The organism is Flagellimonas flava (assembly GCF_900129665.1).
GTDB lineage: Bacteria > Bacteroidota > Bacteroidia > Flavobacteriales > Flavobacteriaceae > Flagellimonas > Flagellimonas flava.
Genome location: NZ_FQWL01000001.1, coordinates 575,755 through 633,425, shown reverse-complemented (window position 1 = coordinate 633,425; position 57,671 = coordinate 575,755). Strand labels below are relative to the sequence as shown.

Below are 57,671 nucleotides of genomic sequence, written 5' to 3'. Positions count from 1 at the left end.
TCCTTTGGGTGTTAATTCGATGATTCTTGTTGCAACAGTATGCACAAATTCGTGATCGTGGGTTGTCAGCAATACAGTCCCTTTAAAGTTCTTTAAGGAATTATTGAAGGCTGTAATACTTTCTAGGTCCAAATGGTTTGTGGGTTCGTCGAGCATCAATACGTTGGCTCGAAGCATCATCATGCGGCTTAACATACAACGCACTTTTTCACCCCCGGAGAGCACGGTGCATTTTTTCAGGGCTTCTTCCCCACTGAACAACATTTTCCCAAGGAAACCTCGGATATATACCTCTTCCCGCTCCTCTTCTGTCTTGGCCCACTGCCGAAGCCAATCCACCAAATTGACATCCTCCTTAAAGTAAGAGGCATTGTCCGCTGGTAGATAGGATTGGTTGGTGGTCACCCCCCATTGGTAAGAACCACTATCTGCTTTTGTAACGCCGTTGATAATATCATAAAATGCCGTTGTGGCCCTTGAATCCTTAGAGATAATGGCCACTTTGTCTCCTTTGGCCAGATTGATATTCACGTTCTGGAACAGTAAATCACCATCTTCCGAAGTGGCTGAGAGTTTTTCTACGTTCAATATTTGATCGCCGGCTTCACGCTCACGCTCAAAAATAATGGCGGGATACCTTCTACTGGATGGTTTGATATCCTCAATTTTCAGTTTATCCAACATCTTCTTTCTTGAGGTGGCCTGCTTGCTCTTGGCCACATTGGCACTAAATCGCTGGATAAACTCCTGAAGTTCTTTGGCTTTCTCCTCTACCTTTTTGTTCTGTTGCGCTCTTTGGCGCGCTGCCAATTGACTACTTTGATACCAAAATGTATAGTTCCCTGAAAACAGATTGATTTTTCCAAAGTCAATATCCGCTATACTGGTACAAACCGCATCAAGGAAGTGCCTGTCGTGGGAAACCACAATGACAGTGTTATCATAGTTTGCCAAAAAGTTCTCCAACCAATTGATGGTCTCATAATCCAAATCGTTGGTAGGCTCATCCATGATCAGTACATCAGGATTGCCGAACAGAGCTTGGGCCAAGAGTACTCTTACTTTAAGTTTGGAATCCATATCTGCCATGGCCGTATAATGTAGCTCTTCAGAAATACCAAGGTTGGAAAGCATGGCCGCTGCATCGCTATCGGCGTTCCATCCATTCATCTCTTCAAATTGTACTTGGAGCTCCCCTATCTTTTCTGCATTCTCGTCAGAGTAATCTGCATAAAGCGCATCGATTTCCTTCTTAATCTTAAAAAGTGGCTTATTTCCCATCACCACGGATTCGAGCACAGGAAATTCATCATACGCATTATGGTCCTGTTCCAGGATCGACATTCGCTTGCCCGGCTCCAGGTTTACACTGCCCGAAGTAGGCTCCATCTGTCCGGACAGAATCCTCAAAAACGTGGATTTGCCTGCCCCATTTGCCCCAATGATTCCATAGCAATTCCCATGGGTAAAGGTCACATTCACCTCGTCAAACAACACTCTTTTTCCGAACTGTACCGATAAATTGGATACTGATAACATTCCTTTTCTTATTTTGGTGCAAAAGTAGCTAAAACACGGTCGTATTTCCAATTTAAAAGTGGATTATTAAACATCACTAAAACAAGGTTTTACAACATTTAACTAGCTATTAACAAGCTTAGGATTAAGCTATTCTTAATTTTGTTGGTCAAATATGATCGTTCGCTTTATATGATTAGATTTTTACTCGGCCTCTCTTTAGTGTCCATTTTGTCGTGTACTGGAAGATCCGGGGATTGCCCCACGGTCTTTTTTGGAGGAGAGATAGTCAACCCCACCAGCGATTATGTGGTCCTATATCGGAACGATTCCTATATCGATTCGGTACAGCTGGACGACAATAACAGATTTGCCTTCAAGCTTGGCGGGATTGAGGAAGGCCTCTACCATTTCGATCACAGTCCAGAACAACAGTACCTATACCTTCAGGAAGGCGATAGCATCCTCATACGTTTAAATACCATGGAATTTGACGAGTCTTTGGTTTTCTCAGGGCGCGGCAGCGACATCAATAATTTTCTTGTAGAAATGTTCTTGGCCAACGAACGAGACGAGCACTTGGTCTATAGCTACTACAAATTACCCCCCGAGGATTTTGCTCGCAAGCTGGATTCCATCAAGAATATCAAAATAAATATGCTTCAGGATCTTACCGCAGACAACACGCTAAGCGACAAGGTTGTGGAGATGGCGGAAGCTTCAATCCATTATACCGACTTTCTCCATAAGGAAACCTATCCGTTCTATCACAAGAAAAAAACCGGCAACGAGGTTTTTGAACAGCTTTCGGATTCTTTTTATGATTATCGGGCCACTTTGGATTTGAACAACAGGGAGCTTGCATACTTTAGACCCTATTTTGATTTTCTGAAATACCACTTTGGCAATTTATCCTACATGACCTGCCAAGTGGGCTGCGGAACAAATGAAAAACCCGCAATGGGACGTCTGCACTTCAATAAACACAAATTGAAACTGGTAGATAGCTTGGTCAAGGAACAGGAATTGCGCGATATCCTATTCAGAAACATCGCCATGGATTATCTTTTAAAGGAACACAATGCAAGTCAGGAATGCCAGATTTTCATTGATAAGTTTAGAAAGCTTTCCTCCAACGAGGATCATAAAGCCGAAATCAATCACCTGTACGAAGGTATTCAGAATCTGCAACCGGAAAAGGAACTGCCGAATCTTCAAATAGTCAACATTGACAATGAAAGAGTATCCTTAAAGGATATTAGTAAAAATAAAAAGACCGTCTTCTATTTTTGGACAGCCTCCCAAAAAGGACATTTCAAAAATATCACCAAGCGAGTTGCCAAGTTACAGGAAGAATATCCCGACCACCATTTCGTGGGCATCAATGTTAAGACCAGTCACACCCAATGGATGAATATGCTGGAAGAGTACAATTTGGACAAGTCCAAGCAATTCCATGGGGATGATTTCAGGGAAGTTCAGACTGCCTTGATCTTGGATGATCTTTATAAATGTGTTATCGCGGAAGATACAGTGGTGGTAGACGCTTTTACCAATCTATACGCGGCATTCTAAAAAAAGAAACCCCGAAAAACATAGTTTCCAGGGTTCGTAAATCCTATATTAATCGTAAATCCTTTAGGAGTTTCCCTTTCGGTAATCCGCCAAGAATTTTTCCAATCCAATATCTGTAAGGGGATGTTTTAAAAGCCCTGTAATGGACGATAAAGGTCCGGTCATGACATCGGCGCCTATTTTGGCACAATCGATTACATGCATGGTATGACGGATGGAGGCGGCTAGAATTTGAGTATCAAAACCATAGTTGTCATAAATCAACCGAATCTCGGAAATCAAATTGAGTCCGTCGGTTGAGATATCATCCAAGCGTCCCAAAAAAGGAGACACATAGGTAGCCCCGGCTTTTGCCGCCAAGAGTGCCTGACCAGGTGAAAACACCAAGGTGCAATTGGTACGGATTCCTTTATCAGAGAAATACTTTAAGGCCTTTACACCATCTTTGATCATGGGTACCTTAACCACAATCTGCTCATGTAATTTAGCCAGCTCCTCCCCTTCCTTGACCATAGCGTCAAATTCGGTGGAAACTACTTCTGCAGAAACATCGCCCTCAACGATATTGCAGATATCCACATAATGCTTTAAGATATTGTCTTTGCCAGTAATACCCTCCTTGGCCATCAAGGAAGGGTTGGTGGTAACGCCATCCAAAACACCCAATTGTTGTGCTTCGGCAATTTGGTCGAGATTGGCGGTGTCTATAAAAAATTTCATGCTACAAACGCTGTTTTAAGTTGTAAAAGTATTCGACACGAATTTACAACATTAACCAGCCTTGTGTTCAATATTTGCTTAAAATATGTGTTAAGCGCTTTTAATCCACCACTTGAATTGTGAAGTCCCTAACCGTGGAATCAGAACAGGTTGGGCTACCGTCGTATCCATAGTAATCATAGGTTTCTACAAACAGTTCCACGCTAAACCTATAGGTTCCCCGTTCCTCTGGGATGCCAAAAAATTCCACCGACCTTCTATTGATATCATAAAATATGCCCGGCGGTAATTCGCCAAACACGTCAAAATCGTAGTCGTAGTCGTCGTCATTGACCTCGTTGCTGATCTCTGCCGTAACAATGCCATAATATCTTTCACCCACCAAACCCAACTCCAAGGGTTTATCATGAATTTCTGGATTGATGTTGAAAACGCATTCGTAAATCTCGTCGCAGCCTTGCAGAAGCATGGTGAAGGCCGCCAAAAAAATGATGGTTGTAATGTTCTTTGGTTTCATGTTTCAACATGAATCAAAAAACATGCCATCAGTTTAAAGCTTGTAATGATTGGTCAAAAGTTTCTCGTAAAGTTTCCCTGGCAATATCCGTTTCAGCAAGAGCGAAAGCCTTTGCATAAATTCCCCAACCGGGTAGTGGATGTTAGGGTTTCGCTTCTCAATTATCGCATGCACCTTGTGGGCCACTTGCATCGGGTCGCCTCCTGCATCCACATGCTCGTTCATAAGATCCAAACTTTTTTGATACACCTCCTCATAGGCCGAACCTTTCGTTACTGGAGCATGGTATCTTCCGGCCGCAATATTGGTGGCAAAGTCCCCAGGGGCCAAATTGGAAATTCGAATCCCAAAGTTCTTGGTTTCCATTCGTAAGGCCTCGGTTACCAAGCTTAAAGCACCCTTGGTGGCTGAATAATAACCGCGGAAGGGCAATCCCATATAACCAGCTATGGAAGTAATATTGATGATGACTCCCCCACCCTGCTTTCGCATCTGCGGTAACACGGCCTTCATCATATGTATGGGGCCATGAAAATTGGTGTCAAACACATTCAGTATTTCCTCATGGGGCGTTTCCTCTATGGGGCCGGTAATGCCAACTCCCGCATTGTTGATCAAAATATCCAAGCGGCCCTCGGCTGCAATAACCTTTGTTACTGCCGCTTCCACACTTTCTGGTAATTTCACATCCAACGCTATAAGTTGAAACGCATCAAAATTGGGGTATTTGTCCAGATTCCTTGTGGTTCCGTAGACCGTAAAATCTTTTGATGTTAGATAGGTGCCTATTGATTTTCCTATACCTGAGGAACCGCCGGTGATCAATACAACTTTTTTATCCATCTGAAGGGTTTGAAAGTGCCCCAAAAGATACATAATCAGGAGAATTTAGGGCACAAAAAAAGGCAAGCTACCTACATCGCACCGCTACAACCACATACCCTTGCTGCGTTCCCGCCCTGGGGGATTTTGCAGGAGCTGGTCGTGTAGGACTTGCCAAATGCAAATATACGACCATTTTAAATTTGCCGCAATCCTATTTCATTCTTAATTTCGAATGTCAAGGTATCTTAACGATGAAACATAGTAATAAAACCATGGTCAAAATCCTAACCATCTTTAGCTTCCTCCTATTCTTCTTGGGTTGTGGGGAAACCGACCCCTCCAAATTATTTGCCATACAGCTGGAGGGAAAGGGAAATAAATTTCAAAATAACCAAGAAATCGGTATCACCATCAGGAATAAAAAAGAGGTGGACATTTCGGAACCTAAATACTTTATCGATGGTCAGGAACTTGCTGTCGTCAATGGCAAGGTACGACTGACCTCCAACACCCTTGGCTCTAAGACCCTTGTAGCCAAAATTGGTTTTGGGGAGCAAACCGTGGAAATAGAAAAGAAAATAAAACTACTTGCCGCCAATGCCCCGGTGGTTTACACCTATGATATTGTAAACACCTTTCCCCACGACCCGACCGCATACACCCAAGGATTGGAATTTCATGACAACATATTGTATGAAAGCACAGGCAAAAAAGGATTTTCCACGCTAAGAAAGGTCAACTTTGAAACTGGGGAGATTACACAAAAAATAGATATGGACGCCAGTGTTTTTGCAGAGGGAATTACACTGCTCAACGACCAGTTGTACCAGCTCACCTGGCAGAGCGGCATGGGCTACGTATACAAACCCGAAAACTTGGAACGTATAAAAAGCTTTAGCTACGATCAAAGTAGGGAAGGTTGGGGCCTATGCAACGATGGAACCAAAATCTTTAAAAGCGATGGAACCGAAAAAATCTGGTTCTTGGACCCAGAAACCTTGGAAGAGCAGGGGTATATAGAAACGGTGACCAATAAATCCATTTTTAACAAGGCCAATGAACTGGAATACTTAAATGGAAAAATCTACGCCAATGTCTACCAAAAGGAAAGTATAATGATCATAGATGCCTCGACCGGGGCCATTGAGGGAGTCATAAATTTTGGAGGCCTCAAGAACAAAATCAAAAAAGGGCCCAATTGGGACGAGGGCAATTCTGTCCTCAATGGGGTGGCCTACCACCATGAGCGGGGCACCTTCTTCGTGACCGGAAAAAACTGGAACAAATTGTTTGAGGTGAATATCAGAAAAAAGGATTGATGCAGGTCTATACGGAGGAACGCACCGTTGCCCAGCATGATCTGGACGCCTTAAACCATGTGAACAATGTGCGCTATGTGGAATGGATTCAGTCCATTTCCGAAAGCCATTGGCTGACAGCCACTGACAACGCCGCTAGAAAGGATTTGGTCTGGGTGGTAAAAAACCATAACATCACCTACAAGCGTTCCGCAATGTTGGGCGATTCCTTGGAAATCAAAACCTTTATTCAAGAAACCAAAGGACCTTTATCTATAAGAGTGGTTGAAATCCGGAACAATAAAACCCAGCAACTTTTGGTTTATGCTATAACGGAATGGTGTTTATTGGACGGAGTAAGTTTAAAACCCAAACGCGTCCCGGAAGCCATCCAGAAATTATTCGGTTAAAGTGAACACTCGGTACCCCAAATACCTTTTTGCCCTCTTCCTTTTAGTGCTTATAGTGCTGGCCGGCTCATGCAGAAAGGACTTTGAGTTTGCACCAAGCACCGGAAATCTCTCCTTTTCTAAAGACACGGTGTTTCTGGATACCATTTTTAGCAATATTGGCAGTGCCACCTATACCTTAAAGGTATACAACAGGGGCAATAGGGATGTCAGTATTCCCTTTATTGGTCTGGAAACAGGCGAAAACAGTAGTTACAGGCTAAATGTTGACGGACAGGCTGGGAAAACATTTACCGATATTCCACTGTTGGCCAAAGACAGCCTGTTTGTATTTATTGAAACCACCTTTGATGTGGCTCCTGCAGGAACGACGGATTTCCTATATGCCGAAAGCCTGCTCTTCGGAAATGGCGAAAACATCCAAGAGGTGGAATTGGTCACCTTAATCAAAGATGCCGTGTTTTTATATCCGGCCACCCTATCAGATGGCACCAAGGAAACTTTGGTATTGGGACAAGATACGGACGGCAACGATATTCGGGTAGAAGGTTTTTATCTGGAACCCGAGCAATTGCTCTTCTCCAATGAAAAACCCTACGTGATCTATGGCTATGCGGCCGTGGCAGAGGGAAACTCCCTTGTCGTTCAACCTGGGGCCCGGGTACATTTCCATGCCAATTCAGGTCTTTTGGTAGAGTCAGGTGCCACATTACAGGTGAACGGGCAACTCAGTGAAGACCAAGAACTTTTAGAAAATGAGGTGATTTTTGAAGGTGACCGACTAGAACCCGGTTATGCTCGGGAACCCGGCCAGTGGGGTACGGTTTGGATCAGGGAAGGTAGTGTCGGCAACAATCTGGAAAACCTCACCCTAAAAAATGCCACTGTGGGCCTTCGTGTGGATGGGGATGGAATATTGGCCTCCCCCACCCTTGCCCTCGCCAACACCCAAATCTACAATAGCCTTAATCAAAATTTATGGTCCACCGGGGCACGAATAACCGCCCAAAATACGGTGCTGGGAGGCGCAGGCGCCAGTACGCTCCAAATAGATCAAGGCGGTCAGTACCGATTTACCCATTGCACCATGGCCAACTATTGGTCCAACGGTCCAAGGCGGGCTGCGGCTGTATCCATCAATAATTTTGGGGAAAATGGTCCACAAGCACTTCAAAGTGCCGACTTCATCAATAGCATCGTGGATGGAACCCAAGCCATTGAACTATTGCTGGAAGCGGATACTTCTGCCACCTTTAATTTTAGCTTTACCAATTGTCTTCTTAAAATAAGGGACAACAACGGCAACTTGGCCAACGACCCACTTTATAACTTTACGGATACAAATCGTTATCGCAACACTATTCTGGATCAAGAGCCCGATTTTTCACTACCTTTTAATGACCAATTTAGCATTGGGGCAAACTCCGCCGCGCTGGACAATGCGGACCCCGATAATGCCCTTACCGTCCCCACAGATATTCTTGGTAAGGACAGAATCCAAAATCCGGACATTGGCGCCTATGAATTTGAGGTGGATCAGTAAGATTTGAGACCAAAAGTCACAAATTACATGTTAAAACTCTAGTTTTTAGAGGAAACCCCTAGTTTTTTTAAGGGAAAACTGCAACGAGTTTTTTTGGGACGTTAGTAACTTGCACCCAGTCATTTACACATGGATTACACCTACGCCATAATCGATTCGAACGCCGCCTCCAAGCTGCAATTGCAAGTTTACTTGCAAGAGTATGGAGATTTCGTTTGTGCAGGTACCGCTCCCGATCCGGAACAGGGTCTTAACCTCATCCTAAAACATACCCCGGATGTGGTCTTGATCAACCTGAACGAGGAAGGCTATAGTTATTTCCATATGGTCTCGGAACTGAACCAGTTCATGCAAGACCTCCCTATTATTATTGGATTCTCCAACTCTAAAAAATATGCGTACAATGCGATCAAGAGTGGTTTCTTTGACTATTGGATCCTGCCGCACAACGAATTTGATATCCGCAAGACCGTGCTGCGCCTTCGCAAACTATATCCCAAGCAGCATATCCCCTCTACCATCTGCTTAAAATCGTACAACGATTACCGCTATTTGAACACCAACGATATTCTATATCTCAAATCGGACAACAACGCCACCGACTTCTTTATGCGGGATGGCAATGTGATCAGTGCATTTAAAACCCTGAAGTCCTTTGAGCAACAACTGCCCGAAAGTTTTATCCGGATCCACCAGAGCTATATCCTCAATAGCCGTTATGTAAGCCGTATCAACTATGGGAAGGGCATGTGCACCTTGCGCAATGAGCGCCGGGACGAGCTGCCATTCTCCAAGACCTATAGGGAACGCATAGATGCCCTAAAGGAAATGCTCTCCAAAACTGCGGTAAATAGCTACAATTAGGTGAATTCTTACCTTTTCCAGTAAAATTCTAACACATCTTGTCCAAATACTAAAACAATCTGTGTCTGCCCCTCAGTTTTTATGTGCTAAGATATCTTGGCTGCATAAACCTTTTTTCATAACCATAAAAACTGAGAATGATGAAGAAGACATTAAGTATTTTGGCCCTTGTAGTAATGAGTGTAGGATTATTTTCTTGTGAAGCAGAGACTAATGTGGAAGAAACTAATGCGCTAATGGCAGAAATTGGAGATCAGGATTCTAGCACCGGAAATTCCAGCCAAGATGATGACCGTCAATAACCAATGGTAATCATGGATCTGGTGAAAAACATCAAAACTAGGTTTATTTTGTTTGGCTTGAGCATATTTTCATTGGCATGTTATGATAATGAAAACAGTAAAAACTCAGCCTTGGAAAAGTCAATTGTGCTTGAAACAAATAGCCCTAAAATTGATAAATCAGATAATACATACATCGCCCAAAGTCGTTTTAATCGATTTCAATCTGTAGCAAACGACGATCGGGAATTGTAAAAATTAGGAATATTGTTAGATAGCCCCAAAACCTCTAAGGAATTGGGGCTTTTTTTTTACCTTGTAGTAAAAGAAAACATATAACCGCATACTTTTTAGTACAATATCTTGAAATACAAGCATTTATTTATTGGCTCTTTGATTTTACTCATGTGCTGCGGAAAACAGCGTAAGGAGAAGGATACAAATATGGATACCCAAGCGGTAACCATCAACCAATGGATTGATGCAGCTAGGGATAGCACAGAACTGGACCTAAACCACCGTAAAGCCTATTTAAAACGGGCCACTGAAATGGCCTTTGCCATCACCAACGATACTTTGCGATTGGATCATCTGTCCCGTATCTCATTGGCTTATAAACGATTGAACGATTCCTTGGGGTTTCGAAAAATGAATGAACGCGTAGTTCAGTTATCAAAGAAAGGACGATTATATAAAGCGTTAGGAGAGTCCCATTGGGATATGGCTGCCTTTTTAAAATCTCATGGAGTGATGGATAGTGCCTATTTCCATTATCAAAAGGCCCATAAAAGTTTTCAAATGCTCCCTGTGGATTCTACTTCATTATCACTGAGAGGAAGGATTTTATACGGAATGGGAAATATTCAGGAATATTTCCAAGACTTTTTAGGCGCTGAGGTGCACATAACCGAAGCTCTAAGAATTTTTGAAGATTTAGAAGATTACAGAAGAATCTATAACTGTAATAATCTGTTAGGGATAGTCTCCAATGGAATGAATAACCATCCAAAATCTTTAGAGTATTATCAAAAAGCGGGCTATTATATCAAAAAGTTTGTCTCTGAAAATCAGCAAGATTTATTATGGGAAAACAAAAACAATATCGCCCATGTATTCCTTAAGGATGGACAATATTTGAAAGCAAAAGAAGCATACTCAGAACTATTTAGTGATAAGGCACTTCAAAAAGAAAATCCGGCACTTTACAACAAGGTAACTTTAAGTTTAGGGCATGTTCTTTTCAAGGGAAATTCTAATTTTCCAAAGGCCGAGGAATTGGTCCGCCAGGCGGTCACATTGAATGATAGCATGGGGTTTTCTGAAGATCAAGCTAGAGCTAAGCAATTTTATTCGGAAATTATTGCGGCAAAAGGTGATTCACTAAAGGCTAAACGCTACGCATTGGAATCATTGAAAATTTCCAAGGAGACTCTTAACACAAATCGACATTTGGAAGTTCTTAGGTTTCTCACTTCTCTAGACAGTGAAAATGCCGTTGCCTATTCAAACGAATTTTATGATTTAAGTGAGAAGGTTAAAGTGGAAGAAAGGGCACAACGTGACAAATTCGCACGCATCCGTCTGGAAACCGATGAGGTCATCTCCCAAAACGAGGCCTTGACCCGCGGCAAGTTTATCTGGACCTTGGTGGCCCTGGGTCTCCTGCTTGCAGGAATCGCCATCTATATCATCTTCGCACAGCGCGCCAGCAACAACAAGCTCAAATACGAACAAAAGCAGCAAGAGGCCAACCAAGAGATTTATAACCTCATGCTTTCCCAACAAGGTAAATTTGAGGAGGGCAAGCAGTTGGAGAAAAAACGGATTTCGGAGGAGCTCCATGATGGGGTATTGGGCGAAATGCTGGGAATTAGACTCTTTCTCAGCGGTCTAAACGACAAAGCGGACGAGGATGCCGTGGAGCAACGGGCCGGACTTATTGAAAAGTTACGCGAGGTGGAGGAAGATATTCGAGGTATTTCGCATGAATTGAGCGATGCATCCTACCAAAAATTTTATAACTTTATTGTATCCCTCGAAGACCTGATACATACCATAAGCGAATCTTCCGGGATGAAATGTTCCTTAACCTACGACGAAACTGTGGATTGGGACGACCTAGAGGGGGATATCAAGATCAATGCCTACAGGATCGTTCAGGAATCGCTTAAAAACTGCGTAAAGCATGCCGAGGCCGAATCGGCCGAGGTGAAATTTATGCTACGGGAAGAAATGCTGCAGCTCACCATTTCTGACAATGGCGTAGGTTTCGACAGCAATAAGGGAAAAAAGGGAATTGGGTTCAGGAACCTGCTCTCCCGGGTACAAAAAATGGGCGGTACGCTCCATATTGATAGCGCAAAGGGCAAGGGCACAACCCTTACGGTGACCCTTGAACCAAAATATATTGTTCGGCAGGATCCAAAGGAGGCTCCGGAACGTAAAGTAATGGTAAATGTTTGAACTTAAAGAAAAACGGGATATGAAGACATTGAGGATATTGGCCATTGACGACCATGAAATGACCATGCTGGGGTACAAGTTTATCCTAGAGCGTGTTGTGTTTGACGGATATAGCATTATTGTGGATACCGCCAATACCTTTGAGTTAGGCGAACGCATGATCAGGGAATCCGTAGACTCTTTTAAATATGATATTCTGTTTTTGGACGTGCAACTTTTTCCGCCCAATGAGCAACAGCCCGAAACTGGTGAAGACCTTGGGATTCTTGCACGTAAGTTAGTACCCGAGACCAAGATTATCTTTATGTCCTCCTTTAGCGACAATTACCGCATCAACAGCATTTTGCAGTCCGTTGACCCAGATGGGTACCTGATCAAGACCGATATTGACCCCAAAACCTTGGAAGAAGCTGTGAAGACCGTGGTCCTTAACCCACCTTATTATTCATCCAAGGCTCTGTCCGCCATCAGAAAGAAAATGACCAATAACATCAACTTGGATGAAAAGGATAAAAAGATTTTATACCATCTTTCCATAGGTACCAAGAACAAAGATTTGGAAAAGCACATTCGTCTTTCCCCCTCCTCCATCGAAAACAGAAAACGACATATGAAGTCGCTTTTTGGCACCGAAAACGAGAATGACCTCGCTTTGATTTTGGCAGCCAAAAATCGCGGATTTATATAACCTTTTGTTCTTGCATTCCAATGGGCTTTAGGCAGGCCCAACTTTAGCTTTTCTCCAAAAACCCCTAAAAAAAGGGCAAAATGGGAGAAAACCCCCAGAATTTTTAAGGATTTCCTCCAATCTCGGGAAAAAGATTCGTTTTAACTTTGATAGGGAACAACTATGAAAGAAAAGGATTATGCCATACCAAAAAAGAACCAACACAAATTTCCCCCTAGATGGTATACAGACGTTTGTTACTGCTGATGGACTTCATAAGTTTATAAAACAACTTGAAAAGGATTTCTTTGCAGAGGTTTCCGTTACCTGTAGATACCATACAGAAAAAGAAAGAACAGATTTAGTATTGGACATTTACTGCAACTTCGGGCTTACCGAAAGCTTGCACCATTTCAACAGTGGAAACTGGGGAGGTTTTGCCTGTCAGGAAAAAGAACAAGGAACCACAGGTTCCTTTGACAATGCCTTTGGGAAACTTAGCGCCAACAATAATGAAACGATTGACATTGCCGAGCTGTCGCTTCATTTTAAGGACACCTCCCTAATCATTACACGGATTAAGGATTACAGCGTGCCAGAACAATTGGGTGCCATTGTGAACAAGGTGAGCGAGCACTTTGTGTACTTTACCAAGGGACTTACCGCCATGCCTTATGAAATCTTTGTCCCCGTATTTGAGGATAGCACTACAAAGGGACTGGATTTAGAAAATGGCCAACACAGCTATTTTGAGCACTGGGGCCTCTACTTTGAGGATGACCCACAACACGATGTAATGGTATACAGTTTGGACACCAAAGAAATGCGCAAGGAAGATTTTTTCTTGCTGGATTGAACAACTTAATTATCCCTTAGGCTTAACCTAAGAACACCTCGCCATTTTAGGCATTGAACAAAGGTCTTGACCGCATTAGGTCGTTGACCTTTTGTTTTATTCCGGCAATTTTGGTTTCGTTGGTGGCATCTGCAAGTACTTCGTCAATAAAGCCAACAATGGTTTCCATATCTGCTTCCTTGAGTCCACGAGTGGTGATGGCCGGTGTCCCAAAACGCACACCTGAAGTAATGAACGGGGATTGGTCATCAAACGGCACCATGTTCTTATTGGCAGTAATGGCAGCCAATTCCAGCGCCTTTTCAGCATCCTTGCCCGTAATGTTCTTGTTTCTGAGGTCTATCAGCATCATGTGGTTGTCGGTTCCCCCGGAGATAACCTTGTAATCCCTGCCCACAAAAGCCTTGGCCATGGCATCGGCATTCTTTTTCACCTGAAGCATATAGTGTAAGAAGTCATCCGTTAAGGCCTCACCAAAAGCCACCGCTTTAGCTGCTATGATGTGCTCCAAAGGACCTCCTTGGTTGCCTGGAAAAACAGCCAAATCCAAAAGACCTGACATTTTACGAAGGTTTCCGTTTTTCAATCGGATACCAAATGGGTTTTCAAAGTTCTCCCCCATTAAGATCAACCCTCCCCTTGGACCTCTCAAAGTCTTATGGGTGGTGGTGGTAACAATATGACAATGCGGAATGGGGTCGTTCATAATGCCTTTGGCGATTAAACCCGCCGGGTGAGAGATATCGGCCAACAAAATGGCATTTACACTATCAGCTATCTCCCTAAAGCGTTCAAAGTCCATATCCCTGGAATAGGCAGAAGCGCCCGCAATGATCATTTTAGGTTTTTCCCTATCCGCAATCTCTTGGATTTTATCGTAATTCAAGGTTCCTGTCTCCTCATCCACTCCATAAAATACTGGACGATACAGCTTCCCAGAAAAGTTGACCGGCGAACCGTGGGTCAAGTGTCCCCCGTGGGCCAAATCAAAACCAAGGATGGTATCGCCCGGCTTAAGACATGCATGGTAGACCGAGGCATTGGCCTGTGACCCCGAGTGGGGCTGCACGTTGGCATATGCCGCACCAAAAAGTTCCTTGGCCCGGTCAATGGCCAATTGTTCCACTTCATCAACCACTTCACAGCCGCCATAGTAGCGCTTGCCGGGATATCCCTCAGCATATTTATTGGTAAGGACAGAGCCTGCGGCCTCCATGACCTGCGGACTTACAAAATTTTCGGAAGCGATAAGCTCCACACCTTCTATTTGTCTTTCCCTTTCGCTCTCTATGAGTTCAAAAATCTGATGGTCTCTTTGCATTTGCCTTTGAATTAAGAAGTGCTAAAATTACAAATAGAAAAGCTAACTGAATTGAAAAAAATTGTGGTAAAATTCAATTTTATCAAACAACAATTAACAACTCGAAACCACCTTAAAAGCAACTGAGAAATCTGCCTTTTTTATGTATTTCATCGATATTATACTACTGTTTGACCTTTTTCGTTACATAAAAGGAGGTTTTTGGCACGGCAGTTGAAAACCCCTTGATAACCAGAAAATCAAAAAGCCATGAAAAAAATACTACTCTTTGGTACATTATTACTGCTAGCCGCATGCGGTGGTGTTAAAAAAACACAGGAGGCCCTGAACAGTGGGAACTATGTTTCTGCCATGAACAAGGCCATAAAAAATCTAGCGGAAAACAAGACTAGAAAGGGACACCAGGCCTATGTAGTGCTTTTGGAGGACGCCTACGCCAAGCACGCACAACGGGAAGAAGAGCAAATCGCCTTTTTGCAACAGGATGGAAATCCTGCAAACCTGGAATCCATTTACAACAAGTTTGTACAACTAAAGCAAATTCAACAGCGAATTAGACCTCTATTACCTCTTCCTATTTATGAAGAAGGTAGGGATGCCAGATTCAGTTTTGCCAATTACGATGCCGCGATCCTGGCCACCAAGAACGACCTATCCGAGTATTTGTACAACAATGCGAATGGTATGTTGGCCAGAGCAAGGGAGAAGATGGATTTTAGGGCAGCCTACAGCGATTTAAAATATTTGCAGGATATCAACCCGGGTTATAAGGAGACCATTTCCAAAATGGATGAGGCCTATACCAAAGGACTGGAATATGTAAGGGTTGAGATCGAAAATCAGACCCAACAGGTTATTCCTGAAAGATTGGAAACTGAATTATTGGATTTCAATGCGTTTGGAATCAACAGTTTCTGGACGGAGTTCCATACAAATCCCTTGGAAAATGTCACGTATGATTATGCTTTGAACCTAAACTTTAGAGAAATAAATATCTCTCCAGAGCAGGTGAACGAAAAACAAATCATAAAGGAAAAGCAAGTAAAAGATGGTTTCGAATACTTGTTGGATGACAATGGTAATGCCGTAAAAGATAGCCTGGGCAATAGAATCAAAGTGGACCGATTGAAAACCGTTAGATGCAATTTCTATCAGTTCACACAATTTAAAAGTGCCCAGATTGGAGCTAAAGTGAGCATGGTAGACCTTTCCAACGGTCAGGAAATCAACTCCTATCCCTTATCCAGTGAGTTTGTTTTTGAGCATATTTACGCCAATTATAGAGGGGACAAAAGAGCATTGGGTTCGGATTTGATTCCCTTCCTAGATGCCAGGGCGGTTCCTTTCCCTAGTAATGAACAAATGGTATATGATGCAGGGGAGGATCTAAAGGCCAGATTGAAGGCCATCATGACACAAAACCAGTTTGTTGCACAAAATCAGTTTAATGACTAGATAATTGCAGACAATTTAAATTAAGAGCGGCAGGAAGTTTTCCTGCCGTTTTTTTTGGTCTATATCTTGATTGCTATTTTTAGACGTGGCTGAGCAAATCCGCATCTGCAATTGCCCCGTGGGAGGTATGGAAAGTGACTTCTCCATTTTTAACAATGAGCAACTGAGGGGACTGATGGCGTACCCCAAACTCGGATTCCACCGCGTTGGATACCGCCCTATAGGCATGAAGGTCCAAAAAGTAAATGTCCTTGTCATCGCCCAAGTTATAAGCACTAGTGAACATATTCAGTACCATTCTACTTATCCCACAAGTTGTTGAATGCTTAAATATAAGTTGTGTGCGGGTATGGGAAGTTTCCTTAATCACACTCAATTGATCAACCGACTCCAAAGGTACCCAAGGCACCCTTGTTTCTTCTTTTTTATCTTCGGACGAATTTCCAAATACCTTTCCAAACAATCCCATAATGCAAATTTAATAGATATGTCGAGCTGGGCTAAAAAACTTACATTATGACGAAATGTCCTTTGTTTTCAGGGTTTTAGCGACATTTTGTCGGTACTTGGCGAATGGTAAGGTTGTTGACCATTCATGGTAAAAACAATGAAAAATGAATTTTAACAACTTTACTATAAAATCACAGGAAGCCTTACAGCAGGCGCAACAGCTCGCACAAGAACTAGGGCATCAACAAATAGAAAACGAACACCTTTTCAAAGCGATTGCCGAAGTGGACGAAAACGTGCTGCCCTTCATCTTAAAGAAGTTGAATGTCAACACCAGCTTCGTTAACCAAATCTTGGGAAAGGAACTGGAAAGCTTCTCCAAAGTATCTGGAGGTGATATTGTGCTATCTCGTGAAGCAGGAAAATCGCTTAATGAGGCGAGCAGTATTGCCAAAAAGCAGGGAGATGAGTTTGTATCCATTGAACATCTTTTGATGGCAATCTTCAAATCTAAAAGCAAAATAGCCCAAATTCTGAAGGATCAGGGAGTCAACGAAAAAGACCTTAATGCTGCCATTCAAGAACTTCGAAAAGGTGGAAAGGTCACTTCTCAAAGCGCCGAGGACACCTACAATTCGCTGGATAAATACGCCAAAAACCTCAACCAGCTTGCAGACAACGGCAAACTAGATCCCGTAATCGGCAGGGACGAGGAAATACGAAGGGTATTGCAAATCTTATCCCGAAGAACCAAAAACAACCCTATGCTCGTTGGGGAACCTGGTGTGGGTAAAACAGCTATAGCGGAGGGTCTGGCACATAGAATCGTACAGGGTGATATCCCGGAAAATCTAAAAGACAAGACCATTTATTCCCTGGATATGGGAGCATTGATCGCTGGCGCCAAATTCAAGGGAGAGTTCGAAGAGCGACTTAAAGCTGTAATTAAAGAAGTAACCTCTTCTGATGGTGACATAGTGCTATTTATAGACGAGATTCATACCCTTGTTGGAGCCGGTGGCGGACAAGGAGCTATGGATGCCGCCAACATCTTAAAACCTGCTTTGGCTAGAGGGGAATTGCGGGCAATAGGCGCTACTACCCTAGATGAATATCAAAAATATTTTGAAAAGGACAAGGCCTTGGAACGCCGTTTCCAAAAAGTGATAATTGATGAACCTGATACTGAAAGCGCCATTTCCATCCTCCGTGGTATCAAGGAAAAGTATGAGGCCCATCATAAGGTACGAGTCAAGGATGAGGCCGTGATTGCCGCCGTGGAACTTTCGCAGCGCTACATAACCAATAGGTTTTTGCCTGACAAGGCCATAGATCTAATGGATGAAGCAGCTTCCAAACTTCGAATGGAAATTAACTCCAAACCGGAAGAGTTGGACGTCTTGGACCGAAAAATAATGCAATTGGAGATTGAGATTGAGGCCATAAAACGCGAGGATGATAAAGCCAAACTACAGACATTGAACTTAGAACTGGCCAATCTAAAGGAAGAACGCAATCAGATTTTTGCCCAATGGGAAAGCGAAAAATCGGTTGTGGATCAAATCCAAAAGACCAAACAGGATATTGAGAATTACAAACTAGAGGCCGAACGTGCCGAACGGAACGGGGACTACGGTAAAGTTGCCGAATTACGTTATGGTAAAATAAAGGAGTCCCAGGAAACCTTGGAAAAACTCCAAGATGAATTGGCGGCCCAACAGACTGCCGGAACTTTAATCAAAGAAGAAGTGACCAATGAGGATATCGCCGAAGTGGTTGCCAAATGGACAGGTATTCCCGTGACCAAAATGATGCAAAGTGAGCGCGAAAAACTACTGCAACTGGAAGATGTCCTACACAAAAGAGTCGTTGGGCAGGATGAGGCCATCATTGCCGTCTCGGATGCAATTCGAAGGAGTAGAGCAGGACTTCAAGATGCTAAAAAACCTATTGGCTCTTTTCTATTCCTAGGGAATACCGGGGTAGGAAAAACGGAGTTGGCCAAAACTTTAGCGGCCTACCTCTTTGATGATGAAAATGCCATTACAAGGATTGATATGAGCGAGTACCAAGAACGTCACTCGGTTAGCCGTTTGGTTGGCGCACCTCCCGGATACGTTGGTTACGATGAAGGAGGACAATTGACGGAAGCTGTCAGAAGAAAACCCTATTCCGTGGTACTTCTAGATGAAATCGAAAAAGCCCATCCCGATACTTTCAACATTCTTTTACAGGTGTTGGATGAAGGAAGGCTTACAGATAACAAAGGTCGCGTTGCAGATTTTAAGAACTCCATTATCATTATGACCAGCAATATGGGCAGTCAGATTATTCAAGAGAAATTTGATGGTGCCGTGGATGTAGAAAGCGCTGCAAATGCAGCCCGTGTTGAGGTAATGGGACTTTTAAGAAAGACCATTCGCCCTGAGTTCTTGAACCGAATCGATGATATCATTATGTTCACCCCTTTGGACAAAGCCAATATCAAAGAGATCGTACGACTCCAATTGGAACAATTGAAGAAAATGGTATCCAAGCAACATATCACCATGGATGCCACTGAGGAAGCCATAAGCTATTTGGCCGAAAAAGGCTACGACCCTCAATTTGGGGCGAGGCCTGTAAAGCGATTGATCCAAAAGGAGGTGCTGAATAATTTGTCTAAAGAACTATTGGCCGGAAAAATAAAAGCGGATAGTATAATTCTTCTGGACTCTTTTGACGATCAATTGGTTTTTAGAAACCAAAGCGAATTGGTAGGTTAATCGCATTATAAATTCCAATAAGGCCTCTTTCCTATTTTGGGAAGGGGCTTTTTTGTTGGGTTAAAACTAATCCTAACAACATAGAGGAAAACTGTTGTGCTTTGTTTCAAAGCAATTCTTTATTTTAGGGGTTTTACATACATCCAACCATGCCAATAATTATTGCCCTAATTGGGATCCTACTGCTTTTTATTTTAATTGCCAGAGTAAAGTTAAATGCCTTTTTGGCTTTCATCATTGTGTGCCTTTTTGTGGGTATTGCACAGGGAATGGAACTTGAAGGACTGGTGAAATCAATTCAACGGGGAATTGGGAATACGCTCGGGTTTCTGGTCTTGATTCTTGGTCTGGGCGCCATGCTGGGAAAACTGGTAGCGGACAGTGGAGCGGCGCAAAGAATTACCACTAAGTTGGTGGATGCCTTTGGCGTAAAAAACGTTCAATGGGCGATGGTACTAACGGGTTTTATTGTTGGAATTCCAATGTTTTATTCGGTTGGCTTTGTAATTCTCATCCCATTGGTGTTTACCATCGCAATGTCCACTCGTCTTCCGCTACTTTATGTAGGCTTACCCATGCTGACTTCCCTTTCGGTTACCCATGGTTACCTCCCACCCCATCCCGCCCCAACGGCGATAGCAGCCATGTTTAATGCCGATATTGGTAAGACCTTGGTGTATGGAATCATCATTGCCATCCCCGCTATCCTCGTTGCAGGTCCCTTGTTCGCAAGAACCATCAAGAAAGTAGAGGCCAAACCTTTGAAAGAGTTTTACAATCCTGTTTTAATTCCCGAAGAACAACTTCCCTCAACAGCCACGAGTATTTTAAGTGCCCTTTTACCTATTATTCTAATTGGAATTGCAATTGGCGCGGAACAATGGCTGCAAGATGGACTCTTGAAAAATATTTTGGTTTTCCTTGGAAATCCTGTGATTGCACTGTTAATTTCAGTTTTGGTCGCTATCTATACTCTGGGTATAGCTCGTGGAAAAGACATGAAAACAGTTATGCAATCCATATCCACTTCTGTTACCAGCATCACCATGATTTTGTTGATTATTGCGGGTGCGGGAGCGCTAAAAGAGGTATTGATCGATAGTAAAGTGAGTGATTACATCGCGTCCAGTTTGGAAGGCTCTGCAATTTCCCCACTTGTTCTTGCCTGGTTAATTGCCACTGCAATTAGGGTAAGTGTTGGGTCTGCAACCGTTGCAGGTTTAACTGCTGCGGGAATAGTATTGCCCTTGGCCGCCAGCGCAAATGTAAGTACCGAACTTATGGTGCTAGCCATTGGATCTGGAAGCCTTATGCTATCGCATGTAAACGACACCGGTTTTTGGATGTTTAAAGAGTATTTTAACCTTTCAGTGAAAGAGACCTTATCCACTTGGACCGTCATGGAAACCTTGGTGGGTATAATGGGACTATTAGGGGTTTTAGTATTGAATCAGGTAATTTAATCAAAAAAATATGGACAAATCACCCTCTGAAAAAGTAAAGGAAATGGGACTCGTTCTCCCTCCAGCTCCTCCTCCGGCAGGAGTTTATAGACCTATTTTGGTAGTTGACTCGTTTTTATATGTTTCCGGGCAGGGCCCAATGCAAGATGACGGTACCTATATCCTGGGAAGAGTCGGCGAGGATATGGATGAGGATCAGGCCAAACTGGCAGCCAGACAGGTGGCTCTCACCATGTTATCCACAATAACGACTCATTTTGGAAGTTTAGACCGCGTAAAACGTGTGGTGAAAGTATTGGGTATGGTAAATTGCACCCCTGATTTTGTGAAACATCCCTATGTGATCAATGGATTCAGCGAATTAATGGCGGAAATCTTTGGTCGAGAACATGGGATAGGAGTGCGAAGTGCAGTAGGAATGACCCTTCCAGAAAACACCGCAGTTGAAATTGAAGCCATGTTTCAATTGCGCGAGTAAGCCAATAATCTTCTAACTCAATTTAAAAGCAGCCAAAGATGTTCATTTTTGATGCCCATTTGGACTTGGCCATGAACGCCATGGAATGGAATCGTGACCTTAGACTTTCGGTCGAAGATATCCGAAAATCGGAAGAAGGTATGTCGGATAAACCAGACCGAGGAAACAACACCGTTTCCCTTAATGCCATGCGCAAAGGAAACATTGGTCTTTGTGTTGCTACCCAAATTGCTCGTTATGTTGCTCCAGATAATCCCTTGCCTGGATGGAATTCCCAAGAACAAGCCTGGGCACAGACCCAAGGCCAGTTGGCTTGGTATCAAGCTATGGAAAAGGTAGGCGAAATGGTTCAAATTGGGAACCTAGAGGTGCTTAATTCCCATCTGGAACTCTGGCAAAAGGACGAACCTAAAAAACCCATCGGCTATATCCTTAGCTTGGAAGGAGCAGATTCTATAGTGGATTTGGAGTATCTTGAAATGGCACACGCCTCAGGCCTTAGGGCCATTGGACCTGCACACTATGGTCCCGGGGTTTACGCATATGGTACGGATTCCATTGGTGGATTGGGAACAAAGGGCCGTGAACTTCTAAAGAAAATAGAGGATTTGAACATCATATTGGATGCAACCCATCTTTGCGAGGAAAGCTTTTGGGAGGCCATGAAGCATTACAATGGGCCCATTTGGGCCAGTCATAGCAACTGTAGGGCTTTGGTAGACCATAACAGACAGTTCTCAGATGATCAATTGAAGGAGCTAATAGACAGGGAAGCTGTGATTGGCATGCCTTTGGACACATGGATGATGGTTCCCAATTGGGTGCGGGGTCAGTCCACACCAGTTGGTTTGGGAGTGACCCTTGATAAAATGGTCGACCATATCGACCATATTTGCCAGCTTGCAGGAAACGCAAATCATGTGGGCATAGGTACAGACTTGGATGGTGCCTTTGGAACGGAACAAAGTCCAATGGATTTGGATACGATAGCTGACTTACAAAAGGTCCCCCAGTTGCTTGCAAAAAGAGGATATCAAAAGGAAGCCATTAACAACATCTTGCATTCCAACTTCATTCGTTTCTTGAAAAAGACATGGGCCTGATGTTAAAACTAAAGGGCAAATTGATACCCAGCAGTATATTTTTATATATTAGCTAAAACCAACCCAAACCCAGAATGTCGACCAAAGCCGAGCGGACCACCGCGTATATTATTGAGACTGTTGCGCCCATATTCAATAAATTTGGCTATGTAGGGACCAGTATGAGTGATTTGACCGAAGCTACTGGTCTGACCAAAGGAGCGATTTACGGAAATTTTGAGAACAAAGAGGCGCTGGCACTTTCTGCATTTGAATACAATCGCAACCATCTTCTTGAAACCTTGGATGAGAAATTAAACTCGGAAGGTAAGGCCATGGACAAACTGTTTTCACTTTTGCGTTTTTATAGACAATATGATGTTTTCACGCTGCCTTTTGGAGGCTGTCCCATTCTCAATGTTGGCGTTGATGCACAAAATAATAACCACCTTTTGGCCGCTGCCGTGAAAGAGACCATCAAAGAAATTGAAGGTAAAATTGCCTTGGTTTTGGAGGACGGTGCAAAACAAGGGGAGATTCACTTGCCTGTTCCACCGGGACAATTTGCAAAACAGCTATATACCATGTTACAAGGTGCAGTTGCAATGTCCACTATGACAAGAGATCGGAAGTATCTGGTCAATACCATTGCCTATCTGGAGCATTTGATACAACAAGAAATCAAAAATTAACAGTAGCTCTTCGTCAATTACCCCTTACCCTGAAAATCCAGGTTTTATCTGTGTAACGGCCGAAGAACTTGGAATCCCGGGCTTTTCTGGCCTCATCCATGGTATCATATCTATTTAGATAAACATACCTGTATTTGTTCACCTCTCGGTAGAAGGATTTTGGCTGCAGACCTCTCTTCTGTAGTTGCGCCATAAAGTTCTCGTAGTACTTCTTGGTTCCAAATACGTTGGCAATGAGGTAGAATCCGGGCTCAAGGCCGCCAGCGCTTTTAACCTCTTCATACTTTTCATTGGGCCTTACTTCCACCTTTTGCGCCTGCACTTTAGCAATACTGTCCAAGCGTTGTTGTTCCGCTCTCCTTTGTGCCTCAGCAAAGGCATTCGCAGAGTCCAAGGAATCTTTTTTCTGTTGATGTTCAGCCAACCTTCGAGCCTCCGCTATAGCATTTGCAGCTTCCAAAGAATCCTTTTTTTGCTGTTGAGCGAGGGCCACCGCCTCAGCTTCCCGCAATCTGCTCTCCTCCTCTAATCGGTCAGCCTCTAACTTTATTCGTTCATTTTCCAATAGCTCGGCTTCTCGTTTGGCCTGTTCTTCTTTTCGGAGTTTTTCTGCTTCAGCTTGCATTCGGGCACGGGCCAAAGCATCATCTTTTTCCACATCAAAATCAACCACTTTTTTACGTGCATCCGAAGCCCCCCAATGATAAGAAACCACCAGCTCCAAGGTAGAATTGTCATCGGACAGCATCTCATCCCCCCCGAATTCCATCAAACCACCAACAGAAAAATGTCTGGCCAAAGTAATACCAAGTCCTCCAGAAGCTCCATAAAAATTATTATAACCAGCTTGGACCCAAAACCACGAAGTGGAAAACAAACTATTTAAACCAAATTGAGTGTCCCCGTCAGGAATTGACTTCACATAGAGAATTGGCCGAACAAAATTATCATCGGTACCGCCAAATAACATCACCGGAAAATCATAACTCAAGGTCCCAAATACCACTGTGCCTCCATCTCCCCTGCCACGACCACTATCTGAAAAATTGACGTCGACGGCATTTTCCACTGCCAGTCCCAATCCAAATTTATCTATTTGAAGTTGGAGACCTGGAGAGAACATCAGAATAAAATCATCGGTATTTTCCAATTCTGGTAAGTCGATATCCGGATCTGGGGTAAATCGATCGTCAGCCAGTTCTTCCCTAAACCCAAACACATTCAATCCAAAAAGAAGTCGAATATTTCCATCCAGTTCCAATCCATGAACATAGTTAAGGTTTAAACCGGTATTCAGATATGTTCCGGTATTGTGTTGCAAAAAGCCTACTCCAGCGGCTGAATTCGTGTTGATTTGTTGCGTGTAATTTGCAAAAATAGTGGTAGGGTCCCCATCCAGGGTCTGCCATTGCCATCGAGACCAAATCGAGACCGAACTAGGCTTGTTCCAATCCAAACCAAAGGCCGGATTCAATAAACTTGCATTGAATTGGGTAAGGTTGTGTTGCCTAAAATCGGTAGGAAGCACGGTTTCCTGTGCGGTAACCGTACACACCATTAATACTAGAGAATACCAACTGAAATGCCTCAGCATACGATAAAATGAAATTTAAACGTTACATTTAAATGAACCTACGGAAAATTCAGGGGATTTAGACCAGTAGTTATGCGAACAACAAAATTTTTGATTGCCTTTACATTCTTTGCACTAACAGGTATAAGCTGTAACGACTCCAATAAAGATATGGAAATTACAGAAGATCCTGTGATTTCCACTTTCTATTTTATACGACATGCGGAAAAGGATAGGACAGACCAAGAAAATCTGGATCCCGAACTCAATCAAGATGGGTTAAACCGGGCCATAAAATGGGCTGAAGTGTTTGATGCCATACCTCTTGATGTGATTTATTCGACCAATTACGAGCGAACATCTATGACAGCCGCACCAACTTCTGTCAAAAAAAATATCGATGTCAAATACTACGATCCTTCGTCCATGGACATTGAAGCTTTTAAAGCCGAAAATGAAGGACTCAACGTTTTGGTCGTAGGCCATAGCAACACTACACCAGATTTTGTAAACAAAATGCTGAACAACCAAAAATATGATTCCATGGATGATCATGACAACGGTAGCCTTTTCATTGTTAGGGTCATAGACGGTGAGGCCACTGATTTCCGATTACGGATGGATTAGTTATTCCACTGTAATTTCCGAAAGTTCAATTTTGGACAATAATTCCAACCCACCTTGCTCATATAGCGTCCCGATGGAAAGAATATCCGTCTCTTTGTCCTTGGATTTGTAATTTTCGTAATCCACGAACCTTATTCCATCAATATAGCGCTCATTGTACGCTACCCTAAAGCGCTGCCCTCCACCATTCACATGAAAGTCGTATGCCAGGTAGTCAGGTTTAAAGGTGATTGCATGGAACCAGTACACATAGGTGTCATCAAAATCATCTCCGCCGCCTTGTTGATCAAAGGTGACCTTAATTTTGTAGTAGTTTTCCCCTTTGATTATTTCTTCACCCAGATACGTCTTATTCACCGCTTTATCATTTAGGCCAAAGGGCAACCTTGCAAAATAGTGCACGGAATTTACAGCGTTGGCATATCGGTTTGCCAAGGAGTCGGACAAAGAAACCAAGCTGTCATTGATATAGCGAGCTAAACCATCATGGGCTCTAACATCGGTAATTACTACAGAATCCAAATAGGTGATTCGTTTTAGCACTTTCTTGCCATTTTCACGGGTGGCGATATATTTCCTATTTCGAAATAAAAAAGAGGAATCATGGTCTTTGTGCAACTGTCCACCACTGACTTCTATGGATTTGTCTACAATATCTTGGGCCGAAATCTCGGGTTTGGTGGTATTCTTACAGGACAGAACGGCAAACAAACACAGGGCAAAAATGATTCTTGGCATGGGTTTAGGTTTTATAGGTAATCGTAAAATCCATGGTAACATTACAACTTTCCTTGGAAAGAGTTTCTATTTTTGTGGTCAATGCAGAAAAACATCAACATAAAAAACAAGAGAGCCCGCTTTGATTATGAGATTCTGGACACCTATATGGCCGGAATCGTGCTCGGTGGAACCGAAATCAAGTCCATACGTTTGGGCAAGGCCTCTATTTCCCAAAGTTTTTGCGAGTTCAATGAGCGCGGAGAACTTTTTGTCATCAATATGCAAGTTGATGAATATAGTCATGGTGGATACTATAACCATAAACCAAAGGCGGAGCGGAAATTGCTCTTGAACAAACGCGAACTTAAAAAACTGCGTAAAGAAGTTACCACCAGTGGGCTTACCATTATCCCTCTAAACCTTTTTATTAATGAAAGAGGACTTGCCAAAGTAAACATTGGATTGGCCAAGGGTAAAAAACTATATGATAAGCGGGAGACCATTAAGGATCGTGACAATAAGCGCAACCTATCCCGAATAAAAAAAGACTTCAACCAATAATTGACTAGTTCTTGTTCTCCAACAAGGGAACAAAACGGAAAGCTCCCAATTCCTGTTTCTCAAATTCTTTTTCCGATTTTCTGGTAAAAAGGGTCATCGTTTGCTCCTCAGTGCCGACAGGAATTACAAGCCTACCGCCTACTTTCAATTGGGACAATAGTGCTTTTGGTACCATAGGTGCACCTGCCGTGACGATGATACCGTCAAAAGGAGCTTCCTCAGGGAGTCCTTTATAACCATCTCCGAAAATCACCTTTTTTGGTCTGTAGTGCATTTTTCGAAAAAACAATTGGGTTTTCTTAAAGAGTTCTTGCTGGCGTTCTATGGTATACACTTTGGCCCGCAAATGCAGTAAAACAGCTGTCTGGTATCCGCTTCCGGTTCCAATCTCCAAGATAGAATCATTGGGTTTTATTTGGAGCAGCTCTGTTTGGAAAGCAACTGTATAAGGTTGGGATATGGTCTGTTCAGCACCTATGGGGAATGCTTTGTCCTGATAAGCATGATCCTCAAAACCACTGTCCAAGAACAGATGTCTTGGTATAGTCTTTATGGCTTCCAAAACCTTGGTATCACTAATTCCCTTGCCCTCCAATATTTGGGCAAGTTGGTTCCGCATACCCTTATGTTTTAGCGTATCTTTCATTCTTTTGGTCTGGTACACGAATTTAAAAAGTTCCATGCGAAAATTATAGGTGGTTGCCTCTTATTTTTATGGAAGACTGATTCGATATCCTTATTTTTGACAAAAACAGAGGTATGCTAAAAGTTGGTGTCCTGGGTGCAGGACATTTAGGTAAAATTCACCTAAGGCTCTTAAACGAATCGAACTACTATGAACTTGTTGGATTCTATGATCCAGATGAGATCAATGCCAAAAAAGTGTCCGATGAATTTGGATATACCTACTTTGAAAACATCAACGCCCTAATAGATGCCGTTGACGTGGTGGACATTGTAACCCCTACTCTTTCCCATTTTGATTGCGCCAAAAAGGCCGTTAAAAAAGGAAAGCACATTTTTATTGAAAAGCCCATTACCAATACCTTAGCCGAGGCGGAAGATTTACTACGGTTAGTAGCAGATCAGGGGGTGAAAGGTCAGGTTGGGCATGTCGAGCGATTCAATCCGGCATTCCTTTCCGTAAAAGATAAGATAGACACCCCCATGTTCATTGAGACCCACCGGTTGGCTGAATTCAATCCAAGGGGCACAGATGTTCCCGTAGTTTTGGATTTGATGATTCACGATATCGATGCAATTTTGAGCGTCGTGGATTCCGATGTGAAGCAAATCAATGCAAGTGGGGTTTCTGTAATCAGCCAGTCACCAGATATCGCCAACGCAAGAATCGAGTTTGAAAATGGTTGTGTCGCCAATTTGACCTCAAGTAGAATTTCCCTCAAGAACATGAGGAAATCTAGATTTTTCCAAAGGGATGCGTACATCTCCGTAGATTTCCTGGAAAAAAAGGTAGAGGTGGTAAAAATGCAGGACGCTCCAGAAAAACCTGGAGATTTTGATATGATCTTACAAAATGCCGAAGGGGAGAAAAAGCGGATTTATTTTGAAAATCCGGATGTCCATGCCAACAATGCCATTTTGGATGAACTTGAGACGTTTGCCGAGGCCATCAACAACAACACGGAGCCTGTGGTTACTTTGGAGCAGGGTACCAAAGCACTTAGGGTCGCCCTTCAAATTATAGCATCGTTTTAAACTATCCGATTATCGCCATTTCAACAAAGCGGTATCGATAAACTTTCAATATTAAATGAATACCATTGCAGTTATAGGAGCGGGTACCATGGGCAACGGAATTGCCCATGTCTTTGCCCAAAAAGGATTCAAGGTAAACCTTATAGACATCGCACCAGCTTCCTTGGACAAAGGAATCGCCACAATTGGCAAGAATCTGGATAGAATGATTGCCAAGGAAATCATTGCTGAGCAGGACAAGCAAAACACACTGGGAAACATTACCGGGTTTACCGATTTAGTTAAAGGAGTGGCGAATACAGGTCTTGTGGTGGAAGCGGCCACTGAGAATCTCGATATCAAATTGGGGATTTTTAAAAAGCTGGATGAAGTATGTGACGATGAGACTATTTTGGCCACAAACACCTCTTCCATATCCATTACGCAAATCGCAGCGGTCACAAACCGACCAGAAAAAGTAATCGGAATGCATTTTATGAATCCGGTTCCAATTATGAGGTTGGTGGAGATTATACGGGGGTACAGTACTTCTGATGAGGTTACGCAAACCATCATGGAGCTTTCCAAGCAATTGGGAAAAACGCCGACCGAGGTAAATGACTACCCGGGTTTTGTAGCCAATAGGATTCTAATGCCTATGATCAACGAAGCTATTGAGACCTTGTACAATGGTGTAGCTGGAGTTCAAGAGATAGATACGGTAATGAAGCTCGGGATGGCGCACCCCATGGGCCCGCTTCAACTTGCTGATTTTATTGGACTGGATGTATGCCTATCCATTTTGAATGTAATGTACAACGGTTTTAAAAATCCTAAATACGCACCCTGCCCCCTTTTGGTAAATATGGTAATGGCAGGTAAGCTTGGGATAAAGTCAGGTGAAGGGTTTTACGATTATTCGGAGTCCAGAAAAGCCGATAAAGTGTCGTCCCAATTCCAATAGCGAATGGCACAAATCCAACCTTTCAAGGCAATTAGACCAGCTAGTGACAAAGCATCCTTTGTAGCTTCACGTTCTTATGAGGAATACACAAAGGATGAGTTGAAATCGGTTTTGAGATACAACCCTTTTTCCTTTTTGCACATCATCAACCCGGGATTCAAGTTTGAAAAAAATATCTCGGGAAAAGAACGGTTTAAGCTGGTGCACAATCGCTATCTCGAGTTTTTGGAGGACAATATTTTTCAAAAAGACGGAAAACCTTGCTTCTATCTTTATCAAATTGGAAAAGGAAGTTTTAAGACCCGTGGTTTTTTTTGCGCATGCAGTGTTCAGGATTATCAAGAGGATATTATCAAAAAACATGAGGACACCATCCAAAGGCGGGAACAACTTTTCGCCAATTATCTTGATACGGTGGGGTTTAACGCCGAACCTGTGCTGATGACCTATGAGGATGATCCCTCCGTAAGTTCAATTTTGGAACGGGAAATGAATCGCGATCCCGAGTATCATTTCACCACTACCGACAAAGTGGGGCACAAACTTTGGAAAATTGAGGGTCCAGCAGTTGTAAAAGAGTTGCAAACCATCTTTATGACCAAAGAGGCACTTTATATTGCGGATGGACATCACAGAAGTGCTTCCTCCAATCTGCTTGCGAACAAAAAAAAATCTTTAAATCCCAAACATACCGGAGAGGAAGCCTATAATTTTTTTATGGCCTACCTCATACCCGAATCAGAAATAAAAATTTACGAGTTCAACCGAATGGTAAAGGATCTCAATGGATTCAGTAAGAATGAATTTTTGATTCAGCTCGATGAGTTTTTCAGAATAGAAAAAAAAGAAGAGGGGCTATACAAGCCAACACAAAAACACCATTTTAGTATGTATCTGGATGGTGAGTTCTATTCGCTCTACCTGCGAAAAACCGTTTACCAATTTACGGATGCCTTGAGCGAATTGGACACGCACATTCTGTACCAAACCATTTTAGAACCCATTTTGGGAATACATGACCTTAGGAATGATAAGCGTATTTCTTATGGTTTTGGGAAACATAACCTAATTCGCATGAAGGAGAGCATTGACAAGGGCGAGTTCGCAGTGGGCTTCAGCTTGGTCCCCATTACCATTACGGAAATAAAGGCCATTGCTGATGCCGGTTTGGTAATGCCCCCAAAAAGCACCTATATTGAACCCAAGTTACGAAGCGGGTTGACCATTTATGAATTTTAGCACGATGTCGATTTCAGAAAATCTCAAAAAAATAAAGGGCGGAATTCCCGAAGAAGTTACCTTGGTTGCCGTTTCCAAAACAAAACCTATTGAAACGGTTTTGGAAGCCTATGAAGCCGGGCAGCGCATCTTTGGAGAGAACAAAATCCAAGAAATGACCCATAAATGGGAGGTTTTACCTAAAGATATTGAGTGGCATATGATTGGACATGTGCAACGTAACAAGGTGAAGTATATGGCTGAGTTCGTTTCACTGGTGCATGGCGTGGACAGCTTCCGGTTGTTAACTGAAATAAACAAACAGGCCAAAAAACATAATAGGACCATACGATGTCTGCTCCAGATGCATATTGCCGAGGAAAGCACAAAATTTGGACTTGATGAAAAGGAACTTGCTGAAATTTTGGATTCAGAGGCTTTCCAAGAATTAAGGCATGTTGAAGTTGTGGGCCTCATGGGCATGGCCACCTTTACGGAAGATGCAGAACAAGTGAGAAAGGAGTTCGCCCACCTCAAAAATGTATTTGACCAAGTACAACTAAAATTGCCCAAAATCAGTGAACTTTCTATGGGAATGAGCGGGGATTATACCATTGCCATAGAGGAAGGCAGCACAATGGTGCGCATAGGAAGTAGTATCTTTGGAGCACGTAACTATCATTAATTCTTTTTCCAGCGATTCATGTACGCCATTCTAGACATTGAAAGCACAGGAGGCAAATACAATGAGGAAGGCATTATGGAAATTGCCATCCACCGTTTTGATGGACATCAGGTTGTGGACAAGTTCATGAGCCTAGTGAATCCGGAACGCGAGATTCAGCCCTTCGTGACCAAACTTACCGGTATCAATGCCAAAATGTTACGCTCAGCGCCAAAATTCCACGAAGTCGCAAAACGTATCGTAGAAATCACTGAAGGTGCCGTAATCGTGGCACATAACGCCCAGTTCGACTACAGGATACTCCGGACAGAATTCAGAAGATTGGGATATGATTTTCAGCGTAAGACACTTTGTACCGTAGACCTATCAAAAAAATTACTCCCAGATGCCGAATCACACAGCTTGGGAAAATTGGTCCGATCCTTGGGCATTCCCATGAGCGACCGACATAGGGCCAATGGAGATGCCATTGCCACCCTGAAGCTTTTTAAAATGTTGCTGGACAAGGATTCGGGAAAAACCATAGTCACAGAGGTAATTCGAGAAGAATCGCAAGGGGAGCTCTCCCCTACCCAACTAGATATTGTTTCCGGACTCCCATCGGAAACCGGCGTCTATTACATGCACGATAAAGATGGGGAAATCATCTTTTTGGGAAAAACCAAAAATGCAAAAAAAAGAGTCAATCAACATTTTACAAACGTGGGGCAGTTGGCCCGTAAGCTTCAAAAGGAGACCAAAAAGGTTTCTTTTGACCGAACTGGAAGCGAATTGGTGGCCATCTTAAAGGAGTATCAAGAACTTAAAAAGAACAGGCCTAGACACAACCATATTGCAAAAAACAAGCTTTTTTCCCACGTTGTCAATTTTCATAAAAACGGAACAGCTCACATCACCATTGAAATTACAAAGCACAAGTACCAAAAAGAACAGCACATTGCGTTCAATGGGGTTCCTTCCGCTCAAAGTTTTTTGGGCAGGATAAGTGAAGAATTTGAGCTGGCCCCATCTGCCTTGGGTCTGGACTCAGCAACGCACCATGTACAAAATGGCAGTGCCGATTTTACAGACATTGATGACGTAGACGTATACAACACCAAAGTAACTACCGCTTTGGAAAAGTATAGCATTTCCGGTAAAACTGTAGTGCTGGTCGACAAGGGTCGCGAAATTGGAGAACGTAGTTTTGTCCTCGTTAAAAATGGGGGGCTTCAAGGGTTTGGGTATGTGGAACTCAACCATCAAATAAATAATATTCATATATTAGAATCGATTATAACCCCAATGAACAGCGACGAGAATACTACATTTATTGTGGAATCGTTCTTGAGAAAAAACAACAATCTCAAGGTTCTGGAGTTAACAACCACTTCTTGAAAGCACAGAAAGTACATTCCGGTTGGAAAAATGCCCTGCACGAGATCATCTATGAGGCGGATACCCCGCTTGGAAAGCTTTTTGACATTGTTCTAGTCATCTTAATAGTGCTCAGTGTGGTTCTCGTGATGTTGGAAAGCGTCAAAGAAGTTGACCAACATTACCACACAATCCTGTTGACCTTGGAATGGGTCATAACCATCTTTTTTACACTGGAATATATTGCTCGGCTCATTAGTATTCGGAAGCCTTGGAAGTATGTTTTCAGCTTTTATGGCATCATCGATTTTGTTTCCACCATACCACTTTACCTTTCTTATCTCTTGGCGGGCTCTCAAGTATTGCTGGCTGTAAGGGCTTTTCGTCTTCTCCGAATTTTTAGAATTCTAAAGTTGGTAAAGTTTATGGGCGAAGCCTCACAGCTTAAAGCTGCCTTAAAGGCCAGTAGGGCTAAAATTGCAGTATTCATTTATGTTGTGCTCATTCTTTCTGTGATTATGGGGACCATAATGTACCTCATTGAAAGCGATGAGGCCGGTTTTACCAGTATTCCAAGAAGTATCTACTGGACCATCGTCACACTGACCACCGTTGGTTATGGGGATATTGCACCCCAGACCAATCTGGGTCAGTTTCTTGCCACCGTTATCATGATTCTAGGTTACGGAATAATTGCGGTCCCCACTGGGATTGTAACCGTTGAATTCTCAAGACATAAAAAAGGTCTGAAAGGGAATAGCATTGTGCACATGAATACCCAAGCCTGTCCAAGTTGTGGTAGTGAAGGGCATAGGGACGATGCCAAGAATTGCTATAACTGCGGGGAACTGCTATGAAACCAAAGACGGTAATCGCGGTTGTAGGGCCAACAGCCATTGGAAAGACCGAATTGGCAATTACCATTGCAAAGCAGTTGGGAACCGAAATCATTTCAGCGGATTCACGCCAATTTTTTAAAGAAATGGAAATTGGAACCGCTGTTCCCTCAGCTGAAGAGTTGCAAACAGTCCCACATCACTTTATCCAACATAAAAGTATTCAGGATGCCTATTCAGTGGGTGATTTTGAGCGTGATGCAGATAAGAAGCTTCAAGAACTCTTCAAAAATTATGACCAAGTAATCATGGTTGGGGGTAGCGGTCTTTATGTAGATGCCATAATCCATGGATTGGATGAATTTCCCGAGGTCGACCCAAAAATAAGGGAATTACTGAATAAAAAGTTATCTGAAAAAGGGTTGGAGAGTCTACAAAAAGAGCTATACAAAGTTGACCCTAAATACCATGAAATGGTGGATGTCCATAATCCACATCGGCTTATACGGGCTTTAGAGATTTATCACGCCTCCGGGTGGCCCTATTCTTCTTTCCTTAATCAGAAAAAGAAAAAAAAGAAGTTCAAGTCTCTATACATCGGTATTCAGGCGGACAGGGAAATCATTTATGACCGAATCAATCAACGAGTGGACCTTATGATGGAATCAGGATTATTAGATGAGGCCAAAAAGTTATATCCTTTCCGAAACCTTAATGCGCTACAAACTGTTGGTTACAAAGAGCTGTTTTCCTATTTTGATGGGGATTTTACGCTGGACTTTGCGATTTCCGAAATTAAAAAGAATACACGTAGGTTTGCCAAAAGACAGCTCACTTGGTTAAGAAAAAATGAAGAGATTATTTGGGTTGATTCTGACATAGAATCCAACAGTGTCATGGACAGGATCAATCAAAAATTAGTATCAAACCATGAATAAACAACCTACGGTGCTCATAATCATGGGGGTTTCAGGCACGGGAAAATCCACCATTGGCACAAAGTTATCCGAACGCCTAGATTTTCCTTTTTTTGATGGGGATGACTATCATCCTGAAGAAAATGTACAAAAAATGAGTGCGGGTAACCCGCTGAACGATGAGGACAGGAAAGGCTGGTTGGAGCGATTAAATCAGTTAGCATTAGAGCATAAATCCACCGGGGCCATTATAGCTTGTTCCGCATTAAAAGAAAGTTATCGGGACCTCCTAAGTAAGCAAATGGGCACTACACTTCAATTTGTACACCTAGACGGTTCATTTGATTTAATCACCTCAAGATTGAAAGCTAGAAAGGGGCATTTTATGACCGCTGCATTACTTCAATCCCAATTTGACACTTTGGAGCCTCCTAAAGATGCCATAATCGTTTCGATTGAGCTAACACCGGAAGAAATTGTCAGCTCAGTGTTGCGGCAATTGGGCTAAACAAAAAAACCACCCTCTCAGGTGGTTTTTCAATTTTATATCGGTTTCTTTTTACTGATTTTCAGCCTTTACCACCAATCTAAATCCTTCGCCGTGAATGTTGAGTATCTCCACTACATCATCTCGTTTAAGGTACTTCCTAAGTTTGGCGATATAAACGTCCATACTTCTTGACGTGAAGTAGTTATCATCCCTCCAAATCTTGGTCAAAGCCAATTCTCTGGGCATTAGGTCGTTTTCATGCAGGGCCAACAAACGTAGCAATTCGTTTTCCTTAGGAGACAACTTAATGGGTTCTTCCTCCATATAGGTTAAAAACCTGAGTTTGGAGTTCAGATGAAAGTTTCCAATTTGAAATTCAAATTGTTTACTATCTGCCAAGGTACTTGAAGCTTTGCGCTGCAAAATAGCCTTAAGCTTCATCAACAGCACCTCAGAATCGAAAGGTTTGTTCAAATAATCATCAGCTCCCGCTTTATATCCTTTTAAAACATCCTCCTTCATAGTTTTGGCGGTAAGGAAAATAATGGGGACGTTCTCATTCTTCTCACGAATTTCGCGAGCAAGGGTGAATCCATCCTTATAGGGCATCATAACATCCAAAATACATACGTCATAATTATCTTTTTTGAACTTTTCAAAGCCCTCCATTCCATTCTTGGCCAAGACCACATCAAAGTCGTTCATGGACAAGTAATCCTTGAGCACAATCCCAAAATTGGGGTCGTCCTCTACCAAAAGTATTTTCTTTTTCTCTGTCTCCATAGTTTTCTAAATTAAAGGTAGTTTTATAAAGAAAGTACTTCCTTTTCCTTTTTCACTTTCCGCATAAACCTCTCCCTGATGATCTTCAATTATTCGTTTTACGTAGGCCAATCCTAGTCCATGGCCTTTCACATTGTGTATATCTCCGGTATGTTCCCGGTAAAATTTTTCAAAAACCTTTTTTAAGACCACCTTGCTCATTCCAGCACCCTGATCTTTTATTTTTATAATGATGTTGTTCTTAACCAGTTCTGTATAAACATCAATTTTGGGGGATTCTGGTGAATATTTTACCGCATTATCCAAAATGTTTACGATAACATTTGTAAAATGGGTATCATTGGCCAGAATCTCAGACCGTTCCGCATCCAAATGCGTGTTTACATATCCTCCTCTATCTGACACGATCAGTTCAATATGAGTAACCGCATCCTCAATGATTTCATGAACATCCGCACGATCTTTTCGGATATCCAACTGGTTTTTCTCTAGTTTAGAGATTCGAAGAACGTTCTCCACCTGCGCATGCATCCGCTTGTTCTCGTCCTTAATCATGCCCAAGTATCGAAGTACCTTATCCTTGTCCTCTATAGACTTCGGATTTCGTATCGCTTCCACTGCTAAATTGATGGTGGCGATGGGCGTCTTGAACTCGTGTGTCATATTATTGATAAAATCCGATTTGATTTCGGATATCTGTTTTTGTTTTATCAATTGATAGATTGCACTGGAATAGGCAATCATAATGACCAAGGTGAAAATCAAAGACAACAGCGCCATTCCCATGATGGACTGAAAAAGGAACTTGTTCATGGATGGAAAGGTCAAAAGCAATGAAAAGCTGGAATTTCCTTCCCCGTCCTCAAAAATTGGTGCCTTGTACATTTTGGACTCGGAAAACTTGAATTTTTTAGAGCGCACTTTTGTAGGATATCCATCGCTGTAAAGTCCGTACTCATAATCAATGTCAATATTCCTATTGCCCAATTCCTGGCTCAACAATAATTCCAATTCCTTTTTGGATACTCTTTTATGAATAGGCCTACTTTTGGCATATTCCATAAACACGTCTTCCCAAGCTGCCTTATCAATACTTGAAAGGCCTCCAATCTTCTCTGCACGTTGAATGGGTGTTAGGCTATAACTTTTCCCATCCAGTCCGTATTCTTCCTTGAATACGGCCTTGGTGCGCTTGCTTGTGAAATTTTTAAACGTAGTGGTATCGTCTTCTCCGTTTAAATTATCAAAGAACGTTGATGTTATATTGTAGTCCTCTTCCAGAATACCGTGTGAATAGAACAGTATTTCATCCGAATTAAGATCTCTATCAACAAATAAAAAATTTCTGAACTGCGTGGTTTTAGGTTGTCCAATGCTATCCACTAGTGAAGCCAAACGATCTGAGTAATCTTTCATTTCCCTTTTCTCCACCCTGCTGGCCACCTTGTCCAAAATGTCCGTGACCGTCCTTGAAAATTGCTCCTCTTTATCGTCTATCGATGTTCTTATCCAATAAACTTGAACGAAGATTATCCCCAACAGGGACAAACTCATAAGAATGACGAGAAGAACGAATAGCTTCTTGTTCATTGGGGTAAAATTAAAAATTTAACATTTAGGCCTTTTATCGTTTAACCTAACCTTAACAAAAATGTTAAAATTTGGGCCTAATCCGTTTGGAGTGCCAGTAATTCGTGAAGTTCGGCAACTTGCTTTCTTGTGCTTCCCAAATCCAAATTTAAAATGATGAAATCGGCCAATTCCACCTTCCTTTCTTCATCCATTTGGTTCCGCATTCGATCTAAGACTTCCTTTTCATTGGAGCCATCCCGGTCCATGACCCGCTTTAACCTAATATCTTTTGGCGCCGTCACTACAATGACCTTATCATACTGGTCCTGCGATTCATTTTCATAGATCAGTGCTGTCTCTTGAATAATGTAAGGACTTTTTTGGGCCAATGTCCAGTCCTTAAAATGGGATTTAACTGCTGGATGTACCAGTCCGTTCAACTGCTGCAACAAATCTATGTTCGTAAAAACTTTCGTTGCTATATAAGACCGATTTAACTCTCCTTCAACATAGGCGTTGGTTCCAAGAAGCTCTATGATGTCCGATTTTAGTCGTTGGGATGAGACCATCAATTGCTTGGCCTCTAAATCTGAATCGTATACGGGCACACCCAAATCCCGAAACATTTGGGCCACTGTACTTTTACCACTACCTATACCTCCCGTTAGACCGACAACCTTCATTCCTGTTCCAATACAAAATTAACCTTGTTGTCCAATAGTCTTAGGTCATAGATATTCTCCGGACCTTGCGCAAGCTCTGCAAATAGCACATTCCCATTAGAGTTACCTACCTGTTTGTAATCCACCACAACTTCAAAATCATCTTGTACAATATTCTTAAGTCGATCAATGGTGGCCTTGCAGAGCACAGATATTTCGTTGGGAAAGGTCTTTACTTGAAATCCTTCCGGGGAATTAATGACTTTTATTGGCACTTCAAAGATACGTTCGGAGAATTTCACCACCTTTCCTGAAACCTCCACCCGGTTCGTGGAGAAAATACTATTTACCAATCCCTTGGGGAAGACCAACAATACTTCCTGTGAGAAATCCGTGGACACATTGGCCAGTTCAATTCGGGTCGTTAGTATCTGGTGAAGTGTATCGATTTCCTCTTTTGGGCCCTTCACCAAAACTGTGGAAGGATTGAGTACCGCTCCCCCATCTAGAATATAGTTTTGTTCAAATGTGATATCAAGTTCCGCCTTTACTGGCACCTCTTTTGAAGTAACCTGATATAGGTCAACCACCAGTAGTTTCCTGTCCAAATCCAAAAGGGAAATGTTTTGGGAAAGCTGCGCCTCCAGTTGTTTTTTCAAAGCCGCTTCGGATAAAACAAAAGTCCCGTTCCTTTTTTCTACCTGAGACAAATCGATATTTACCCGCTTACTGTTGAAGTTATAATACAAAAACTGGAATCCACTGGTTTTTAGCTTTGCCTCCAGATTGGTAACCGCATCATTACTAAGCAATAGCGTATCCGGTAAATTCCTGTAGTTAAGGATGAAATTGGCTCTGGACTCGTAGGACTCCGACAGATTGCTCAAAAACCAAGCGAGAAAAGAGCTCACCAAGAAAAGCAAAAACACCTTCGCTTTTCTCTTGTTAAGCCCGAGCAATACTTTTTTCAACACCTGCTATTGTTTTTTAAAGAACAGTTTGGGAAACAATACCTCTGGTTCCCTGCTACTAAAGTTAAGTAAGATTGTAGACCTAAGAAAACCTATTCCGTAACCTGTGAACTGTATCAAGGAAGCGAAAATGCCCAAAAATGCCACCACCAGACTCCTGTTCTTAAGAAAGCCATCCGCAAACAACACTAAAAAATAAACGCCATACAGTGTTATTGGTATAAAATATCCGAGAGCCATCAAAAAAACAGAAACAAGAAGTCCCGCCATGAAAATAGTTGGAAACCAATAGGTCAGCTTAGCAGTCCCAGGGTGCCACTTGTTCAGGATTGGTCGGACCATTCCAAATTTGTTTACTTGGATGTAAAACTTGTTCCAATCTATTCTGCGTTTATGGTATACGTACGCTTTTGGAAATAGTCTGGAAGCAAAGCCTCCTTTCCAGATTCGAAAAGTTAGGTCAGGGTCTTCTCCGGGATGAATACGTCCAAATCCGCCAACTTGTTCAAAAGCCTCCTTTGAAATCCCCATATTGAAACTCCGGGGCTGAAACCTTCCCACTGCAGTCTTGCCTCCTCGGATACCTCCTGTGGTAAAAAAAGAGGTCATCACATAGTTAATGGCCTTTTGTGCAGTCGTAAATGATTGGTCTGCGGCATCAGGACCACCAAAGCAGTGCACAAATTCCCGATTTAATTCCTTTTGCACTTCAGACAAGTATTGCGGCGGTAATATACAATCCGAGTCCAAGATGATGTAATAGTTGCCCCTTGCCTTTTTCATACCAAAGTTCCTGGAATCTCCCGGACCTGAATTTAGTTTGAAATAATAGGAAATGTTCAATTCACCATGAAACGCATCAACTTCCTCTTGCGCACTCAAGGTTGAACCATCCTCCACAACAACCACTTCATAGTCACTTTTAAAATCTTGTTTGGTCAAGCTTTCCAAAAGTTCCTTGATTTCATCTGGTCGGTTATAGACCGGCACGATTATGGAAAGATTTACATCCATATAGAAACACAAAAACCACCCAAAATAGGTGGCTTTTGCGATTGAGTTATTATGTTATTCAGTAAATTCATCAATTACCTCCTGGCTAACGCCCGTATTTGAGAATCCACCATCGTGGAACAAATTCTGCATGGTAACCTTCTTGGTGAGGTCGGAGAATAGACTGACGGTATAATCAGCACAGTCCGCGGCAGATGCGTTGCCCAATGGAGACATCTTCTCAGCATAGCTGATAAATCCGTCGAAACCTTTGACCCCTTGTCCCGCCGTGGTGGGTGTAGGTGATTGCGAAATGGTGTTTACACGTACCTTTTTCTCCTTACCAAAGAAGTACCCGAAACTTCTCGCTACGGACTCCAAATAGGCCTTATTGTCCGCCATATCGTTGTAATCGGGAAAGGTCCTCTGCGCTGCCATATAGGTCAAGGCCACAATGCTTCCCCATTCGTTCATAGCATCCGCTTTAAATAGGGTCTGCATCACCTTGTGGAACGAAAGTGCCGAAACATCCCAACCTTTGGCAGTGAAATCATATTTCTCATCGGTGTAGGCACGACCTTTTCGAACATTGACAGACATTCCTATGGAATGAAGTACAAAGTCAAGTTTTCCTCCCAAAATCTCCATGGCTTGGGTCACCAAATTTTGCAAATCCTCCTCATTGGTGGCATCTGCAGGAATAATTTCCGAATTGGTTTTTGCGGCCAGTTCCTTAATTTGTCCCATTCGCATTGCGATAGGAGCATTGGTCAACACAAAGGTGCCGCCCTCTTCATGAACGCGCTCCGCAGTTTTCCAAGCAATGGAATGCTCATCCAACGCCCCAAAAATGATTCCCCTTTTACCTTTTAAAAGATTGTACGCCATATTACTTATCTATTGTTGGTTTTGCCGCAAAGATATTTATTCTAATTGATTTTTGGTTGGTGTTCGAACCAAGTAAAATACAAAGGCAAGAGCTTATTGCAACAACTGCTTTGCGTGTGCCAATGCAGACTCCGACAATGCCTTTCCACCAAGCATTTCCGCTAGTTCATTTACCCGTTCATCCAGATTCAATTTCTTCATTTGAGTATGGGTCCGTCCACCTTTTTCTTCTTTGAATACCTTAAACTGCTGTTGCCCCTTGGAAGCCACCTGTGGTAAATGTGTAATGGAAAATACCTGCATCGTCTGACTCATTTGCTGCATGATTTCACCCATTCGGTTGGAAATATCCCCTGAAACTCCGGTATCGATTTCATCGAACATCATGGTTGGAAGTTGTTCGTAATTGGCCAGAACCGACTTGATGATCAACATAATTCTTGAGAGTTCGCCGCCTGAAGCTACTTTTTTCAGAGGGCCATAGTCCATACCCTTGTTGGCCGAAAACAAGAAGGTTAAATCGTCTTTTCCGCTCATTTTAAACGAGTTAGATGGATTTACTTCAATCTTAAAAGTAGCCGATGGCATTCCCAAAGTAAGTAAGTTTTCCTGCAGTAAACGCTTTAATTTTGGAATTACAGAATTTCTGGCCTTCCTAATTTTGGAGGCAGAAGCCTCGGTTTTCTCTTGGATATGATGGAGCTCTTCCTCTTTTTCTTTTAGCTTGGCATCCATGTTTTCAACTGCATCCACCTTTTGGGCTAAATCATTCATGATTTCCAAAAGTTCCGCCACCGAACCTGCTTGATGTTTTTTTTGAAGATCATGCAACTGCTGCAATTGGGAATTAACGGTCTCAAGGCGGGAAGGGTCTGCCTCTACCCCATCCTTTAAACTCATTAGTTCTGAACCAATATCGTCGGTTTCTATAAATATCGATTGGACACGTTCATTTAGACTGGCGTAGGACGGTCCAAAATCTGATAGTTGTTGGAAAGCGCGTTTCAAATCGGACAGCTTTGCCAAAATGCCCAGTTGCTCATCATTAAGCAGTTGATGCCCAAAGGACAACTGCTCCATAATCTGCTCCACATTGTTCAGCTGCTCAAACTCAGCTTCCAATTCCTCTTGCATCCCATCCTTTAATGAAGCTGTCTGTAATTCTTTCAGTAAAAAACTGTTGTAATCATGCTCTTTTGAGGCATTGGTTTCAAAATTTCTTAAATCCTCAAGTTCAGACGACACCTTACGGTATTCGCTCAAATGTTTTTGGAATATTTTAAGGCTTTCGTGGTTTCCAGCAAGTGCATCCACAACCTTAAGCTGAAAATCATTTTCTGTAAGACGTAGGGTTTGATGTTGGGAATGGACATCTACCAATCTTTCCCCAAGGATTTTTAAAATATCCAGCGTTACGGGAGAATCGTTTACAAAAGCTCTCGATTTATTGCTGGGAAGAATTTCGCGCCTTAGAATGGTTTGATCTTCGTAATCCAAATCGTTTTCCGAAAAAAAAGCGCCAAGATTGTATTTCGAAATATCGAACTCCGCTTCAATGATACATTTGCGTTCCTTATCCCTTAAAGCGTTCAAATCCGCACGGTTGCCAAGCACCAAGGATAACCCACCTAAAAGAATGGATTTTCCAGCTCCGGTCTCACCCGTAATCGTGGTAAAACCGTCTGCAAACGGAACGTTCACATCATCTATCAGTGCGTAGTTCTGAATGGAAAGATTTGTTAACAATTTGGAAGATTTTCTCCGTAAAGATATAGCTCTTTGAAGAAATGGGCTAGTAATTTATTTCGTTCCAGGTAGCGGAGTAAAAAGGTGCCACCCGATTGAGGGTTTCCTTCAACTTCACAATGTCCACCTTGGGGCCATCTGAAAAAATATTCTGGATTTCTTCGGACTTGGCATCAAAGAAGGTTTGGATAAGGAAGGCATTCGGGCGACGCTTGATCAAGGTCTCGAACAGTCGCATGCTACCTGAAATCACTTGCTTACCGGTACTGTTATTATCACCCAAAATATCCAATCCTTTTCTATGGTAGTTGTACATGGCAATCCTGTATTCACGGAACGAGTTGCTTAGAAGATTGTCCACCAGTTCAAAACGCGTACGTTGACCTGTCTCTTGGTTCCACCCAGAAAAGCTGGAGCCCTGTGCCTGGGTCACAATATTTTGTGCCTTGCGGAACATTTCATCCCCTCCTTCCAGGGAAAAGGTATCCGCATCCAAGCCCAAAATCACATACACATAATACGAGATAACACCCACTAGGTTGGAATCAAAAACATTTTCGTTATACACCAAGGGTTGAAATTCCTGATATAGGAAATTAAATGCGTCATCCTTATAATTGAAGATGGGACTTTCATAAGACGTATTGAAAACAGGGCGCGATGACTGTATTTGAATGTTGGCCTCAAACCGATCCGATTCGTATTGGGTAACGGTGATAAACATTCTTGCATTGACCCTTTCGTTTTCCCGATACACCCGGTTGGTCCATTTGCTTTTGTTCACAAAATCATTAAGTGAACGTTCCAAAGTCCTAAAAATCTGCTGATTGGTCTGGCCAACCTGATCCGAGTTGACGGTTACGGTACAGTTGAGTTCCTGAGCAAGCGAAAATTGCGCAGTTAAAAATAGAAAAGCTAAGATTAAAATGTTACGCATGAATCCTAGAGGTAATTTCTTCCCAAATATCCGAAGCTACTTCGGCCTTTGTCTTCAATGCAAACGTTTTTATACCCGAATTCTTATCAATAAAGGTGATTTTGTTGGTGTTTCCCCCAAAACCCGCTCCTTCATCCTTCAAGGAGTTCAGCACAATGGCATCCAAGTTCTTGCGCTGTAGCTTACCCTTGGCATTTTCAAGCTCGTTTTCGGTCTCCAAGGCAAAGCCTACCAGAAATTGGTTCTTTTTTTCCTTGCCCAAGGAATACAGGATATCCGGGTTTCGCTCCAACTCAATTTGAAGATCACCTTCCTTCTTTTTTATTTTTTCCTTCGCCACGTGCTTGGGTCGATAATCTGCTACCGCTGCCGCCAATATGGCTACATCGGTGTCCGGGTAGTGCTCCTGACAGACGTCGTACATTTCTTGGGCGGAAGTAATTCGGACCAATTGGACGGAACCGTGCGAAATATCCAAACTGGTGGGTCCGGAAACCAATATCACATTTGCTCCCAAGTCTGCCGCCTTTTTTGCTAGCTCAAAACCCATGGTGCCCGACGAACGATTTCCAAGAAATCGTACGGGATCAATGGCCTCATGTGTTGGGCCGGCGGTAATTAGGACTTTTTTCCCATTTAACGGTAACTCCTTGGACAGATTGCTTGTTATAAAATCCAAGATATTTTCCGGCTCTGCCATGCGTCCCTCGCCATGGAGACCGCTTGCAAGCTCTCCAGATTCCGCGGGAATCATAACATTGCCAAAGGACTGTAATTTTTCAAGGGACTCCAAAGTGGAAGGATGTTTGTACATATCCAAATCCATGGCAGGCGCAAAATAGACTGGACATTTGGCTGATAGGTAGGTAGCCAACAAAAGATTGTCACAGGTACCATGGGCCATTTTGGAAAGTGTATTGGCTGTTGCCGGGGCAATAACCATATAATCTGCCCACAAACCAAGTTCCACATGGTTGTTCCATGAGATACTTCCATCCGTTTCATCAATAAAATCCATCAAAACCGGATTTTTGGAAAGGGTGGAAAGCGTAAGTGGGGAAACAAAAGAGCTGGCACTTTGGGTCATTACAACTTTGACCTCAGCACCAGCTTTTATCAATAGCCGAACCAAAAATGTGGTCTTGTAAGCGGCAATTCCCCCGGTAATGCCCAAAAGGATTTTCTTACCGCCCAGCATCTATTCGGCGTCTTTCTCTGTGTTTCTGTAGTAGATTTTATCTTCTAACCACTCCATTACCGCCAAAGCATGTGGCTTAGGAAGCTTTTCATAAAACTTGGACACTTCAATCTGCTCCTTGTTTTCGAATACCTCTTCCAAGCTATCGCTGTATGTGGCAAATTCTTCCAATTTCTCCAACAATTCCTTTTTGATTTCGGAGTTGATTTGGATAGCACGTTTGGATGCTATGGAAATGGCCTCGTAGATGTTGTCCGTTTTAACATCAAACTCATTCCTGTTATGGGTAACAGTGGAAACAGGGGCCTTGGTGTTTTTCAAATCTTGCATTTGCTGATTGTTTAGACTATTATTTGCTGGTGGAATAGGCTGCCAGCTCTTTTTGTATTTTCTCGGACAAGTCGTCCGCTTTCTTTTTGAATTGAGAATCGGGGAAATAACGCAAAAGGTTGTTATACGACGCCATAGCGTCCTCCAACCTTTCTTTCTTTCTATTCTCCGTACTGTTCAAGGCCAAACTAGTGGCCGCTTCAATACGATAGTACAAAGCTTCTTCCCTATAAATGGAACCAGGGTTATCCGAAACAAAATTATCAAGCGCCGTAAGGGCTGATACCAAAATTGGGTAATTGAATTTTCCCAACTTATTGAATTGTTTCGCAATCTCTATTTGTTTCTTTTCTTTTTTCGAAGTTAGCTCCTTTGCCATGGCGTTGGCCTCCTCAAAAAACTCGGACTCGGGATAGGTATTGATAAAGGTCTGTAATTTGGCCAGTGCCTTATTCGTATCCGTTTGGTCCAATGAGTATGAAGGTGAAAGCTCGTAATAGCTCTTTGCGCCCAAAAAGGAAGCTTCTTGAATCTTATCGCTACGTGGATAGGATTTTATAAATCGTTCAAATTGATATCCAGATAGGTAGTAATCCTTGGTTTTGAAGTAGGAATCGGCGAAAAAGAACATAACCCGCTCTCCTTGGGGACGACCCACATATTTTGGGGCAATTTGCTCGAACAAGCGCTTTGCACGTTTATAATCCCCTTCGTCATAGAACTTTTGGGCCATATCGTACTTGGCTTTAACATCCTCATTTTTAAGTACTTTTTGGTACTCACTGCAGGATGCTACTAAAACTAGGACAACGAATAGCGGAAGAATCGACCTCATTTTCAAAAACATTTTGCAAAATTAGTGATAATCAACGGATTTAAAAAATGAAAATCCACTCCCAAAAGTAACAGGGCGCCGGCCCTTTTGCCAAGGTTTTGGCTAAGATTTAACGTTGGCTAGGCGTGGACCTTTTCAAACGATTTCAAAAAATTGGAAATTCGGTTTTTCAGCCCCAGCGAAGCCTCAACCAAGGGCAATCTGACCACAGCGGAACAAAGCCCCAGTGATTCAAACACACTTTTGATTCCCGCAGGATTTCCTTCTTCAAAAATGAGTTGTATGGCAGGTGACATGGCATGATGCAGTTCATAAGCAGCATCCGCATTACCTGCAGAGCCCAACCGAATCATATTGGAAAAAGCATTTGGCAATCCTTGCCCCAAAACCGAAATGACGCCTGCACCACCCGCCAAAACCGTTGGCAGAGCAGTAAAATCCTCCCCGGAAATCACCAAAAAATCTGATGGCTTTTCCTTGATGATTTTATCAATCTGTACCATATCCCCACAGGCTTCCTTAATAGCGATTATTTTAGGAACATCGTGTGCCAAACGTACCGTGGTCTCAGGAAGCATATTGCTTCCCGTCCGGGCAGGGACGTTGTATAGGATTATCGGAAGCGGTGACGCTTTCCCAAGAGCTTTGAAGTGTTGATAGATACCTTCCTGAGTGGGTCTATTGTAATATGGAGAAACCGAAAGAATGGCTACAAATTCAGATAGGTCCAAGGTTTGGAGTTCTTCAATAACAGCCGCGGTATTGTTCCCTCCCACTCCTAAAACCAGGGGTAACCGGCCAGCGTTGGTGCGCACAATGACGTCCACCACCAATTGTTTCTCAGATTTGGAAAGTGTTGCGGATTCTGCCGTGGTGCCCAAAGCCACCAAATAGTCGATACCTCCTTGGATGCAGTGCTCCACCACACGTTCCAATCCAGCGGTATCCACTGAAAAATCTTCCTTAAACGGAGTTACCAATGCAACTCCCGTACCCATCAATTGTTCCATCACAATTCGTTTAAAACCTTTAAATACTTTTTCAATTCGCTTTTAAACAGTTTAAAATCTGCTAGGGACGTATTTAAGATTAAATCATTGATCTTAGGATCTAAGGGGGGGAAACCGACCTTAAGTCGGGCCGAACTTTTTACCGAAAGCAATTTCATCATCAAATTGTCCTCTTGGTAATAATTGATCAACATGTCATATTCCCGGCCCAAAAACTCCAGTACGTATCCATTTTCAATCTCCCCTTTCCAGCCCAAGTCCTTATCCGAGAAAATCTGAATGGCGTAGGGTGAGTTTTTATCATACTCCCTTTTGTAGCCAATAATTTTTATGGCATTGGGACGTAATGAAAAATCATCGATCAACTCGTAAAACACCTCTGGATTCTTGAAATTATCCGCATCTACAATACAGCCAATACTGGTAATTCCTTTTTCCCGTTGGACCGTTTCGGCGGGCTTTTGCATTTCCTCTTGCAAAAACTTAAGACCCGATTTAACTTTAAATTTATCCTGGAGTCCTTTCAAAAACATAATTTTATGCATTTTTACAAAGGTATATATTATACCCAGACTCCTAAACAAAGATACATAGGTGAGTAATTTAAAAATTAAACAAATTGTTATATTTTTAACTTTTTGTGCGATATGCTCCTGTAGGCAAGGTAGCTCAGAACTTTCTGAAATTGGTGCGAATCAGATTTCCATAGATTCAACCTTAACCCCTGTTGATTCCATTTCAGCTTTTGTTGCCCCTTTTAAAAATAGGATTAATGAGGTATTGGACAGCTCCTTGGCCTATGCTCCAAAGGACTTGTTATTGGACGATGGGAAACGCAATACCTCCATGGGCAACCTAATGGCGGATATTATTCTGGAAGAAACCCGACCCTTGTTCAAAAAACAGACGGGAATGGATATGGACTTTGTAGTTCTCAATCGTGGGGGAATCCGATCTATTATTTCAGCCGGAAATGTTTCCGCTCGAAACGGTTTTGAGGTAATGCCCTTTGAAAATTACATTAGTGTGGTAGAACTGGATGGTATGGCCATGCGAAAACTGATAAGTTTTTTGGTGAACGCCTCCCGTGTACACCCAATAGCGGGGATGCAGATTGTATTGGACAAACATGGTGATCTGCTGTCCGTCAATATTAACGGTAGTCCTTTTGACGAAAACCGAAATTATTATGTGGCCACATCAGATTATCTGATTCAAGGTGGACCCAGCATAGGCTTTTTTGACAAGATGGTTTCCGTTCATGATACCGGTTATTTGGTGAGGAATGCCATTATAGACTATTTTAAGAAAGTGGACACTTTGGAAGCCAAGGTGGATAATCGATTTATACAATTGAACTAAATGCAACGAAGAAGGTTTTTACAGCAGACTGCGGCAGCCTCTACCCTAGTGGGTCTTGGCGGATTGGGAATGGGGTCCTGTTCCGCTTTGGGAAGAAAGCATATTACCATTTTGCACACCAATGATGTCCATAGTCATATTGATCCCTTCCCAAGCACACATTCTTTATATGCCAATTTGGGCGGTGTGGCACGGAGGGCCGCGCTAGTAGATCAAATCCGAAATGAAAACACCAATACCCTGCTCTTTGACGCTGGTGATATTTTTCAGGGCACGCCCTATTTTAATTTTTATGGAGGCGAGTTGGAGTTTAAACTGATGAGTAAGCTCAATTACGATGCTGCCACCATTGGCAACCACGATTTTGACAATGGTGTGGATGGGCTCCTGGCACAAGTTCCCAACGGTACCTTTGATTTGCTCTCCGCCAATTACGATTTCTCCAACACGGTTTTGGACGGTTTTGTAAAGCCCTATAAAACCTATGTTCTGGATGGTATAAAAATTGGGGTCTATGGCCTCGGAATAGCGCTGGACGGATTGGTCACCAAGCGATTGTATAAGGAAACCGTATACCATAACCCTTATGAAATTGCATTAGATCAAGAACGAAGGCTCAAGGAAGAGGAACAATGCGATCTCATTGTTTGTCTTTCCCATTTAGGGTACGATTATGAAGATACCCAGCGACCTTCCGACACCCAATTGGCACAACGCACCTACCATACCAACCTTGTTATTGGCGGCCACACGCACACCTTTTTGGACAGACCGGATGTACACACCAACCTTAATGGCAACTCGGTCTTGGTAAACCAAGTCGGTGCTTTTGGCCTAAATCTGGGCCGTATTGATTTCTATTTTGATAGTGACAAAAATGCCTCTGGTAATGGGGTGAGCATTTCGGTATAATATTAGTTTTTTTATCAGCTCGAGTGTCCCGAATGAAATTCGGGAAGCATCGAGAACGACAAACCCCTAACCCCTCTCTAGAGGGAAATGCATCAACTCCCTTCTTGAGAAGGGAAGGATTTCAACTTGGTGAAGCCTGGGATATATTTTTTAGTCAGAATTTACTTATATTGTAGTGGCCTTCCCCCAGCAACACGTTGATTTTTTAAAACAAATCCCATGGCCCATAAATATGTAGCCCTGCCGCCAGATGGCGACGCGGTGTACCTTTTCACTTTTGATACCGACAATCAAGAATTCAAAAAAGCCAAACAAGTGCTCTGGGGAGACTGGCTTAAAGTGGACGAGAACCACGATTTCAGTCAAATTGGGCCTGGCTGGACCGCCATTATCTGGGCGCCCAAGACCAAAAGGGAAATCTATTATATCAAAACTGAATTGACCTCGGACAAACGTCCCTTGGAAATCATTTTTTTAGATGTTGGTCAGGGCGATGGAGCTGTGCTGATCACTCCAGAAGACGGCGCCAAAGAAAAAATCATGGTCATTGATGCCGGTGAGGGGAACAATATGGCTCGATTCTTAAACGGACGGTTTAAAGCCTACCGAGGTTTTGATTTTGAAGCTGCCATCATCACCCACCCAGACTCAGACCATTATCGGGGCTTTGAGGAAATTTTTGCCGATCATGATATCGGTTTTAAGAACCTCTATCAAAATGGCCTTGTGGAGCGTCCTGTAAGCGGGACTTTTGACAAGGTGGGCGGTGTTGTTGAAGACAATGGGGTGTTTTATATGGAGAACCTGGCCTTGGACAAAACGGTGATTGAACAACACTTTAGCGACAACAGCAATTTTGGAAGAAAAGAGTTTCCTCCCGTCATGTTCAACGCGTTGAACAACCCCAAGATTCAAAATTTTAAAATGCTCTCCACGGACCCCAATCAAAGTGTACACAAGGACGGAAGGGCCTATATGCCGGGATTCCAACCTTCCAGCCAACGGAAATACAGCATTGAGGTATTGGGACCCATTATGGAGTACGATGCCAATGACAAGCCCAGACTTCGCAGGATCAGCAGTAATTACGGGAAGACCAAAAACGGGCATTCCATTATCCTGAGGCTGCACTTTGGTAAATACAAGGTGCTTTTTGGGGGAGACCTCAATATTCCTGCCGAAAAATACCTGTTGAGGCATTATGCGGGACTGGATAAATTCCCTGCCAAAAGCAATGACAACTACCAGCTAATGCTTAATGAGGCAGCTAATTGGTTCAAAGCAGAAATCATGAAGGTGTGCCACCACGGTTCAGAAAAAGTGACCGACGAATTCATGCAGGTGGTCAACCCCGCCTGTTTTGTGATTTCCTCCGGAGACCAAGAAGGCCATGTGCATCCCAGGCCTGATCTCTTAGGTCGCTTGGGCCGATTTGGCCGCGGGGAGTCGCCTGTGATCCTTTCCACAGAACTGCAGCGATCCACGCGTGAGTTCGAAGACCAAAAAAAAGTGGACGCGCTCAAGAAAGATATTGATACCCTGGCCGAAGCAGAAGAACCTTCGGATGATTTTGTTGACGAGATCAAGGACAAAATTGCCCATTTAGGACGTACCAATGTGGACGTTTACGGGGCGGTCTACCTAAAAACGGATGGTGAACGTTTGATCACAGCTTTTAAATTTGAAGAGGCCTCGGACAAGAAAAAATGGTTCTACTACGAGTACCAAATTGATGACAATGGTGAGCTTCATTTACGGGATTGATCCAAGCCGTGTTGGTTTAAGATTTCAAAACGACTTCGATAAGATGCTGTAGTTCATCTTCTAAACTTTTGTTAGGAAAAGGTTCACCCGCTTGCCTGTACCAATAGCCCGCATTCCAGTCGTCCCCTTCTTGTCTGTGTAGGTAAGCGTGAATCCAACTGCCCATTCGGGTATGTAGGTCTTGTGCAATGTTGTGCGAGGCATTCCAATTGTCCTTGGCAGCATACCAAAGTGCCCTTAACGCCTCACTCCAGTTTTCCGGTGGGTTGGAATGCATTAAAGTTTCCTTGAACTGTGCATAATTATTGGGTATCCCCATGATGAATATATTGTGGCCATGCCCTATGGGCCAAGATACCCCCGCAAACCATAATCAACAAATGGTAGGGTGTATCGATTTCTATGGTAAACAATTGCCCAAAGGCAAAAAGCAATACCAGCATGGCCAAAAAGGTGAAAAATCCAGAGATCTCGCGCCGTTTGGTTTCCACTTTTCGGTTGTAGAACACCTTGGCCACCAAGCCCCCCAATAAAAAATTCAGCCAAATCAAAGAAGTACGGTTGGCCTTGATAACCTCACTGAAGGTTGGAAATCCCCGGTCTTCCAATCGCACCAAAACAATGTCAATGATAACCATGATGCCCAGCAAGCTGGCCACAATAATTTTTATGACCTTAATGGCCTTGGTATGTTGTTTTATAAATGTTTTCATGGCGGAAAGTTCATGGACCAAAAGAGATGGCCGTAGGCCAATCCCAAAACAAGTAAGAGACTTAGAAACCAAATTGGTTTTTTGAAGTTTAAAAAATAGGTAAGAGCAATGGACAGTGTGGCAAAACCAAATAGAATAATCACAGGGTATATGGAATCCGATAGTTGAAAATCCGTGTTGGTGGTTCCCAAGAACAAATGACCCAAAATGGCCCCCAATGCAAATGGAATAAAATAGAGTCGTTTTTGAGAAGCCTGCAACAAGATGATATTGGAAGTGTCCTCTTCAATATCATTAAGGTTTAAAAAAACCTCAAGCAAAACATAGAGGATGGCAAAAGCTGCCATTATCCCAGTTACGATTTCGTAGGTGCGTTCCACAGGGTTAAATTAAGGAAAAAACCCACATTTTGGAAACTCATTTGGCAGTTTCGGGGCGAAGCCAGGTATCTGGATTGAGGTAAAACATTTTCTTCCAACCCTGCACAGCTTCTCCATCCCTTAAATGAACGTAAGGGAAGGGTGTAGTGATGGCGTAATGTAAATGGTCAGGTTTGCCCACGGCATTACCCGTGTTACCCACGGTGCCCAAAATGGAACCCTTTTTTACCGGTTTGAAGGGAAAGGTCTGGATGTCATCCAAATGGGCGTAATAATGGAACCGCCATTTAGGGCCCAATACCATGACCGATTTCCCGCCCTTCCCCCCGTCATGGGTGTAGACCACAATTCCGTAGGTTGAGGCGATGACCGGAGTGCCTTTATCCGCAAAAATATCGATGCCCTTGTGTGTGATGGAACTACCCCAGGGATAGGCCCAAAACGATTTTTTATCCCAACTGGACTTGGTGGCCCCTTGCACTGGAACGATCATAGCTTGTGGTAGTAAAAAGCCAATCAATAGTATCAATACGGGTAGCCAGAACCATTTTTTGATGTAGCGATATCGCACCAAAAACGCAAAACTGGTCAACAGAAAATACCAAAAGCGTCGGGTGGTATTAGTGATCATCCGTTCAGTTTATCCAGAAAATCCTGCTCGGAGATGATGGGCACGCCCAGATTCTCGGCCTTGGTCTTCTTGCTCGGCCCCATATTGGCCCCGGCAACCAGAAAGCTTGTCTTTGAGGATATAGATGAGGCTACTTTACCCCCATTGTCCTCAATCAGCTTTTTTAACTCGGTTCTGCCCAAACTCTCAAAAACACCGGAGACCACAAAGGTTTGCCCCTTTAATTTTTCGGATTGGTTTTCGAGTTGCTCCTCCGATAGGGAAAATTGCAGTCCGTAGGATTTCAAGCGGTCCACAATGGCCACGTTCTCTGGATTTCCAAAAAATTGTACCACACTTTCGGCGATACGTCCGCCTATTTCGTCCACCGCTACCAATTCCTCTTCCGAAGCCTGCATCAAGGCATCAATGTTTTTATAGGCCTTGGCCAGTTTCTTCGCCACCGTTTCCCCAACATAACGAATGCCCAAAGCAAATAAGACCCGCTCAAATGGAATACTGGTGGAAGCTGCCACCCCATTGACCAAATTTTCGGCCGACTTTTCCGCCATTCGCTCCAAAGGCATTACTTGCTCCTTGGTCAATATGTATAAATCGGCATAATTGGCGATGAGTCCTTCCTTAAATAAAAGTTCCACGGTTTCACTGCCCATACCTTCAATATCCATGGCCTTGCGAGAAATAAAATGCTGAATCCGGCCGGTGATTTGAGTCGGACATCCGGTATCGTTCGGACAAAAATGTTGGGCTTCGCCTTCTTTTCTAATCAATATGGTATCGCATTCCGGACAATTTTGGATGTAGATGGTAGGAGACGAATCCGTTGGGCGCTTGGTAAAATCCACCGCAATTATTTTTGGAATAATCTCCCCGCCCTTTTCCACAAAAACGGTGTCCCCTTCTCTTATGTCCAGTTTTTCAATTTGGTCAGCATTGTGCAATGAAGCCCGTTTTACGGTGGTCCCGGCCAATAGGACCGGTTCTAAGTTGGCGACGGGAGTAATGGCCCCAGTCCGCCCTACTTGATATGTAATTTCATTAAGAACTGTCGATACCTGCTCCGCCTTAAATTTGTAGGCCATGGCCCAACGAGGTGCCTTGGCCGTATATCCCAGCTCATCCTGATGCCGTAAACTATTCACTTTGATAACCACACCATCCGTCTCATAGGGCAGGTCATGTCGTTTTTCATCCCAGTACTCCACAAACTGCATTACCTCATCCGTGGTTTTGCACAATTTATCCACTGTGGGCACCTTAAAGCCCCAGGCCCTGGCTTTTTCCAACACCTCATATTGCGAGGTGATGTTCAAATTTTTGCCCACAATACTGTACAATAGGCACTCTAAGGGTCGTTGTGCAACAAGTGCACTATCCTGCAATTTTAGACTTCCCGAAGCCGTGTTTCTAGGATTCATATAAGCCTCTTCACCAGCCGCCAAACGTTCTTGGTTCATTTTGGCAAAGCCTTCCAAGGTGAGAATGATTTCACCCCGGATATCAAATTTCGGAGGATAATCTCCTTTCAATTGTAAGGGAACGGATTTGATGGTCTTTATGTTTGTGGTGACGTTATCACCCTGAAACCCATCCCCGCGGGTGACTGCGCGCACCAGTTTTCCGTCCTCGTAGGTTAGGCTGATGGATGCCCCGTCATATTTCAACTCACATGTAAATTCCACATCCACATCCCCTAATATGCGCTGAATGCGTTTTTCCCAATCTTCCAAATCCTCCTTGGAGTACGAATTATCCAGGGAATACATGCGATGCTCATGTTGGATGGTCTCAAAATTTTTGGTGACCTCTCCCCCTACCCTTAGTGTCGGTGATGTTGGATCATAAAATTCTGGATGCGCTTCCTCCAATTTTTGAAGTTCCTTTAGTTTGGTGTCGAACTCATAATCCGAAATGGTAGGATGATCCAGCACATAGTAATTATGGTTGTGATGGCGGAGCTCCTCCCTCAGCGCGGTTATTTTTTCTTGGATACTCATTTTTATGTCTGTTCTTTCTCAATCCATTTGGGAATGGCCCTGGGTTGATAATTTTGCATTTGTTGGAACAGGCCTTCCACCGAATCGTCCTCCAAGAGCATGTCCCTGTTTTCCTGTTTTAAGAATCCTTGGGTTACCATAGTGTCCAAAAAAGCCAGCATGGAATCAAAAAAGCCCTCACTGTTCAGGATACCTATCGGTTTTTGATGCAGACCCAACTGCCCCCAAGTAATAATTTCAAAGAGTTCTTCCAAAGTCCCGAATCCTCCCGGAAGTGCAATAAAACCATCGGAAAGCTCGTGCATTTTCAATTTCCGCTCGTGCATGGTTTCCACCACGATCAGTTCGGTAATAGTTGGATGAAAAACTTCTTTACGTTTCAAAAAATCTGGTATTACACCAATTACCTTTCCATTTTTGCTCAACGTGCCATCCGCCACCTGCCCCATGAGGCCCACTTTGGCCCCTCCATATACCAAATCAATTTGCTTTTTGGCCAAGGTCTCTCCTAAATGAAATGCGGCTTGGATTATCTTAGATTCCTTTCCCGTACTACTTCCACAAAAAACGGCGATACGTTTCATATTAGTTGCGTTGGCCTTTTAACATTCGGTCATTTCCAAACATATCTTTTCGCAATTCAATTTCCAAAAAATTATGCGCTTCTAAAAGTGACCGGGTCTCCTCTCCCAGATATTGATTGATTTCCAAATACAATTTCCCATTTTTGTTTAAGTATTTTTCCGCAAACCGTGTTATGGCCCGGTAAAACAACAGCGCGTCGGTGTCTGGCACATACAGGGCCAATCCGGGTTCGTGTTTTTTTATATTGTTCTTGATCTGCTCTTTTTCCAATTCCCTCACATAGGGCGGGTTAGAGACGATGATATCAAACTCAAGTTTAGGTTCTAGTTCGGAGTCTGGCGAAACCTCCAAAATGTCCCGCTCAATAAAGGTCACTGAGACCTCATTGTATGCCGCATTTTCCGTAGCGAGCTCCAAAGCCTTTTCTGAAATATCCAGAGCATAGACCTCGGCATTTGGCAGGTTTTTGGCGATGGCAATAGCGATGCAACCACTTCCTGTGCCGATGTCCAAAATTCTTAGGTCTTGGTTTCGCTCAACCTGATAATCGGATAATAACCATTCCACTAACTCCTCTGTTTCAGGACGGGGTATTAGCACTCGTTCATCCACTTTCAAGATCAGATCCATAAAATGGGCTTCGCCCAAAATATATTGAATGGGTTTTTCTTTTTTCAGCTGTGCCAAGGTTTCAAAAAGGGGCTGTTCTTCTTCTTTGGTTACGTTTAGATTGGGCTGAAGGGTCAAAACGAATCGCGGTAGGTCCAGATAATGTTCAATGGCCAAATAGAAAAAGCTGTCCACTTCCTCTTTGGGAAATATTGGACCCAATTCATCACCGTAGATATCTTTAATTTCCTGCAGTAGCACCCTACAATTTTTTGATCATCCAAACGGGGCAAGCATAATGACCTGTATCTCCCATCGGCTCTTCCAAATACTCGAACCCGTTTTTATTGTACAGTTTTTGCGCTGCCTCCATATAAGGCATGGTCTCCAAATAACATTGGTCAAACCCAAACACTTTGGCTTTCGCCAAACAGGTGGAAATGAGTTTGGTTCCAAGTCCCAAGCCCCTAGCCTTGGGCAGTACATACATCTTTTGAAGCTCACAAACATTGCCTTCGTAATTCTCGAGCTGGGCAATTCCGGCGCATCCTAAAATCTCACCCTCCTTTTCCGCCACAAAATATTCCGCTCTGGGAACATCGTAGGCGGTATACATATCGTTTAACGATGCATCGGCATAGGCCGACCGCTCTTTGGGAACCCCCATTTCAAGCAAAACCTTACGAACCACCCGTGCAACTTCCACATTGTCATTGGGTGTTATTTCCCTAATAATGACTTCACCCATTTTTGCATTTTATTATTCTATTTTTGTCCGGTGAATATACACGAAAAATACATGAGGCGGTGTATCGAATTGGGCAAAAAAGGCCTTGGGTCCGCCACACCAAATCCCATGGTTGGATGTGTTGTTGTATGCGGAGACAGGATCATTGGGGAAGGTTTCACAAGTCCTTACGGCGGACCCCACGCCGAGGTCAATGCCATCCGTTCTGTTAAGGACGAACAGCTACTCAAAAAATCCAGTTTATATGTTACCCTGGAGCCTTGCTCCCATTTTGGAAAGACACCCCCATGTAGTGATCTTATTATTGCTTCGGGAATCCCTAAAATCTTTATCGGGCTCCAAGACCCCCATGATAAAGTAGCAGGAAATGGCATTCAAAAGTTAAAGGATGCCGGTTGTGAAGTCACCGTTGGCATACTGGATAAGGAATGCCGTGATCACCATAAACGTTTTTTAACCTACCAAGAACAAAAAAGACCATACATAATTCTCAAATGGGCCGAGACCCAAGATGGATTTATAGCCCCAACAATTGAAAAAAGAAAGGGAAATCCGCAACCTTTTTGGATTACCAATGGCTATTCCAAACAGTTAGTTCACAAATGGCGGTCGGAGGAACAGGGTATCTTGGTAGGAACCCAAACCGTTATGGACGACAACCCCAAACTGACCGTAAGGAACTGGGAGGGAAAAAGTCCCGTCCGGGTCGTTTTGGACCGGGATTTAAAAACTCCCCAGGAGTTTCATGTTCTGGATGGTGACGAGCAGACCATTGTGCTAACGGCTGTTGCTGAAACAAAAAAATACAGGGATGGCATTGCATATGAAATTATAGATTTCGGGCAACCCCTCGCCGCTCAGATTAGCGCCGTACTTTACCGACATCAGATTACCAGTGTTATTATTGAAGGCGGTGCACAAACACTACAAACCTTTATCTATGAAAACCTTTGGGATGAAGCGAGGGTTTTCAAAGGTACTATCATTTTTGGGGATGGTATTTTGGCACCAGAAATCTCTGAATCTCCCACAAAAACTGAATCTATTCTAGCTGACACTTTATCCCTTTACTACAATGATTAAAAACATTATTTTGGATTTTGGCGATATTTTCATCGACTTGGACAAAACCGCCACCCCAATTACCATGGCCCAAT

At 43.0% G+C, this 57,671-nt stretch carries 60 protein-coding genes and 1 other RNA gene (2 of these 61 only partly in view); 30 read left to right on the top strand and 31 right to left on the bottom strand.

Translation table 11 applies throughout. The annotated features are described in order from the left end of the window. On the bottom strand, positions 1-1,539 hold the 5' portion of the coding sequence (locus BUC10_RS02925; RefSeq protein WP_073176394.1) for an ABC-F family ATP-binding cassette domain-containing protein. 93 nt of this gene lie to the left of the window's left edge; 1,539 of the gene's 1,632 nt are visible here — the first part of the coding sequence; the start codon lies at positions 1,537-1,539; its stop codon lies beyond the left edge, outside the window. 171 nt (positions 1,540-1,710) lie between these two features. On the opposite strand from BUC10_RS02925, the gene BUC10_RS02920 reads away from it, so the two are divergent. Then, a complete protein-coding gene (locus BUC10_RS02920) occupies positions 1,711-3,093 on the top strand; it encodes a TlpA family protein disulfide reductase (RefSeq protein ID WP_073176393.1) in 1,383 nt (460 codons plus the stop codon). Positions 3,094-3,156: 63 nt separating this feature from the next. Here the strand turns inward: BUC10_RS02920 and fsa are convergent, their stop codons facing one another. The 4 genes from fsa to ffs form a co-directional block, all read right to left on the bottom strand. Then, the gene (gene fsa / locus BUC10_RS02915) at positions 3,157-3,813 is read right to left on the bottom strand and encodes a fructose-6-phosphate aldolase (RefSeq protein ID WP_073176392.1); all 657 of its coding nucleotides are present in this window, start codon (positions 3,811-3,813) and stop codon (positions 3,157-3,159) included. Positions 3,814-3,913: 100 nt separating this feature from the next. Next, the gene (locus BUC10_RS02910; protein ID WP_073176391.1) at positions 3,914-4,330 is read right to left on the bottom strand and encodes a hypothetical protein; all 417 of its coding nucleotides are present in this window, start codon (positions 4,328-4,330) and stop codon (positions 3,914-3,916) included. Between the two features lie 33 nt (positions 4,331-4,363). After that, complete coding sequence (locus BUC10_RS02905) at positions 4,364-5,173, bottom strand: SDR family oxidoreductase (protein WP_073177085.1); 810 nt, start codon at positions 5,171-5,173, stop codon at positions 4,364-4,366. Positions 5,174-5,230: 57 nt separating this feature from the next. Beyond that, positions 5,231-5,329: signal recognition particle sRNA small type (gene ffs / locus BUC10_RS02900), an RNA gene on the bottom strand. 77 nt (positions 5,330-5,406) lie between these two features. Between ffs and BUC10_RS02895 the strand changes: the two genes are divergently transcribed. The 8 genes from BUC10_RS02895 (at position 5,407) to BUC10_RS02860 (ending at position 13,537) form a co-directional block, all read left to right on the top strand. Continuing rightward, positions 5,407-6,474: a glutaminyl-peptide cyclotransferase gene (locus BUC10_RS02895; RefSeq protein ID WP_245812760.1), complete on the top strand. Its 1,068-nt coding sequence runs from the start codon at positions 5,407-5,409 to the stop codon at positions 6,472-6,474. After that, positions 6,474-6,863, top strand: a complete 390-nt coding sequence (locus tag BUC10_RS02890; protein WP_073176390.1) for an acyl-CoA thioesterase — start codon at positions 6,474-6,476, stop codon at positions 6,861-6,863. Before BUC10_RS02895 ends, BUC10_RS02890 begins: the two co-directional genes overlap by 1 nt. Before the next feature lies 1 nt (position 6,864). Beyond that, positions 6,865-8,406, top strand: coding sequence for a choice-of-anchor Q domain-containing protein (locus BUC10_RS02885; protein WP_073176389.1), 1,542 nt, complete (start codon positions 6,865-6,867; stop codon positions 8,404-8,406). Between the two features lie 129 nt (positions 8,407-8,535). Beyond that, positions 8,536-9,270 (top strand): LytR/AlgR family response regulator transcription factor, encoded by a 735-nt coding sequence (locus BUC10_RS02880; protein ID WP_073176388.1) that lies wholly within the window; start codon positions 8,536-8,538, stop codon positions 9,268-9,270. 137 nt (positions 9,271-9,407) lie between these two features. Then, complete coding sequence (locus BUC10_RS17790; protein ID WP_165614841.1) at positions 9,408-9,572, top strand: hypothetical protein; 165 nt, start codon at positions 9,408-9,410, stop codon at positions 9,570-9,572. Between the two features lie 342 nt (positions 9,573-9,914). Beyond that, entirely contained in the window at positions 9,915-12,014 is a 2,100-nt protein-coding gene (locus BUC10_RS02870; protein WP_131819032.1) for a tetratricopeptide repeat-containing sensor histidine kinase, read from the top strand. Next, the gene (locus BUC10_RS02865; protein ID WP_313784510.1) at positions 12,007-12,702 is read left to right on the top strand and encodes a response regulator; all 696 of its coding nucleotides are present in this window, start codon (positions 12,007-12,009) and stop codon (positions 12,700-12,702) included. The genes BUC10_RS02870 and BUC10_RS02865 overlap by 8 nt, the downstream gene beginning before the upstream one ends. A gap of 178 nt (positions 12,703-12,880) precedes the next feature. After that, the gene (locus tag BUC10_RS02860; protein ID WP_073176385.1) at positions 12,881-13,537 is read left to right on the top strand and encodes a hypothetical protein; all 657 of its coding nucleotides are present in this window, start codon (positions 12,881-12,883) and stop codon (positions 13,535-13,537) included. 46 nt (positions 13,538-13,583) lie between these two features. On the opposite strand, the gene glyA is transcribed toward BUC10_RS02860, so the two are convergent. Then, complete coding sequence (gene glyA, locus BUC10_RS02855) at positions 13,584-14,858, bottom strand: serine hydroxymethyltransferase (protein WP_073176384.1); 1,275 nt, start codon at positions 14,856-14,858, stop codon at positions 13,584-13,586. Between the two features lie 249 nt (positions 14,859-15,107). On the opposite strand from glyA, the gene BUC10_RS02850 reads away from it, so the two are divergent. Then, positions 15,108-16,313 carry a hypothetical protein gene (locus BUC10_RS02850; protein WP_073176383.1) on the top strand — a complete coding sequence of 402 codons (1,206 nt, stop codon included), beginning with the start codon at positions 15,108-15,110 and terminating at the stop codon, positions 16,311-16,313. A 79-nt stretch (positions 16,314-16,392) separates the two neighbouring features. On the opposite strand, the gene ytxJ is transcribed toward BUC10_RS02850, so the two are convergent. Then, the gene (gene ytxJ, locus BUC10_RS02845; RefSeq protein ID WP_073176382.1) at positions 16,393-16,782 is read right to left on the bottom strand and encodes a bacillithiol system redox-active protein YtxJ; all 390 of its coding nucleotides are present in this window, start codon (positions 16,780-16,782) and stop codon (positions 16,393-16,395) included. A 145-nt stretch (positions 16,783-16,927) separates the two neighbouring features. Between ytxJ and clpB the strand changes: the two genes are divergently transcribed. From clpB to BUC10_RS02820, 5 genes are all read left to right on the top strand, one after another. After that, positions 16,928-19,528 carry an ATP-dependent chaperone ClpB gene (clpB, locus tag BUC10_RS02840; RefSeq protein WP_073176381.1) on the top strand — a complete coding sequence of 867 codons (2,601 nt, stop codon included), beginning with the start codon at positions 16,928-16,930 and terminating at the stop codon, positions 19,526-19,528. A gap of 149 nt (positions 19,529-19,677) precedes the next feature. Continuing rightward, on the top strand, positions 19,678-20,991 hold the full coding sequence (locus BUC10_RS02835; RefSeq protein WP_073176380.1) for a gluconate:H+ symporter: 1,314 nt from the start codon (positions 19,678-19,680) through the stop codon (positions 20,989-20,991). Positions 20,992-21,001: 10 nt separating this feature from the next. Continuing rightward, a complete protein-coding gene (locus BUC10_RS02830) occupies positions 21,002-21,469 on the top strand; it encodes a RidA family protein (protein WP_073176379.1) in 468 nt (155 codons plus the stop codon). A 38-nt stretch (positions 21,470-21,507) separates the two neighbouring features. Then, complete coding sequence (locus tag BUC10_RS02825) at positions 21,508-22,572, top strand: dipeptidase (RefSeq protein ID WP_073176378.1); 1,065 nt, start codon at positions 21,508-21,510, stop codon at positions 22,570-22,572. A gap of 74 nt (positions 22,573-22,646) precedes the next feature. Then, the gene (locus tag BUC10_RS02820; protein ID WP_073176377.1) at positions 22,647-23,243 is read left to right on the top strand and encodes a TetR/AcrR family transcriptional regulator; all 597 of its coding nucleotides are present in this window, start codon (positions 22,647-22,649) and stop codon (positions 23,241-23,243) included. 13 nt (positions 23,244-23,256) lie between these two features. On the opposite strand, the gene BUC10_RS02815 is transcribed toward BUC10_RS02820, so the two are convergent. Continuing rightward, on the bottom strand, positions 23,257-24,837 hold the full coding sequence (locus tag BUC10_RS02815; protein WP_073176376.1) for a PorP/SprF family type IX secretion system membrane protein: 1,581 nt from the start codon (positions 24,835-24,837) through the stop codon (positions 23,257-23,259). Between the two features lie 72 nt (positions 24,838-24,909). On the opposite strand from BUC10_RS02815, the gene BUC10_RS02810 reads away from it, so the two are divergent. After that, positions 24,910-25,443, top strand: a complete 534-nt coding sequence (locus BUC10_RS02810; protein WP_073176375.1) for a histidine phosphatase family protein — start codon at positions 24,910-24,912, stop codon at positions 25,441-25,443. Here the strand turns inward: BUC10_RS02810 and BUC10_RS02805 are convergent, their stop codons facing one another. Continuing rightward, positions 25,444-26,181: a DUF6503 family protein gene (locus BUC10_RS02805; RefSeq protein ID WP_073176374.1), complete on the bottom strand. Its 738-nt coding sequence runs from the start codon at positions 26,179-26,181 to the stop codon at positions 25,444-25,446. An 81-nt stretch (positions 26,182-26,262) separates the two neighbouring features. On the opposite strand from BUC10_RS02805, the gene smpB reads away from it, so the two are divergent. Beyond that, positions 26,263-26,724 (top strand): SsrA-binding protein SmpB, encoded by a 462-nt coding sequence (gene smpB, locus BUC10_RS02800; RefSeq protein WP_073176373.1) that lies wholly within the window; start codon positions 26,263-26,265, stop codon positions 26,722-26,724. Between the two features lie 4 nt (positions 26,725-26,728). Here the strand turns inward: smpB and BUC10_RS02795 are convergent, their stop codons facing one another. Then, entirely contained in the window at positions 26,729-27,370 is a 642-nt protein-coding gene (locus BUC10_RS02795) for a protein-L-isoaspartate(D-aspartate) O-methyltransferase (RefSeq protein ID WP_073177082.1), read from the bottom strand. A 113-nt stretch (positions 27,371-27,483) separates the two neighbouring features. On the opposite strand from BUC10_RS02795, the gene BUC10_RS02790 reads away from it, so the two are divergent. The 8 genes from BUC10_RS02790 to BUC10_RS02755 are packed head-to-tail and all read left to right on the top strand — an operon-like array spanning position 27,484 to position 34,906. Continuing rightward, complete coding sequence (locus BUC10_RS02790; RefSeq protein ID WP_073176372.1) at positions 27,484-28,443, top strand: Gfo/Idh/MocA family protein; 960 nt, start codon at positions 27,484-27,486, stop codon at positions 28,441-28,443. Positions 28,444-28,498: 55 nt separating this feature from the next. After that, positions 28,499-29,386 carry a 3-hydroxyacyl-CoA dehydrogenase family protein gene (locus tag BUC10_RS02785; RefSeq protein WP_073176371.1) on the top strand — a complete coding sequence of 296 codons (888 nt, stop codon included), beginning with the start codon at positions 28,499-28,501 and terminating at the stop codon, positions 29,384-29,386. A gap of 3 nt (positions 29,387-29,389) precedes the next feature. Next, the gene (locus BUC10_RS02780) at positions 29,390-30,625 is read left to right on the top strand and encodes a DUF1015 domain-containing protein (RefSeq protein WP_073176370.1); all 1,236 of its coding nucleotides are present in this window, start codon (positions 29,390-29,392) and stop codon (positions 30,623-30,625) included. Positions 30,626-30,629: 4 nt separating this feature from the next. Further along, the gene (locus BUC10_RS02775; RefSeq protein ID WP_073176369.1) at positions 30,630-31,289 is read left to right on the top strand and encodes a YggS family pyridoxal phosphate-dependent enzyme; all 660 of its coding nucleotides are present in this window, start codon (positions 30,630-30,632) and stop codon (positions 31,287-31,289) included. Between the two features lie 18 nt (positions 31,290-31,307). After that, the gene (locus BUC10_RS02770) at positions 31,308-32,666 is read left to right on the top strand and encodes an exonuclease domain-containing protein (protein ID WP_073176368.1); all 1,359 of its coding nucleotides are present in this window, start codon (positions 31,308-31,310) and stop codon (positions 32,664-32,666) included. Then, the gene (locus BUC10_RS02765) at positions 32,663-33,502 is read left to right on the top strand and encodes an ion transporter (protein ID WP_073176367.1); all 840 of its coding nucleotides are present in this window, start codon (positions 32,663-32,665) and stop codon (positions 33,500-33,502) included. Before BUC10_RS02770 ends, BUC10_RS02765 begins: the two co-directional genes overlap by 4 nt. Beyond that, the gene (gene miaA / locus BUC10_RS02760) at positions 33,499-34,419 is read left to right on the top strand and encodes a tRNA (adenosine(37)-N6)-dimethylallyltransferase MiaA (RefSeq protein WP_073176366.1); all 921 of its coding nucleotides are present in this window, start codon (positions 33,499-33,501) and stop codon (positions 34,417-34,419) included. The genes BUC10_RS02765 and miaA overlap by 4 nt, the downstream gene beginning before the upstream one ends. Continuing rightward, positions 34,412-34,906 carry a gluconokinase gene (locus BUC10_RS02755; protein WP_073176365.1) on the top strand — a complete coding sequence of 165 codons (495 nt, stop codon included), beginning with the start codon at positions 34,412-34,414 and terminating at the stop codon, positions 34,904-34,906. The genes miaA and BUC10_RS02755 overlap by 8 nt, the downstream gene beginning before the upstream one ends. 51 nt (positions 34,907-34,957) lie before the next feature. Here BUC10_RS02755 and BUC10_RS02750 read toward each other — a convergent pair whose 3' ends face one another. The 13 genes from BUC10_RS02750 to BUC10_RS02690 all read right to left on the bottom strand — a co-directional run bounded on the left by BUC10_RS02750 (position 34,958) and on the right by BUC10_RS02690 (position 47,346). Beyond that, on the bottom strand, positions 34,958-35,671 hold the full coding sequence (locus BUC10_RS02750; protein WP_073176364.1) for a response regulator transcription factor: 714 nt from the start codon (positions 35,669-35,671) through the stop codon (positions 34,958-34,960). Between the two features lie 6 nt (positions 35,672-35,677). Beyond that, on the bottom strand, positions 35,678-37,261 hold the full coding sequence (locus BUC10_RS02745; protein WP_073176363.1) for a sensor histidine kinase: 1,584 nt from the start codon (positions 37,259-37,261) through the stop codon (positions 35,678-35,680). A gap of 77 nt (positions 37,262-37,338) precedes the next feature. Further along, complete coding sequence (gene coaE / locus BUC10_RS02740) at positions 37,339-37,926, bottom strand: dephospho-CoA kinase (protein ID WP_073176362.1); 588 nt, start codon at positions 37,924-37,926, stop codon at positions 37,339-37,341. Next, positions 37,923-38,879: a CdaR family protein gene (locus tag BUC10_RS02735; protein WP_073176361.1), complete on the bottom strand. Its 957-nt coding sequence runs from the start codon at positions 38,877-38,879 to the stop codon at positions 37,923-37,925. The genes coaE and BUC10_RS02735 overlap by 4 nt, the downstream gene beginning before the upstream one ends. Positions 38,880-38,882: 3 nt before the next feature. Further along, positions 38,883-39,890, bottom strand: coding sequence for a glycosyltransferase family 2 protein (locus BUC10_RS02730; RefSeq protein ID WP_073176360.1), 1,008 nt, complete (start codon positions 39,888-39,890; stop codon positions 38,883-38,885). A 54-nt stretch (positions 39,891-39,944) separates the two neighbouring features. Next, entirely contained in the window at positions 39,945-40,757 is an 813-nt protein-coding gene (locus BUC10_RS02725) for an enoyl-ACP reductase FabI (protein WP_073176359.1), read from the bottom strand. 93 nt (positions 40,758-40,850) lie between these two features. After that, entirely contained in the window at positions 40,851-42,503 is a 1,653-nt protein-coding gene (gene recN / locus BUC10_RS02720; protein WP_073176358.1) for a DNA repair protein RecN, read from the bottom strand. Positions 42,504-42,549: 46 nt separating this feature from the next. Continuing rightward, complete coding sequence (gene porD / locus BUC10_RS02715; RefSeq protein WP_073176357.1) at positions 42,550-43,440, bottom strand: type IX secretion system protein PorD; 891 nt, start codon at positions 43,438-43,440, stop codon at positions 42,550-42,552. Continuing rightward, positions 43,433-44,638, bottom strand: a complete 1,206-nt coding sequence (gene coaBC, locus BUC10_RS02710) for a bifunctional phosphopantothenoylcysteine decarboxylase/phosphopantothenate--cysteine ligase CoaBC (RefSeq protein WP_073176356.1) — start codon at positions 44,636-44,638, stop codon at positions 43,433-43,435. The genes porD and coaBC overlap by 8 nt, the downstream gene beginning before the upstream one ends. Continuing rightward, positions 44,639-44,968 (bottom strand): DNA-directed RNA polymerase subunit omega, encoded by a 330-nt coding sequence (locus BUC10_RS02705; RefSeq protein WP_073176355.1) that lies wholly within the window; start codon positions 44,966-44,968, stop codon positions 44,639-44,641. 19 nt (positions 44,969-44,987) lie between these two features. Continuing rightward, entirely contained in the window at positions 44,988-45,815 is an 828-nt protein-coding gene (locus BUC10_RS02700) for an outer membrane protein assembly factor BamD (protein ID WP_073176354.1), read from the bottom strand. Between the two features lie 107 nt (positions 45,816-45,922). After that, on the bottom strand, positions 45,923-46,813 hold the full coding sequence (gene dapA, locus BUC10_RS02695) for a 4-hydroxy-tetrahydrodipicolinate synthase (protein WP_073176353.1): 891 nt from the start codon (positions 46,811-46,813) through the stop codon (positions 45,923-45,925). Beyond that, the gene (locus BUC10_RS02690; protein WP_073177081.1) at positions 46,813-47,346 is read right to left on the bottom strand and encodes a DUF6913 domain-containing protein; all 534 of its coding nucleotides are present in this window, start codon (positions 47,344-47,346) and stop codon (positions 46,813-46,815) included. Before BUC10_RS02690 ends, dapA begins: the two co-directional genes overlap by 1 nt. Before the next feature lie 61 nt (positions 47,347-47,407). On the opposite strand from BUC10_RS02690, the gene BUC10_RS02685 reads away from it, so the two are divergent. The 3 genes from BUC10_RS02685 to BUC10_RS02675 all read left to right on the top strand — a co-directional run bounded on the left by BUC10_RS02685 (position 47,408) and on the right by BUC10_RS02675 (position 50,851). Next, the gene (locus BUC10_RS02685) at positions 47,408-48,175 is read left to right on the top strand and encodes a 5'-nucleotidase C-terminal domain-containing protein (protein ID WP_073176352.1); all 768 of its coding nucleotides are present in this window, start codon (positions 47,408-47,410) and stop codon (positions 48,173-48,175) included. Further along, positions 48,176-49,087, top strand: coding sequence for a metallophosphatase (locus tag BUC10_RS02680; protein ID WP_073176351.1), 912 nt, complete (start codon positions 48,176-48,178; stop codon positions 49,085-49,087). 219 nt (positions 49,088-49,306) lie between these two features. Then, positions 49,307-50,851: a ComEC/Rec2 family competence protein gene (locus BUC10_RS02675; protein ID WP_073176350.1), complete on the top strand. Its 1,545-nt coding sequence runs from the start codon at positions 49,307-49,309 to the stop codon at positions 50,849-50,851. 16 nt (positions 50,852-50,867) lie between these two features. Here the strand turns inward: BUC10_RS02675 and BUC10_RS02670 are convergent, their stop codons facing one another. Genes BUC10_RS02670 through BUC10_RS02635 form a run of 8 tightly spaced genes read right to left on the bottom strand, consistent with a single transcriptional unit; the run spans position 50,868 to position 56,514 of the window. Beyond that, a complete protein-coding gene (locus tag BUC10_RS02670; RefSeq protein WP_073176349.1) occupies positions 50,868-51,170 on the bottom strand; it encodes a hypothetical protein in 303 nt (100 codons plus the stop codon). Beyond that, entirely contained in the window at positions 51,154-51,564 is a 411-nt protein-coding gene (locus BUC10_RS02665) for a hypothetical protein (RefSeq protein ID WP_073176348.1), read from the bottom strand. The genes BUC10_RS02670 and BUC10_RS02665 overlap by 17 nt, the downstream gene beginning before the upstream one ends. Beyond that, positions 51,561-51,944 carry a hypothetical protein gene (locus BUC10_RS02660; protein WP_245812758.1) on the bottom strand — a complete coding sequence of 128 codons (384 nt, stop codon included), beginning with the start codon at positions 51,942-51,944 and terminating at the stop codon, positions 51,561-51,563. The genes BUC10_RS02665 and BUC10_RS02660 overlap by 4 nt, the downstream gene beginning before the upstream one ends. Before the next feature lie 37 nt (positions 51,945-51,981). Next, entirely contained in the window at positions 51,982-52,575 is a 594-nt protein-coding gene (locus BUC10_RS02655; protein WP_084732510.1) for a M23 family metallopeptidase, read from the bottom strand. Beyond that, a complete protein-coding gene (ligA, locus tag BUC10_RS02650) occupies positions 52,572-54,572 on the bottom strand; it encodes an NAD-dependent DNA ligase LigA (RefSeq protein WP_073176347.1) in 2,001 nt (666 codons plus the stop codon). The genes BUC10_RS02655 and ligA overlap by 4 nt, the downstream gene beginning before the upstream one ends. 2 nt (positions 54,573-54,574) lie before the next feature. Then, positions 54,575-55,156 carry an LOG family protein gene (locus tag BUC10_RS02645; RefSeq protein ID WP_073176346.1) on the bottom strand — a complete coding sequence of 194 codons (582 nt, stop codon included), beginning with the start codon at positions 55,154-55,156 and terminating at the stop codon, positions 54,575-54,577. A 1-nt stretch (position 55,157) separates the two neighbouring features. Further along, positions 55,158-56,027 (bottom strand): peptide chain release factor N(5)-glutamine methyltransferase, encoded by an 870-nt coding sequence (prmC, locus tag BUC10_RS02640; RefSeq protein WP_073176345.1) that lies wholly within the window; start codon positions 56,025-56,027, stop codon positions 55,158-55,160. A 1-nt stretch (position 56,028) separates the two neighbouring features. Continuing rightward, positions 56,029-56,514, bottom strand: a complete 486-nt coding sequence (locus BUC10_RS02635; protein WP_073176344.1) for a GNAT family N-acetyltransferase — start codon at positions 56,512-56,514, stop codon at positions 56,029-56,031. Positions 56,515-56,544: 30 nt separating this feature from the next. Between BUC10_RS02635 and ribD the strand changes: the two genes are divergently transcribed. Together ribD and BUC10_RS02625 are read left to right on the top strand one after the other, a co-directional pair. After that, entirely contained in the window at positions 56,545-57,597 is a 1,053-nt protein-coding gene (ribD, locus tag BUC10_RS02630; protein WP_073176343.1) for a bifunctional diaminohydroxyphosphoribosylaminopyrimidine deaminase/5-amino-6-(5-phosphoribosylamino)uracil reductase RibD, read from the top strand. Continuing rightward, positions 57,590-57,671: the 5' portion of an HAD family hydrolase gene (locus BUC10_RS02625; protein WP_073176342.1), read on the top strand. The gene runs 521 nt beyond the window's last position; only the first 82 of its 603 coding nucleotides appear in the window; the start codon lies at positions 57,590-57,592; its stop codon lies beyond the right edge, outside the window. Before ribD ends, BUC10_RS02625 begins: the two co-directional genes overlap by 8 nt.

Excerpts from the sequence above, each read along its gene's own strand:
- porD (WP_073176357.1), bottom strand. The coding sequence starts at position 43,440 with ATGCGTAACATTTTAATCTTAGCTTTTCTATTTTTAACTGCGCAATTT.
- BUC10_RS02790 (WP_073176372.1), top strand. The coding sequence starts at position 27,484 with ATGCTAAAAGTTGGTGTCCTGGGTGCAGGACATTTAGGTAAAATTCAC.
- BUC10_RS02680 (WP_073176351.1), top strand. The coding sequence starts at position 48,176 with ATGCAACGAAGAAGGTTTTTACAGCAGACTGCGGCAGCCTCTACCCTA.
- BUC10_RS02815 (WP_073176376.1), bottom strand. The coding sequence starts at position 24,837 with ATGCTGAGGCATTTCAGTTGGTATTCTCTAGTATTAATGGTGTGTACG.
- BUC10_RS02920 (WP_073176393.1), top strand. The coding sequence starts at position 1,711 with ATGATTAGATTTTTACTCGGCCTCTCTTTAGTGTCCATTTTGTCGTGT.
- BUC10_RS02880 (WP_073176388.1), top strand. The coding sequence starts at position 8,536 with ATGGATTACACCTACGCCATAATCGATTCGAACGCCGCCTCCAAGCTG.
- BUC10_RS02645 (WP_073176346.1), bottom strand. The coding sequence starts at position 55,156 with ATGAAACGTATCGCCGTTTTTTGTGGAAGTAGTACGGGAAAGGAATCT.
- BUC10_RS02690 (WP_073177081.1), bottom strand. The coding sequence starts at position 47,346 with ATGTTTTTGAAAGGACTCCAGGATAAATTTAAAGTTAAATCGGGTCTT.
- BUC10_RS02635 (WP_073176344.1), bottom strand. The coding sequence starts at position 56,514 with ATGGGTGAAGTCATTATTAGGGAAATAACACCCAATGACAATGTGGAA.
- ytxJ (WP_073176382.1), bottom strand. The coding sequence starts at position 16,782 with ATGGGATTGTTTGGAAAGGTATTTGGAAATTCGTCCGAAGATAAAAAA.
- dapA (WP_073176353.1), bottom strand. The coding sequence starts at position 46,813 with ATGGAACAATTGATGGGTACGGGAGTTGCATTGGTAACTCCGTTTAAG.
- BUC10_RS02700 (WP_073176354.1), bottom strand. The coding sequence starts at position 45,815 with ATGTTTTTGAAAATGAGGTCGATTCTTCCGCTATTCGTTGTCCTAGTT.
- BUC10_RS02830 (WP_073176379.1), top strand. The coding sequence starts at position 21,002 with ATGGACAAATCACCCTCTGAAAAAGTAAAGGAAATGGGACTCGTTCTC.
- BUC10_RS02665 (WP_073176348.1), bottom strand. The coding sequence starts at position 51,564 with ATGAAAACATTTATAAAACAACATACCAAGGCCATTAAGGTCATAAAA.
- BUC10_RS02755 (WP_073176365.1), top strand. The coding sequence starts at position 34,412 with ATGAATAAACAACCTACGGTGCTCATAATCATGGGGGTTTCAGGCACG.
- BUC10_RS02860 (WP_073176385.1), top strand. The coding sequence starts at position 12,881 with ATGCCATACCAAAAAAGAACCAACACAAATTTCCCCCTAGATGGTATA.
- BUC10_RS02770 (WP_073176368.1), top strand. The coding sequence starts at position 31,308 with ATGTACGCCATTCTAGACATTGAAAGCACAGGAGGCAAATACAATGAG.
- coaBC (WP_073176356.1), bottom strand. The coding sequence starts at position 44,638 with ATGCTGGGCGGTAAGAAAATCCTTTTGGGCATTACCGGGGGAATTGCC.
- BUC10_RS02750 (WP_073176364.1), bottom strand. The coding sequence starts at position 35,671 with ATGGAGACAGAGAAAAAGAAAATACTTTTGGTAGAGGACGACCCCAAT.
- BUC10_RS02895 (WP_245812760.1), top strand. The coding sequence starts at position 5,407 with ATGAAACATAGTAATAAAACCATGGTCAAAATCCTAACCATCTTTAGC.
- BUC10_RS02810 (WP_073176375.1), top strand. The coding sequence starts at position 24,910 with ATGCGAACAACAAAATTTTTGATTGCCTTTACATTCTTTGCACTAACA.
- BUC10_RS02805 (WP_073176374.1), bottom strand. The coding sequence starts at position 26,181 with ATGCCAAGAATCATTTTTGCCCTGTGTTTGTTTGCCGTTCTGTCCTGT.
- BUC10_RS02910 (WP_073176391.1), bottom strand. The coding sequence starts at position 4,330 with ATGAAACCAAAGAACATTACAACCATCATTTTTTTGGCGGCCTTCACC.
- BUC10_RS02775 (WP_073176369.1), top strand. The coding sequence starts at position 30,630 with ATGTCGATTTCAGAAAATCTCAAAAAAATAAAGGGCGGAATTCCCGAA.
- BUC10_RS02730 (WP_073176360.1), bottom strand. The coding sequence starts at position 39,890 with ATGGATGTAAATCTTTCCATAATCGTGCCGGTCTATAACCGACCAGAT.
- BUC10_RS02655 (WP_084732510.1), bottom strand. The coding sequence starts at position 52,575 with ATGATCACTAATACCACCCGACGCTTTTGGTATTTTCTGTTGACCAGT.
- BUC10_RS02835 (WP_073176380.1), top strand. The coding sequence starts at position 19,678 with ATGCCAATAATTATTGCCCTAATTGGGATCCTACTGCTTTTTATTTTA.
- BUC10_RS02675 (WP_073176350.1), top strand. The coding sequence starts at position 49,307 with ATGGCCCATAAATATGTAGCCCTGCCGCCAGATGGCGACGCGGTGTAC.
- BUC10_RS02745 (WP_073176363.1), bottom strand. The coding sequence starts at position 37,261 with ATGAACAAGAAGCTATTCGTTCTTCTCGTCATTCTTATGAGTTTGTCC.
- clpB (WP_073176381.1), top strand. The coding sequence starts at position 16,928 with ATGAATTTTAACAACTTTACTATAAAATCACAGGAAGCCTTACAGCAG.
- BUC10_RS02795 (WP_073177082.1), bottom strand. The coding sequence starts at position 27,370 with ATGAAAGATACGCTAAAACATAAGGGTATGCGGAACCAACTTGCCCAA.
- smpB (WP_073176373.1), top strand. The coding sequence starts at position 26,263 with ATGCAGAAAAACATCAACATAAAAAACAAGAGAGCCCGCTTTGATTAT.
- miaA (WP_073176366.1), top strand. The coding sequence starts at position 33,499 with ATGAAACCAAAGACGGTAATCGCGGTTGTAGGGCCAACAGCCATTGGA.
- BUC10_RS02850 (WP_073176383.1), top strand. The coding sequence starts at position 15,108 with ATGAAAAAAATACTACTCTTTGGTACATTATTACTGCTAGCCGCATGC.
- coaE (WP_073176362.1), bottom strand. The coding sequence starts at position 37,926 with ATGAAGGTTGTCGGTCTAACGGGAGGTATAGGTAGTGGTAAAAGTACA.
- BUC10_RS02670 (WP_073176349.1), bottom strand. The coding sequence starts at position 51,170 with ATGGGGATACCCAATAATTATGCACAGTTCAAGGAAACTTTAATGCAT.
- BUC10_RS02820 (WP_073176377.1), top strand. The coding sequence starts at position 22,647 with ATGTCGACCAAAGCCGAGCGGACCACCGCGTATATTATTGAGACTGTT.
- fsa (WP_073176392.1), bottom strand. The coding sequence starts at position 3,813 with ATGAAATTTTTTATAGACACCGCCAATCTCGACCAAATTGCCGAAGCA.
- BUC10_RS02705 (WP_073176355.1), bottom strand. The coding sequence starts at position 44,968 with ATGCAAGATTTGAAAAACACCAAGGCCCCTGTTTCCACTGTTACCCAT.
- BUC10_RS02780 (WP_073176370.1), top strand. The coding sequence starts at position 29,390 with ATGGCACAAATCCAACCTTTCAAGGCAATTAGACCAGCTAGTGACAAA.
- BUC10_RS02890 (WP_073176390.1), top strand. The coding sequence starts at position 6,474 with ATGCAGGTCTATACGGAGGAACGCACCGTTGCCCAGCATGATCTGGAC.
- BUC10_RS02725 (WP_073176359.1), bottom strand. The coding sequence starts at position 40,757 with ATGGCGTACAATCTTTTAAAAGGTAAAAGGGGAATCATTTTTGGGGCG.
- BUC10_RS02825 (WP_073176378.1), top strand. The coding sequence starts at position 21,508 with ATGTTCATTTTTGATGCCCATTTGGACTTGGCCATGAACGCCATGGAA.
- BUC10_RS02905 (WP_073177085.1), bottom strand. The coding sequence starts at position 5,173 with ATGGATAAAAAAGTTGTATTGATCACCGGCGGTTCCTCAGGTATAGGA.
- BUC10_RS17790 (WP_165614841.1), top strand. The coding sequence starts at position 9,408 with ATGATGAAGAAGACATTAAGTATTTTGGCCCTTGTAGTAATGAGTGTA.
- BUC10_RS02865 (WP_313784510.1), top strand. The coding sequence starts at position 12,007 with ATGTTTGAACTTAAAGAAAAACGGGATATGAAGACATTGAGGATATTG.
- ligA (WP_073176347.1), bottom strand. The coding sequence starts at position 54,572 with ATGAGTATCCAAGAAAAAATAACCGCGCTGAGGGAGGAGCTCCGCCAT.
- glyA (WP_073176384.1), bottom strand. The coding sequence starts at position 14,858 with ATGCAAAGAGACCATCAGATTTTTGAACTCATAGAGAGCGAAAGGGAA.
- BUC10_RS02785 (WP_073176371.1), top strand. The coding sequence starts at position 28,499 with ATGAATACCATTGCAGTTATAGGAGCGGGTACCATGGGCAACGGAATT.